This is a genomic window from Ruegeria sp. AA3, from assembly GCF_056542905.1.
Window position 1 is genome coordinate 1 of the sequence record NZ_JBQGAQ010000014.1, and the last position, 57,292, is coordinate 57,292.

Consider the following 57,292-nt stretch of genomic DNA (forward strand, 5'->3'; position numbering starts at 1 on the left):
GGTCCCATCATTGCTAAGTCCTCCACTCTCAAAACGAGTGAATCAGCGCCAGACCAACCAATCAACCGACTTTTTCAACACTATCTCCGCATTGCGGTCGTTGGCGACATTTCGGCCAACATCCGCTTTGAGCCCAAAGCAGACATCACACTTGGTGATGGTTTACGATCATAAACATCGCCTGACTGCTATAGATTTGGTGCCAATCAGTGCGGCATGCTAGCATTCTCAAGAGATCGAGGTTTGAGGTGAGCTAAACACGGGGGGAACCATGTCAAAGACGCTATATGAACGTCTGGGAGGAACGGATGGTATTCGGCGAATAGTCGACGTTCTGGTGGACAATCACTCCAAAAACCTAGTTGTCGCTGCACGATTTGCGGGAACTGATATGGAGCACCTCAAACAAATGGCAGGAGACTTCTTCATAACTGGTTCTGGCGGGCCTGAGATATACACAGGCAAGGATATGGTTGCAGCGCATCAGTACATGAACATCAGCGGAGATGAGTTTGTCGCTGTTCTGGACGACGCTATGAACGCCCTAAAGGCCAACGACGTCGGCCAACGGGAACAAGAAGAGGTCTTATACATTCTATATAGCCTCAAGGACCACGTTGTCGGTATCTGAGTTTCGCCATAACCGGGTAAAGTCGGCAATATTCATTTCATTAGATCAAAGCTTGCTTGTCCGACTTGCAGACTCTTGAAGTCAAATATCTTACTATGGGTCAATCGTGCATTTGGGCTAAAAATTTATGCGCAAAAGGAACCTCCAATATGAATAGGAGATTGTCTACGATCTTGGCCGCTGATGTTGTCGGTTATTCCACTCGGATGCGTGAAGATGAAATCGACACGATAAATCGTGTTACACTGTTAAACGAGTTAATCGGAACTGTTGCGTCCACGCACAATGGGCGAATCTTTAACCGCGCGGGTGATGGTTTTCTTTTGGAGTTTTCTAGCCCGGTGGCGGCAGTTCGCTGCGCTTACAACTTACAACTTCAACTCGCTGCACCAGTAAGCAAGCGAGAGATAGGACTAGAAATCAGGGTTGGGGTCCATCTTGCCGATGTCGTAGTAGATGGCGACGATTTGCTTGGCGATGGCGTGAATGTAGCAAGTCGGATTGAGTCTGAAGCTGAGCCGGGTATGGTCCTAGTAAGTAATGCTGTGTTTGATCACGCCAAGCGGTCGGCCCAGCTCAAATTTGAGAACAAGGGCACCCGAAAGCTCAAAAATATTTCCGAACCAATTACGGTCTACGCTGTTGCAGGCGAGCTTGGCACGCACAGCTGCGGAACTGCGCTTATCGAGGACAGTAGCCTTCCCTACGTGGCGGAACTGCAAAAGTCCACCAACTCAATTGTTGTGCTTCCCTTCAAGAACATGAGCAATGATCCCGAGCAGGAGTATTTTTCCGATGGCCTGACGGAAGACATCATCACAGAGCTGTCCCGGTTCCCTGACGTTCTCACGATCTCCAGGAATACTAGTTTTGGGTTAAAAGGGGTTGCGGCGGACGCTCGTGAACTTGGACAGAAACTCGGCGTGCGTTTCTGTCTTGAAGGCGGGGTTCGCAAGCTGGGAAATCGCATAAGGATCAACGCGTATCTGACGGATGCAGTGTCAGGCGAACAGCTTTGGACAGAGCGGGCGGATTGCAATCTGGGGGATCTTTTCGATTTCCAGGATGACCTTGTTGCCAAAATCGTCGCGAGTGTGGCCGGCCAGATCGAACGGCAACTGGAAGCCACGGCACAGCGAAAACGTCCGGGAGACCTGGAAGCCTATGAATGTTTAATCCGCGGTTTGTACTATCACCGGATTGGTGGAGTCACAAAGGAGAATGCACAGGAAGCGGTTCATTGGTTTGACGAAGCGCTGAAACGAGATCCAGGATATGGTCGAGTTCATGCCTGGAGGGCGTGCGCTGTCGCTACAGTAGCAGAATGGACAGGTGAAGATGTATGGGATGAGTTGGTCGAAGCAGGGAACCTAGCTGTCGAGCTGGATGAAACGGACGCTGAAAGCCATCGAATTGCAGGTTCCTTGGCGCTCTATGTTCGTGACTTTGAACGGGCTAAGTTCCACTTCAATCGCGCTCTGGAGTTAAACCCCAATCATGCTTTCATTGTCGGGCGAACAGGTGAACTCCATAACTTTCTCGGAGATGGGAAGACTGCTCTTGAGTACCAAAAGCGTGCAAAGATGCTTGATCCCTTTTTGCCCGAATATTGCCGCGAACTAGAGGCAATTGCCTACTATGTCATGCATGATTTTGAGGCTTGTTTTAACACCGTGGATGAATTTGCGAGGCTTACCCGGCGGGCGGCAGCATATCGGACTGCGGCCGCAACTCACCTGAATAATGACCACAAGCTTGAACGAGCAGTTCGCGATTTGTTGCTTCACGATCCGGACTTTAGACCTTCTACATTCATTCAAACTGAATACTTCAAAGATCGCGAGATTTCTAAGAGATTGAAAGCCGAATTGAGGAGCGCTATGGCGACAACCTCACTTCGCCTCGCTGGTTGAGTAAACAATTTGCTAACTAAAAATTGAGGATTAATGCGTCTTCTCTGTGCAAGAAAAGGCCTTGGATCTCCGGAGTCAAACGACCACTTTTTCCGCAACTAAGTCGTTGCCCCGATTATGTCGAACATCCGCTGATTGTAGAAACTGCCTTTTAAGTTCGAGACACTTTACATGTCCTGAACCTAGACTTAGGCGGAGATCACCATCCCGGTTCTTCAAAACCTCGATTGCATCGCAATCCAGCCTTCGGCAGGTATAATGCGAAGATGACAAGAGATATTGAAGCGAACGCTCAGAAAATTGCTGATGCCCTGACCTCTGCCCAGCAGATACCTAAACTGTCTTCAGAGGCAGGACAGCTATCGCTGGATGACGCATATTCGATTGCTAGTCGTGTCCGCGAGATTCTGGGCAAAGAAAGAGTTGGCAGAAAAGTTGGCTTCACGAACCGCACGATTTGGCCTGTTTACGGTGTGGATCAACCCATTTGGGGAGAGGTTCACTCAGATGGACTGTTTTCGACTGATCAGCCGGTAAACTTGGCAAGTTACTCAGAACCGAGGATTGAACCAGAAATCGTGCTCGGCCTTAGACATGCGCCGACGGCTGAAATGAACAATGAGCAGCTGGCAGGTTGCGTGGAGTGGGTTGCCCCGGGATTTGAAATTGTTCAATCGATTTATCCCAACTGGAAATTCTCGGTCGAAGACTCAATCGCAGCACAAGGATTGCACGGCTGCCTTGTTCTTGGCGACAAAATCGCGGCTACGCATGATGTCTTGACCGGCTTGGCCGAAGTGCCACTAGCGTTGTTCAAGGGCAACGAGGCTATCGAGTCCGGCAAGGGTGAAAACGCGCTTGGAGGTCCAATTGAAGTCCTGGCTCATCTTGTGTCTCTACTCTCCGAAGCCGACCAGCTTCAGGGAGATGAGCTGGTTACAACTGGCACATTGACAGACGCATGGCCAGTGTCTCCAGGTGAAGAATGGTCAGCTGGTTTTGGTGGCGTGATGAACACCCAGCTATCGGTACGATTTACATGAGGCTTTGGTAGAGTGGTAACGCCGACTGCACCAAAGAAAAGTTACTCTCAATAGCTGACCATGATGGTCTTCCGACGGGATCGTGGCGATAGAGAGTTGGAAACAGACGAAGATCTACTTCTGAAAAGTGTTTGCCTGTCAAATAGAGCCTACCATCTGAGAGATGCTCCTCCAAATATTCGAGTGTCTCAAAATAGGCGTCAAAGGCTGTTTCATAGATCGTTTGATCCGACGAAAACCCGGCCTTGTAGGCACCATTGTTAATCGCTGTATAAATCCGTTCGTTCAGGTCGTGAATTTCGTGACGCGGCACTTCGTCTGGGTAAAGCCTAACGCGTTCAGCTGCTGGGATTGTGCTGCCAAGAGAATCCGCTGAGGCGTCAAGCATTCGGACAATTTCAGCGCTTTCGTTGTTAACAATGCGCCCTGCAATCTTGTCATACAGGATTGGAAGGGATTGCTCTTCAGAGCCTTCGGCACGATAGATCTCTTTGGCAAGGCGAAATCCTTTGCCGGTGCCGGTCTCGCTCGTGCATTCTGGCAAAGTCTCACCTGTGAGCGATGCAATCCGATCAGGTGCAAACTCCCATAGGTTTGGCGCCTCCGGATCGTCGTCGCCGGTTCGGTTTGGAAATGCAACGTCCATGGTGATGCTGTTTTGAAGGCCCAACACATTTCGCGCCAGCGTGACCCTGTGACACCACGGGCAATTCAATGCTACGAACAGGTGATAGCGATCAGGTTCTGCCGGAAACACTGGATCGCCAATAGCGTGGCGAAAGCCGCTAACACCGCGCACGAATTCACCCCGTGCACGGCGCTTGTTGATATCAGTTTGGTCTTCTTCGGTAGACGTGTTGGTCATGACGTCAGCATCATCCTCTGAGCCGGTGATGCAAGATGATTGGCACGGCCAATTCTTCTTCATCGCTGAGATGCCGTTTCAGGAACGCTTCAATCGTGTTGCTTGTCGCATGGAGCTGTCCGGCTTCATCGTAAGCTTGCGCCTCATCAAGTGCGGATAGCTTGATCACACGGTTCGCTGTGCGGGTGAAGTCACTCAGCACCTTATCCAGATCGAAGTGATCCTGTTCAAGCAACTTAAGCCCCGCATCAAAACGCGGGTCCGCAGCCGACAGCTCAGGAAAATAACTGTGATCTTCCCAGCCGTGATGACCATGCAGGTTCCCAATCAGGTTGCCGCCATAGTAGGACAGCCGCCCCACGTAGTCGTCCAACCCCATCTCGTTGCTCAAAACCCCTTCTGTATCTAGGCGGACAAGTTTCGCCACACGGCGGAACATCTCATGCGCGCCGAGCCAATGCTTTGTTTTTTCTCTGAAACCTGGATGGGCTTCCCAACTGTCACGGGGGTATTGGTCCAAGAGAAACCGCATTTCTTGGGGCATGTCGTCTTGGCGGATGACGTGTGTATCGAGCATCGGTTGTCTCCTTTCGGGGTAAAAGTGGGAGGTCAGACAACTGCCCACCAGTAGCGAAAACGCACAATCACTATGCGTCAACGAACCCCCGCGAAGTCGATGCCGCTCAAACCAGTGGTCTTGCGCTTTTAGGGTTCGATGCCGTGCTGGATGAACCTTGCAGGCCTTGACGGCTATAAGTGCGGGCGGGAAACGGGAGTTTTTGGGGGCGCGAAGCTGTCAACCCACAATGCTGAAAGCCAGTTTCAGGCACTCTCGAAAGCATGATGTTCTCGTCTCCATCGCTTTGCAGCAACGAACCGGCTTGGGAAGTGTTGGATTGCAATCGCGAATGTGACCAGTATGGAAGAATCGCGCGTAATTTCTGGCACCGCCATTCGGAAGGATACCAGCTGGTACGGATAATCCTGACGTTCCTGTGACAACAATGTTCAACTGCTCTGTTTCAGGAAAATTGCCAAGTCCATTACGTTTGTGCCGGTTGGCCCTGTGATAAGCGCGTCTCCGGATCGGGAAAGGTAGCTATTTGAATCGAAGTTCTTTTGTGCCTCCAAAGCGCCGGGCATTTTTGTGTATGTGTTGACGTCCACAAACGATCCAGCAGCACACGTGTCGCCGTCCGTTCCATCAGTTCCTGCGACCAGTCCAACGATATCTCTATGGCCCATGAAGTGTCGCGCCAGCTCCAGTGCAAGCGCCTGATTGCGGCCGCCCGAGCCGTGGTTTCGGGGGAGAACGACAGTTGGCTCTCCGCCGAAAATGTACAAACCTTCCGGCCCATCTGTAATCTCTTGCGCGATCCGCGACGCGACATCGGCCACGTCCGCGTACATGTTTTCTTGATTGGTGATCGTCCAGATACCGGCTGATTTTCCAGCTTGCTCCACTGCATCACGCGCCACGGCGTTCGAAGCGACAATGTTGCATTCATAGGTAAAACTGGCGCGCCCGCCCGGGGCACCGATCCCGGAACCGATAACTGAAATACTGTTTCCGGCGACATCCGAAATTGCGAGTACGTCAACTTGTTGCCCTTTGAAAGTTGCGAGTAAGCCGCCTCCCTTGATTTCAGAGATGGCTCTTCGGCGCTTGTTCACTTCTTTGATGTCAGCACCTTCGGCCAGCGCGACTTCTGTCAGGGTCACAAGATCGGTGAGGCTAACACGTTGTCTCAGATGTTCAACAAGCGACGATGCGCCGCCTGAAACGAGCATCAAAAGATGGCTGCCAACTGGGCAGTTCTCCACAAAGTTCCGAAGGCCTTTGCCGGCCTTCAAAGATGACTGATCCGGTACAGGATGACTGGTTTCGAAAGTCTTGACGTTATTTGTAAAAACCCTGTTCTCTAGATGCTTGGTCTTGGTGACTAGATATGTAGGTATCGTGTTTCGCCAATCGCCCGGCAGACCGTCAAACATAGCGGCGGCTGCTTTGCCAACGGCAACAATATGTGTAGGGCGTTTGAGATCCGGGTTTGACGCCCACCTACGCACGCAAATGTCTCCCTTCACGGACGACACGGCTGCCCTAAATAGAGTCAAAAGTGTGTTTCTGTGGCTGTCTGTCATGTTATTTTAGGATCAGAGAATTAACGGGAAAGACCTCTGCCAAACCGTATCGCGTTGGCCTGATAATGCCGCGCGTTTTGGCGAAGGCCCTCGATCTGTCCTTCACTCAGTTCCCGTTTGATCTTTGCAGGTGTCCCGACGACCAGAGAATTGTCAGGAATTGTCGTGTTTTCTGTGACCAAAGCGCCTGCGCCGATCAAACAGTTTCGGCCAATCGTTGCACCGTTTAGAATGGTGGCCCCCATTCCAATCAATGAGCCGCCACCGATCTTGCAACCATGGACAATTGCGCCGTGTCCGATTGTACAATTCCGTCCAATGACCAGCGGGTATCCGGGGTCGGAGTGTAAAACGCTGTTGTCCTGAATATTGCTTCCTTCGCCAATGTACATCGGGTCATTATCAGCTCGGATGACAACGCCGAACCAGACGCTGGCCTTCGCTGCAATTTCGACATTGCCGATGACATGAGACCCCGGGGCGACAAAAACGCCCTCCGCTATGTTCGGCTCCAAACCGTCCAAAGAATAAATCATTATATTTCCTTTTCTTTGACCGTCGAGTACTTGGGTGGAGCGCTTGCGGACAGGCCCCGCCCGAATTGCCCACTACATTTGGGCGTAGGTTTGCCACGGTGCAAATTCTGCTTCACCAACGTCCAATCCTTCGGAACGGGTCTTGGTCCCGGAGGCTGTTTCGAGGATGGTTTCGAAGATCCGCTGACCGGCCTCAGCCACGGATTCGTCACCTTGGGCAATTGTCCCGCAGTTCAAATCCATATCGTCTTGCATACGGTCGTACATCGCTGAGTTGGACGCGATCTTGATCGATGGCGCTGGCTTGTTTCCGTAACAAGAACCGCGACCTGTCGTGAAACAGACCATGTTGCAACCCGAGGCGACTTGTCCAGTGATCGAGACGGGATCGTAACCGGGGCTGTCTACGAACACCAAACCATTGGCGGTGATCTTTTCCCCGTATTTAAAGACACCGTTCAAATTGGTGCTGCCTGCCTTTGCCACGGCCCCCAGCGACTTTTCCAGAATCGTGGTCAGTCCGCCAGTCTTGTTGCCCGGTGTCGGGTTATTGTTCATTTCGGACCCGTGTTTGGCGGCGTATTCTTCCCACCACTCAAGAAGATCGACCAGTTTTTGGCCAATTGCCGGGGATGCCGCCCGATCTGTCAGCAGGTGCTCGGCACCGTAAATCTCGGGGGTTTCAGCCAGGGCCGCGGTGCCACCATGCCTGACTAGCAGGTCAACAGCGTGGCCAAGGGCCGGATTGGCCGTGATCCCGGAGTATCCGTCTGATCCACCACATTGCAGCGCCACGCTGAGGTGGGAGGCGTCAACGGTTTCGCGTTTGGCCTTGGCGGCTTGTTCCAATGCGCTCTCAAGCCACAGCAAGCCTTTTTCAACCGATTTGCGTGTACCGCCCGCGCTTTGCAGCGTGTAGTATTGAAAGTTCTTGCTCTGAGGCCTGCCATAGGCTTCCAGCATAAGCGGGATCTGGTTGGCCTCGCATCCTAGGCCCAGCATCAGAACGGATGCAAAATTCGGATGGGTGGCGTAGCCCCAGATCGCGCATTGCAGCTTCCGAAATGCTTCGTCGTCTGTGCCGATGCAGCAGCCAGCTCCGTGCACAATCGGAACGATGCCGTCAACGCCGGGATACTGATCCAAAAGGCCTGAACGCTCGGCTTCGCGGGCCAAGTGTTTGGCGGCCGAGGCCGAACAGTTGACCGAGGTGACAATGCCGACGTAGTTGCGGGTTCCGACCTTGCCGTCTTCTCTTCGAAAACCTTGAAAGGTTGCGCGTTGAGGCAGTGGGACAAAATCTGTTTCACTCGCCTTGGCTCCGAAAGATTGGGAGCGGTGAAATTGCGCCATTTCAACGTTGTGGACGTGTACATGTTCGCCGCGCAAGATGTCTTGGGTGGCAAGACCAATGACACGCCCGTATTTGATGATCTCTTCACCGCGCGTGATGTCTGAGAGGGCGATTTTGTGGCCCGAAGGGATTGCTGATGGGGTGACTAGGTCGATGGGCGAAAGTTCGGTGCCAGGTTCGATGTCTTGCAGTGCAACCGCGATGTTGTCGTGGTCGCTCAGGGTGAGAATGCGTTGTTGTGTCATGGGGATTCCGCTAAGTTTTGGCGTTGAGAATGCGGTCTTGCTGGAACGACGAAGTTAGCACTCCTGAGTGTCTTTCTTGTGGCGTAGCAGGGACATCAGTTTGCGGTCACGACTGACCTGTGCAGCAGGGATATCTTCAACCGGCGTTCGCGCTGATAGTTCGGTGGCCAGCTTGTCATTTGCCACGCTGGTCCAGTCGATGTTCTCGTACGAACCGATGCCAAAGCCCCGGTACATTGCCCCGTAGCGTGCAATATAGTCAGTTACGCCGCCGGGAGCGTTCAGATGAATGGTCTGCATTGGGCCCATGATTGACCAGCGCAGCCCAAGCCCGTCGCAGATTGCCTTGTCGAGATCGGTGGCAGTTACGATGCCGTTGCTGACCAGACTGAACGCCTCTTCTAAAAGCGCGCCTTGCAGGCGGTTCACAACGAAACCGTCGATCTCCTGACTCAGCACGATGGTTTCGCGCTGACATTTGATCATTAACTCGTTCACTGTTTCAACAGCGTGCAGATCAGTCCATGGCGACGGAACAAGTTCGACAGCAGGATGCAAATGTGGCGGGTTGATAGGGTGTACGACCAGACACCGTTGTCTGCCTGGGATGTGTTTGCAATAACGCGACGCGGAAATGCCCGAGGTTGAGCTTCCGATGGGCACATCTGCGCCTGCGATGGCGTCGATTGCCAGCGTGATCTCTCGTTTGATCTCGACGTTTTCGGGGCCGTTCTCCTGCACGTAGATCGCGCCCTGCACAGCGTTCTCAAGCTCAGAGGCAACGGAGATGCGCCGCAGGATTGTCGGGGCATCAGAGGCATCTATGAGTTCGAATTCGGCCAGATCCGCGATACGCTTTTCCATTGCCTTTAAAGCGTTTTGCGCGGCCTCAGGCGACAGATCATACATCGCAACATCGTACCCGGCCTGTGCAAATACCGCTGCCCAACCCTGCCCAATCAACCCTGCGCCTATAATAGCGATTTTGCTCATAAGTTTTCGTCCATGGTGTGAGGAATATCGGTGTCAGGAATTGCTTAGAAGGCCACCTGGTCGCCGCCTTTGAGGCCCAGAATTTCACGGGCTTCATCGGGTGTGGCGACTTGAAGGCCAAGCCCTTCAACGATGGTCCGGATCTTGCGAACCTGTACCGCGTTGGATTGGGCAAGTTCGCCGCGGCCGGCCCAAAGGCTGTCTTCTAGCCCAACGCGAACATTGCCGCCCAAGGTTGCCGCTTGCGTCGCGATGCGGAACTGGTTCGCGCCAGCGCCCAGAACGGACCAGCGATAGTCGTCTCCGAACAGACGATCAGCTGTGCGTTTCATGTGAAGGACGTCTTCGTGGTGGGGACCGATGCCACCCAGCAAGCCAAAGACTGACTGAACGAAAAACGGCGCTTTGACCAAGCCGCGATCCGCAAAATGCGCAAGGTTGTAGAGGTGGGAGGTATCGTAGCATTCGAACTCGAACCGCGTACCGTTGCCATAGCAGGTTTCCAGAACATACTCGATGTCCTTGAACGAATTGCGGAAGACGAGATCGCGGGAACCCTCCAGATGCTCGCGTTCCCAAGCATGTTCGAAGGTCTTGAACCGGTTTAGCATAGGATAGAGGCCAAAGTTCATAGACCCCATGTTTAACGAGGCCAGCTCGGGTTGATATGTCGCAGCGGGTGCGGCGCGTTCTTTGACGCTCATATACGGGCTGCCACCGGTTGTGATGTTGACCACAGCGCCTGAGCTTTGCTTGATTTGAGGCAGGAACGCGGCGAACCCCTCGGGGCTCTGGTCAGGCCGCCCGTCTGGATGGCGTGCGTGCAGGTGAAGTATCGCGGCTCCGGCTTCGGCGGCGGCGAGGGAATCATCGATGATTTCTTCCGGCGTCACCGGCAAGTGGGGCGACATAGACGGCGTGTGAATCGCGCCGGTTACGGCACATGTGATGATGACTTTGCCTGCGCCGTTGCTTATATTCTCTGTTGATTTTACATTTAGTGTCATAGTGTTACCACATTTCCGTCAACGGCAAGAGATTGCCCTGACAAGTTCACGCCAGCGTCCGAGATGAGGAACGCGACAGTTGCCGCGACATCATCGGGGCTCACCATGCGACGCATGGAAATCTTGTTGAGATACTCGTCCTTCATGACCGCATCGCTGACACCCGTGGCAACAGCCTGATCGTGGATCACCTTTTCCATCCTCGGCCCATCGACGAACCCGGGCAGAATAGCGTTCACGCGAATATTGGAGGGGCCTAACTCTTTGGCGAGACTTTGGGTTAGGCCGATGACGCCAAATTTGGCTGCTGAGTACGGGGAGCGTCTGGCGTAGCCATGCTTGGCAGCAGCGGAGGCCATGTTGACAAGCGCGCCGCCGCCCCGTGCTTTGATCATGGGTATCGCCCGTCGAGCGGCCAGGAACTGACCGGTGAGGCAGATGTCGATGCACCGACGCCAGTCTGCGGGCGAAAGGTCTTCTAGATTGCCGGTTGGCCCGGCTATCCCAGCATTGTTCACTAATGCGTCCAGCCCGCCAAAAGCCTCCTGAACCTCGTCAAAAAAGCCATCTATCGCATTTTCGTTCGAGACGTCCGCCTCAACCGCGATGCATCCTTCAAGCTCAACGCAAGATCGACGCAGCGCGTCTGTATCGACATCACAAATCGCGATCTGGGCACCTTGTGAATTGAGCATCCTTGCTATGCTGAACCCGATTCCGCTGGCACCGGCCGTGATCACGACCTTCTTGCCCTCCAACCCCGGCAGGGACATCTGCCTTGCCTCTGTCTGGTTACTAGATGAGTTAGTGGTCATGTCACCGCCTCTACTTGCCGAAGACCGCATCCGGGACCCAGAGCACAAGGCTTGGCCAAATGATCAGAAGGGCAAGACCTGCCAGTTGCAGCGCTACAAAAGGGATGATGCCGCGATAGATGATGCGGATAGAGATTTCGGGTGGGGCGACGCCTTTGACGTAGAATAGTGAATAGCCGAAGGGTGGCGTCAGGAAACTGGTTTGCAGATTGACCGCCACAAGCATGGCGAACCACAAAAGTTGTTGTTCACGGGATATCCCTAGCCCAAAGTCCAATCCCGCTACGATAGGCGCAAATAGTGGAAGGACGATAAAGCTGATCTCGACCCATTCCAGGAAGAACCCCATGATGAAGATCAGCAGAAGCAGGATGCCCAGTGTGCCGTAAGCACCAAGATCGAAGAACAGGATTGCGTTCTCGATCATCTTGTCACCCTTGAGGCCCTTGAAGACCATGCCAAAGATCGTGGCGCCAACTAATACGCCTAGTATCATCGCAGAAGTATTGCCTGTTTCTCGGACGCAGCCGGACAGGGTTTTAAAGGTCAGTTTGCGATTGATGGCCGCGAGGATCATCGCACAAATCGCGCCTAGACCTGCGGCTTCGGTCGGGGTGGCCGTACCCGTGGCAATCGACCCAAGAACAGTCAGGATAAGAACAAGCGGTGCAAACAAGTCGCGCAGCAGCGCCAGTGCTAGGGATCCTTCGGCTGGAACCTGTGTTGATACAGGGGCATCGGTTGGCTTCGTCAACGCAACGAATACAATATAGCCGATGTACAGGCCACCCAACAGCAGGCCAGGAACTACGGCCCCCAGGAACAGCTCGCCAACGGAAATCTGAAGAATATCGCCCACCAGAACCAGCATGATCGAAGGCGGAATCAGAATTCCCAGAGTGCCCGAGGCCGCAATGGTGCCAACAGCCAGCTCCGGCTTGTATTTCTCGCGCAGCATAATGGGCAGAGCCAGTGTGCTCAGCATGACCACCGAAGCACCAACGATGCCAGTGCTGGCCGCCATGATGATGCCCAATAAGGCGACGGAAATGGCCAACCCGCCTCGTCTCCGACCCAATGCGCGCTCAAGCGAATAGAGAAGGTTTTGAGCTAAACCGGATTTGTCGAGCATCGCACCCATGAAGACGAACAGGGGCACCGCAAGCAAAAGCCAGTTTTCAATAACGCCTGCGTAGATGCGCGAGACGCCAATTTTGAGGAATGCAAATGGCAAACCGCCGATAAAAGAAAACAGAATTCCGATGCCGCCGAGAACAAAGGCAACCGGATAGCCACTGAAAATTCCCAAAAGCAAACAAATGACCATGGATAGGGGAATGATGTGTTCAATCATGGGAATCCCCCGTCCCGAACAGACTTTTGAGTTTTTGGATAGTCAGGCCGAGACCGGCAATCAGCATCAAACCAAAGCCGATGGGAAGAAACGCCTTCAAAAAAAACCGATCATACATACCGTCATAATCCGAACCTTCACCCATGTTGAATGAACGCAATGTAAAGTCATAACCGTGGAAAACTACGATGACGCAGAGAGGCATCAACAGAGCCAGATGGCCTATCACCTCAATGATGTCCTTCGTTTTTTTACTAAAATGCTGACGTAGGAAATCGACGCGCACGTGACGGTCGCTGACGATTGCTCCGGCCATTGTGAGCATCAGCATGATTCCAAAGAGGTGCCATTGCAAATCGCCGATACTAGAAAGTGTCAGCTTGGACCCAAACAGGAAAATGTCATTTTCCCACCGAAGGATTGTACCGACCTTGGCTGCTGACAGCGTCACGCCAATAAGAACCAGAATGAGGATGGGAATAATGAGCCAAGCCGCGGCCCGACCTATCCATACGATCCCGCGAAGAACCGTATGGACAGGGCCGATACCACGATTTGGATCACTCGGTGGAGCGTCCATATCGTGTGCCATTTTGGCTTACTCGGCGGGGAGAGTTTGCAGGCCGGTCCAGCGTCCCGACGACGCCACGAAGTCCTTCATCGAGTGGTAGGCCTCGCCATAAAGCGCATCTTTCTCGGCTTCGGCACTTAGCACACGTTCTGTAGCAATCCGCAGTTCCGCAAGAACTTCGTCTGGGAAGGATTTGACAATGGTGCCACCCCCCTCGAACACTTCGATCTGCGGCGTTTGGGCCGCAGGGGCATATTGCAACGTCCAGGCCATACTGACCTGACAGGCCGCTTCATACATCGCCTGTTCAGCCGCGCTCATGCCATTCCAGACATCCATATTGATCATCAGCACATCAACGCTGCCCGGCTGGTGCCATCCCGGATAGTATTGATATTTTGCGATCTGGTTGAAGCCAAAATCCTTGTCGATAATTGGCAAGGAAAATTCGGTCGCGTCGATGCGGCCACGTTCCAACGCAAGATAGATTTCGCCTGCGGGCATGAACTGAGCTGATGCGCCAAATTCGTTGAGAACACGTGCACCAACGCCACCCATGCGCATCTTCAGACCATTAAAATCTTCGACTGAATTGATCTCTTTGTTGAACCAGCCGCCCGGTTCGGGCGCGGTGATGTGGCAGGCCAGTACCTTAATGTTCAGATCGTCAAACCCGCGCTGAACGATTTCGAGACCACCGCCCACATGCAGCCAAGCCGCCAACGCATCTGGTCCGGCCCCAAAGGGGGTTGCCCCGATCTGAGCCACTGGGATTTTGCCGCCCCATTGACCAAGGAAGCTCCATCCCGCCGGGATCGCCCCGGAGCTAACGTTATCAAGAATCTCACCTGCGGGAACCAGTTCACCCGATCCATAGAGTTGCAGACCAACATCGCCGTCGCTCATGTTGCGCAAGGTTTCATCCATGATCTTAGCGCTGTCCGCCAGGAACGTCAGATCCTTTGGAATGCTCATGTGCACGTCCAGAATATCTGCGGATGCCGAAGTCGCGCCATAAGCCATGGAGCCGGCAACAAGGCTCGCGGCAATTTTCGAATATTTCACTGTATTCCTCCCGTAACTATGCCCGACACGAACATCCATAGCGGCCAGTTCGTAAGGCTGATGCATGATATTTTGATTATTGATCAAAAATCAACTTAATAATAATTGCCCATTGTTGCGCATGATTCCAATTGGTTGGATAGGTTTAGGCTGACTTGGGGACCTCACATAACACTACGATTCTAAGAATCGAGGCCGAAAACGAAATTCCTGAACATCGCCTATCACGATGTGCATCTTGGACATTCGACACTCTGCAAAATCGACAACGCGTTCTTGCTGCATGCTTCAGGCAGGCGTGCCATCATCAAACAAAGTTTTCACCAGCACGTCATAAGCATCCGAAATGTCGAGAAACAGTTCCTGCGTGGCGGTTGGTTCGTCGCCGTCGCGAATGGCTTGCACAATTTTCCGGTGATGATTGTTGGACACTTTGTACTGATTTTTTCGCTCCAGTTGATACAGATGCGGGCTGACCCGTAGCCAAAGCGTGTTGATGATGTCGATCAAAACCGGAGAGTGCGACTGTTGATATATCCTTAGATGAAACTCGTAGTTGGCCTTGATATATCCCTGTACATCGTCGGATTGCTCAGCTGCCTCCAACTGCTTCAGCAGTATCTCGAGCTCGGTCAAAAACGCATCGTCACGATTGGCCAGCGCCCATTTGACAGCCAACGTTTCAACTTCCAGGCGCACATCGCGCAGGTCAGTAAGTTCGTCATATCCGAGGCTGGGAACGCCCAGCGAACGCCCCGATACATTTGCCACCACTCCAATCGCCTGGAGACGCGTGAGCGCCTCGCGAACAGGCATGGCGCTCACGCCAAACGCTTCGGCGACCCGAGCGACATGCACCGCCTGACCAGGTGTAAATTCACCTTCGCGCAAAAGAGTGCACAATTGATCATAGACCTGATCGTGAAATTTCTCTTTCTGAATCGGTTTGGCATTTTTGAGCATGACCCATCTATTCGCACACATTCAGTTAGGAAATCCACCTTACATTACCACTCCATGTCACCCAATTCAGCGGGTATCGGACAAGAGGTGTTGACCGCCCCTTCCACCGCGCAAACTGTGAGTTCAAGTAGGGCCAGCCTTGCAAAAAAAAGAATATAGCAAATGTCGGCGTAGTGGGCAGTAAGCACACTATTGCAATGACTCTTCTAGAGTCTGCTAAGGGGTTCTTTTCGGTGGTTCGCAACGTAACAGGCCGACCACGTTTTGGGTCGTTCGTTAAAGTTTGCAAAGTCCGCTTTCTGCGCATTGCTGTAATTGGTGTATCGCGCAGCATCAGTCAAAGTAGACTCCGAAGTAGACAGTCGCTGCACTCGGTGTGAGCGACTGCTATGCGGAGATAGTGTTGAAGAAGTCGACCTTGGATGTCGCTCCATCAATTTCCGTTTTCATTGTGCTGTAGCGTCCTCGACGCTGTTTCCAGCTCAACACTCAAACTTGCGGCCAAATCGAAAAACTGTCGTCGCACGGTCTCGGCGTAAGGATTGGCCTTCTCAATGCCCGATACAACGCAAGGGCTAGATTGCCCGTAGGGGGTTTGCGACTCGGCGTGTAGCCCAATTGTCATCGATAGGGAAAAAATGAAGAGCAAAACCAGATACTTCACATAGTTCTTCACTGTTCCAAACTCCCTATAAAACGGAGCACGCTTATTGCAGCCTTTCTTTTTCAACTGCTCTTAGGTCACAAGAAAAACTCTGCCCGCTCGACGACCCAAACCATGGCAATCAGGCTAGCGCATACCGCAATAGCAGCCCGCGAACCGGTCCAAATGCGACCCGGCTGCTTGCGCAGAAACAGTACCAGTGGCCAGACCAGCAGCACGATCATCACTTGTCCAGCCTCGACACCGACATTGAAGGCCAGCAGGCTGTGCCAGACATTTGGCGCGTCAACGCGTAGGATCTGATGCAACATGAAGGAAAACCCAAACCCGTGCAGCAATCCAATGCCCGAAGTGATGGCGAAGGCTTTCAGATCACGGTGTCCCCGCTGAGGCGGTCGGACGGCCATTACGGCTGCGTAGATGATCGACACGGCAATCGCCAGCTCGACCGTCGGGATGAACCACGCTCCGCTTGGAGCAAAGCCGAAGAACCCGAGGATCAATGTGACCGTGTGGCCAAGCGTGAAGCCGGTGACCCGAGCTAGTAGGCTGTGCAGGTTTAGCGCTCCGATGATCATACAAAGCACGAATAGAACATGATCTGGGCCTTCCAGTATGTGCCGGATGCCTTCGAAGAAAAAAGTAGACACTGCCGCTGTTGCGGACCCTGACACTTTCACCTGATCGTGCATCAATCCCGTAGCGCGGTAGGTGCGAACATCGTTGTTGTTATAGTCGAGGATCAGGTTCGCGGTGTCCTCTTGCCCTGGTAGGCCGGGATTGGTGGTGTAGGACAGGCTGTAAGTATTGATTGCCCCGATGGCGTAGTGAAGGTGCAGGTCGATCATAACGTCACCGACGTAGGTCTCGCCTATCTCGGGAAACACAGTGCCATCGGCCATTGCAGTTTGTGCCTCTGCAAGGGTGGCAAATCCCGGTTCCAACCCCAATGGATGGAGGGCTATGGCCCTGACTGATGGATTCTGCACCTGTCCTTCTACGTATAGATTGAGACCACCAGCCGTCAGTTCCGCCAATCCGCCCAGATCACTGTGCAGAGCATTTTGATCCAAATAGTGCATCAACACGCCGGCTTCGATCTGATTGTAGGTGTAGGGCGCAGGGCTTGGTAAACCGTCTGCACCTTCAGGCCCGATCAATTCGGCTACCACAAAGGGCATCGGCACGCGTAGATAAACGTCCAGACCTTCTTCTGAATGCAAAACGTGGTGTACCCGTACGTTCTGATTCAGCTTGAAGTGAGCCAGTGCGGGCTGACCGAGAAAGCTGATGAAGGCTGCAAAATAAATGAAAAAACGTCTCATGAGTTACCTCCTTCCGGAAATTGTTGACGGTTCAGTCGGGCTTCGAGAATTGTCAGACCTGACAAAGACCATGCGCCTTCTGTAAGCTCGACATTCAGCAATGCTCGATACGACACAGTGCGACGATGCAAGTGGCCCCAATGACCGCCACTGACCGTGGCGTTCCAGCGAGCCAACACCTGATTGCCGCCTTCTACCTTGGGTTCGACGCTTTCCACCACCAGCCCTTCAGTGGATTCGATCCGAGCGGTGGCACCCGATGGCAGAGAAACAGATAATCCGCGCCGGATTTCCGCCCCGACGTCATTCAATGCGTTTGCGGGGACGAACGCATTCAAAGCTTCCAACATCTGGGGGTCTTGCGTTTCCAATCGCGCAGTTGCGAGGTTTGAGACAATTTTCTCGGTAACGTTGGCAGCTGCATCTCTGTTGGTCAGCGAGCCTGTAGGTAGTGTCATCTCCACCGTCGCGGTCCTCAGAACGGTGGCAGCGAGACAGATTGAAAGGGCTCCCACAGCCCATCCCTGCCACTGACCCGAGCGGTTTCGCCAGGCAAACGCCGAAAGGAATACCGCAAAGATAACAAGCCCAAGTGATAAGATCGGCACTGGGATAGATCGCGAAGTGGCTACGATCACTGGATGAGTTCTGGGATCACTCCAGTTCTGAATATAGTTTTTCCATGAGATGTCGGGCACATCTCGGGTCACTTGACCAGGCACAGCCCCGGCGGGATCCGTGATTTGGACAGGTATAGTTTCCGTATCTTCAGTAAATAAGTCCCATCTCAATGAGAGCTCATTGGGTAATCCATCACGGGGATAGGACAGAACTATGCCGAGCAGGGCGGTATCCCGGTTTGTTTTCGGTGGGTTTTCAAGAACTTTCAAACCTTCGACACCTACAGACAGCTGCTCAACTTTCGCCGCGCCGGGCAGCAGAACTTGACCGTCAATTGTTAGCGGATTGCTGCTCGAAAACAGGTCGATGGCCTGTTGCTGGACCCTGGCCATCGCAGCGGTATCAAGGATTGTCATGTCCCCAAGATTTAGGTCAATCCAGGCTTCCAAATCGCGCAGTCGAAAGATCACCTCGTGTCGAACTTCTCTCGGCTCAACAGACACGAAGGACATGAGCGCTGACTTGTGGTGCCGGGTCAGGTTCGGGTTCTCAAAGCGGCTGTACCATGGGTCGTTCCAGTCAGGGTAAAAAACCTCAGGCCGGGAAAGATATCGATAGTCCGTAACAGCCACGCCAAGGTGATCAACGATCATCCCAATGGCCGCAGTTGGAATTCCGTCCGACGTGAGGGGTGGCTTGATTTCAATTTCCGCCGGTTGTTGCGCAAAAGGATAGTCAAGGACTACGGAAACGACCTGCGCTGACCGTTCGTCAATTGAGGGCAGACCATAACTTGGCCTAAACGCTGTCACCCTCGGTTTTCTCGGGCGTACTTCAAGTTGATAGGTTTCGGGTACAAGGGCCGTGCCATCTGCATGAACTTCAAACGCCTTGCCTGTTCTTTCAGTCAGGGAGCCAGCAAGATCTTCACCTTCGGCAGGTTTTGCCAGAAAGCCGTGAACGTCATCAAAGTCGATCTCCAACGCGACCCGGACCCGGTCTTCCAGAACAGAAATTTCGGCGAAATTGGCGGCAGTTTCCGCACCATTTGCCGGCAGCAGGTCGGCGTGTAGGGGCAGCGGTTGGACGAACGCAAAAACTGCCAGAATGAACAAGCGTTTCAGATACGTCATGAGAGAACACTCCTTTGCAGGCCCTGTTCTGTGCTTCTTGATCCAGACCCGAGGTTTAGCCTGAAAGAAGAAGCACAGAGGCCGGTGCCAAATGGCATGCCAAAAGGCACCGGTTTGCTTTCAGGTCTTACTTGGGTTCAGATTTCTCGGGGTACGGAAACTCTTGCCCCAACGCTTCGCTTGCCTCTTCGTAGATCGGGCGCAAGACATCCTCGACATCCCAGACGCCACTGGCGACAAAGTCACTGAAATCGAGGGTTTCCACTCCAAGCTGTTCGGCCATCGCAGTTTTGTCTTCGACTTTTGGCGGCTCTGCCGGGGCTGCCAACGGCGGTGCCCAGGTTCGTTCTTCGGTCGCAGCCATCCGCACGACGATGTCGTCCTTGGTCACGTTCCAGACCATGAAGTCTTCGGACATGCTAAGGGGGCCGTCATAGGTGGACCGAATACGCTCGTACACCCCATTTACCGTGTCGAAGTCATTGAAGAAATGATACGCGACCGCCATACGGGGCTTAATCTCGCTCATGACCTTGCCGAAAGCCTCTGGTGCAGTGTGAACCTGTGTGCCCACCTGCAAAGCTGATTCCGGTGTGAACTTCATTTTGCTGACCAGTTCCGGCACAGCAATAAAGCACTCATGGATGACCAGGTCGGCGTCCTTGGAGTATTCGACGAACCATTTGTTGGGGTAGGTGTCCGAGCTGAAGACGAACTTCAGATCATTCCACTCCAAGGCATAGCTTACAGACCCATCAATGGAATGAATTGCGGGAAAAGTGCGAATGACAACGCCGTTATCCTCATAGATGGGCTCATTCTCAAGTTTGTAGTCAAACTCGGTCACATCCATGACATAGCCGCGGAAATCGACGTTTCCGGCCCGGCCCGCCAAGTCCCACGACAGCATTTCCTGCATACGGTCTAACGCATAGGCCGTGCCAAGTTCCGGCACCGCACCGCTGGGACCCCATACCCGAAGGGGAACATTGCGCCCCATCAAAGCACCACCAATGAACAGATCATGCAGCGCCCCGAAATGGTCGGTGTGCAAATGTCCAATGAATACCTTGTCGAGGTAATTGTATGGGATTTGAAGCGAGGAAATCCGCTCGGCTGATCCCGACCCGATATCGAACAGGAACTTGTCACCGTTTCCAAGTTCTACCAGGAAACAGGCTGCCGCTTGCGCCGCTCGGGTGGTCGGCATCCCGGTTCCGCAAGCAATTACCCGCATTTCGTCAGGTTTCAGATCTTCACTGTTTGGGTAGTACGTATCTCTCTCCCTCGCCTTGACCGGAGACACCTCTGGCGTCTCCTGAGCCAAGGCCATAGAAGGGCCGAAAGTTTCGTTTAGGATTTTCAGCCCCCCGTTTGGGGCGGCCAGCCAGAACCCAAATGTCATCCCGGCCGCCAAATAGACCGAGTACTTCAATAGCCGTTTTCGCCTATTCATTGCTTGCACTCCCTTGCTAAAGTCGCCGACCGCTCCGGTTAGAAAGCGGAGGCATCGTCAAGGCATCGACTGTGATGCAAGGGTAGTGTCCCGCAGGATCGTTGGTTGCGTAACGGTATCACTGTGACACAGGGGTGACTCACACTGAGATCAGATGCATAATGATATCTGAATTCGTTCGATGAGCCCCTGAAATAAAAGGATTTCTGTGACTTCAGGCATTACCGACAACGACAAACGCAAAGCTTTGGAAGCGGTGTGCGAAAGTGAGCTATTTTCGCACTTGGATCGCCTGTGCGCCTTTCTGAAGTACATCGTAGGCGAAGAATTGGCGGGCCGCGGTGAGCTCATCATGGGCAAAACTATCGCTCAGGATGTGTATGATCGCGATCCCGTCAAGGAAGGGGACGCGAACAACGTTGTCAGGGTAGATGCGCGGCGTCTGAGGCAAAATCTCGAACACTATTATGACACGGCGGGAACCGGTGATCCCGTCAGAATATTCGTCGATACCGGAGGCTATAGGCCTAGGTTCGAACAGGTCGAAACCACCCCATCTGGAAACAAGAGTTCCCATCGCGCAGTTGGTTGGGCTGCGCTATCTTTCGTCGTGGGAACCGCAATTGGCGTAGCCATCGCTTTTACCTCTTTTGAGAGTGCCCCCGCTGGCGCGGACCAAAGCGGAACCGAGGTTCCAATACAAGACACGCTGGCGCGCCAGGCTGTAATCGAACAATCAGCGTCATCCTTGCAAGCCATGAACCTTGCGAGCCAGGCGAGAAGCATGATGTTTCCTCTCTTTGACGCTCCACGCCAACAATTAGTGGCTGAAGTATTCAACCGAGTTATAGAACTTGGCCCCGACTTTTATGGTGGCTATGCAGGCGCCGCACAGGCCCTTGGAACTCTGGCAATCCTGACGCCACCGGGGCCCGAGAAAAAGGCGCTGATAGATGAGGCCGCGATCATGGCAGACAATGCGCGCCGCCTTGCCCCCGCTGACCCATGGGCCCAGTCAGCGCAAGCCTGGGTAAAATTTGCGAACAGAGATTTTGATGAGGCAATGAGGATTTCAACACGCGCCGCTACATTGGCACCAGAGGATGAACACGTCTTGGATATTCACGGTTCAATTGCGTTGTTCTCCGGCCATTTCGACGAGGCAGCTGACGCTGCGGCCAAAGCCATTAACGGAGGTCGCAGCAATCAGCGGTTCGCAAATCGCAATATCTATGGTGCTGCGAATTTCCATTTGGGAAATTACCGGGAATCTCTGGAATCTTTTTCCGCAGCTGCGGAGTATGGAGATCCGATCAGCGCCCCGTCCTTCGCGTATCAAACCGCCGCGTTGTATGAGTTAGGTAAAACCAATGAAGCTGCTCGCAAATATGCCGAGTTAAGAAATTCCTGGCCTGACGCTGACGTTGAAAAGATGCTGGCTGGAATTTTCAGAGATCCATCGCATGTCGAGAAAGTCATGAGAAGCATGAGGAGTCTGGATAACAGTTCGGACTGATTTCACGCCTAGAAGTGACATTTAGCGCTTCTGAAAGTTGTAAGTCAGGCAGTGATCGTGTGCCAGATCCTGCTTTTTTATGCTGTGAAGCGAGCCTTTCGGCAATTGGTAGAAGATCCTGAAAGTTAGGTCCGTTGGACGCGCTTTCATCCGAAAGGTAAATGGCTCGACTTTGCAAAGTCAGCTTTCTGCGCATCGCAGACCTTCGCGAGAATCCAAGGTTCTTTAGAGAGGCCCTTTGCGGGATTGAGCAATGCAAAGGGCCATTACCGCGACGACTAAGCCATAAACTGATTGAATCAGTCGCTAATACATACAAACGCGCAGCGCAAAACTATGGGCGAACTACGCAAACTTATGGGGTGCGCGAAGTGTTATGCGCAAACCTACACTAGATTAGAAATCCAGATTCTCGACGCTTAGCGCATTCTTCTGAATGAATTCTCGGCGTGGTTCCACAACGTCGCCCATAAGCTTGGTGAACAGGTCATCGGCCTCAACCATATCGTCAACTCGAACCTGCAATAGTGTCCGGGCATCTGGATCGAGTGTGGTTTCCCACAATTGGTCCGGATTCATCTCACCCAGACCCTTGTAGCGTTGCAGCGACAGGCCCTTTTCGCCCTCTTCCAGAATCGCGCGCAGCAAATCCAGCGGGCCGTGGATGACTTGGGACCGATCGCGGCGGATCAGGGTCGCTGGAGTGTTATAAACCTCTTGCAGGCTTTGGGTGAAGCTGCCGGTCTTGCGCGCCTCGCCCGAGCGGAGCATGGGGCCGTCCAGGGTGCGAACCTCTTCCACGCCGCGCAGGATACGGGCCAGGCGGATGCCGTGATCTTGTGTGATCCTGCCTTGCCAGCCGCGTTCATATTCCAGTGCGATCAAATCCAAACGGGCCGCAACCTTGTCGGCCACGCCTTGCAGGTCAGCATCCACCGCACCTGGCACAAAAGCACCGGCGACGGCGGCTTGCTCAAGGATATGACGCGGGTAATGGGTTGGGAACGCATCCAACACACGTTTCAGTTGACGCGCTTCATCGACGACGCGGGTCAGGTCCTGGCCAACCAATTCTTCGCCGGAACCAAGCTTTAGAACCGCACCTTCGACGCCTTGATCAACCAGATATTCATCAAGCGCAGCCTGGTCCTTCAGGTAAACCTCGGATTTACCTCGAGAAACTTTATAGAGTGGCGGTTGCGCGATGTAGAGATACCCCCCTTCGATCAATTCCGGCATCTGCCGATAGAAGAACGTCAGCAGCAGGGTCCGGATGTGCGCACCATCGACATCCGCATCGGTCATAATGACAATTTTGTGGTAGCGCAGCTTTTCGATGTTGAACTCATCGCGACCAATGCCGGTGCCTAGCGCCATCACAAGGTTACCGATCTCCTGTGACGACAGCATTCGGTCAAACCGAGCGCGTTCGACGTTCAGGATTTTCCCGCGCAAAGGAAGAACGGCTTGAGTCAGTCGATCTCGGCCCGTTTGGGCGGAGCCGCCCGCCGAGTCCCCCTCGACCAGAAAAACTTCGGTCTTGGATGGGTCTTTCTCGGAACAGTCTTTCAACTTTCCGGCCAGATAATTCACATCCATCGCCGTCTTGCGGCGGGTCAGTTCGCGCGCCTTACGGGCGGCCTCACGGGCCAAAGCGGCCTCGATGATCTTGCCGACGATGCCCTTTGCCTCGTTCGGGTTTTCTTCGAACCACTCGGACAGCTTTTCGTTCATCAGACCCTCGACCGCTGGGCGCACTTCGGACGACACCAGCTTATCTTTGGTCTGGGATGAGAATTTGGGGTCAGGTACTTTCACCGACAGCACACAGGTCAGGCCTTCACGCGCATCATCGCCGGTAAAGCTGACCTTTTCCTTTTTCGCGATCCCGCTGGACTGAGCGTAGTTGTTGATCGTCCGAGTCAGCGCGCCACGGAAGCCCGCGACATGGGTGCCGCCATCCCGCTGCGGGATGTTGTTGGTGAAGGGCAGAACCGTCTCGTGATAGCTATCATTCCACCACATGGCGATTTCGACGCCGATATCGTCGCGCTCACCCTTGATGTAGATCGGTTCGGGCATCGCAGGGGTCTTGGAGCGGTCCAGGTATTTGACGAACTCTTTGACTCCACCTTCGTAGAACAGCTCGGTTTCCAGTCGCTCTGCCGGGCGTTCGTCGATCAGGATGATCCGCACGCCTGAGTTCAGGAAGGCCAGCTCGCGCAGGCGCTTTTCCAGCGTTTCAAACGAGTATTCGAGGTTCGAGAACGTGTTGGTCGAGGCAAGGAAGCGCACCTCGGTCCCGGTGCGATCCCCACATTCGCCCACGACTTTCAGATGTTCCGCCGTCTCTCCACCTTCAAACCGCGCTACATGTTCCTTGCCAGCGCGCCAGATGCGCAGTTCCAGCCAATCGGACAGCGCGTTGACGACCGAAACACCCACACCGTGCAGACCGCCCGACACCTTATACGAGTTGCTGTCGAATTTGCCGCCTGCGTGCAGCTGAGTCATGATGACCTCGGCGGCCGAAACGCCTTCTTCGGGGTGAATATCGACCGGAATACCGCGACCGTTGTCGCTGACCGAAACGCTGGAATCCGCGTGAATTTTCACGGTTACATGGTCGGCATGACCGGCCAACGCCTCGTCAATTCCGTTATCGACAACCTCGTACACCATATGGTGCAAACCCGAGCCATCATCGGTGTCCCCGATATACATGCCGGGGCGCTTGCGAACCGCCTCTAAGCCTTTGAGAACTTTGATGGAATCTGCGCCGTATTCCTGGGGTGCCTGTGCGTCTTCGGACATGCCGTTAGTACCTATATTATTTTGGTAACTTATACGTTTTCTGGTGGGGAATGTCACGCGATCCCCCAACATTTTGTGGTTCTGATCCGCTTTATTTGCAGATCAAAGCCGATCGAGGTCCGCTGCAATATCTTCGGCGATCCCTGTTGCGTTCACATCGTCGCGTTCGGCCGATAATCGCAGCCCTAAAAGGTCAGATTGATAGCGCGAGGCAAGGCGGTCCGGGTCGTGATCAGGGGCGATTTCTCCGGCATCCTGCGCGCGGCGAAACAGGTCTGCAAAACAAGTCTTCATCGAAACCATATGAGTACGTGCCTGAGCGGCCAGATCGTGATCCTTGGCCTGCAACTCGGCAAAAGTTTTCGCCAACATGCAGGCTTTGGTCGGCAGCTCTGATGCCTCGATTACGCGACGTGGCTGCGCCTTGAGCGCGCCGAGCGGCCCCAGTTCCTCGGCCAAGGTCCTCATGCTGGCAACCCCATCCTGCGCATACCGCTCTAACGCCAGGGCGTAGAGCGTATCTTTCGACCCGAACGCCGCGTAGAAGCTGCCCGGTTTCAGCTTCAGCTCGCGCTCAAGGTCTTTCAGCGACGTTCCTGCCCAGCCGTGGCGCCAAAAAATATCACGAGCCTGCGCGATTAGTGCGTCTCGGTCGTATGAGGGCTTGCGAGGCATGGTCTCACCAATACTTGAACGTTCGCTCAAATATATACTTGAGCGATCGCTCAAGAAACCCTAAATACGACCCATCTCGCCAGAAACAGGAGTTTGACATGGCCAATTTCCCGTCCCACGACCACGAATCTGCCCCAGAAGGATCCAAGCCGCTGCTTGAGAAATCTCAGGCTGCATTCGGGCGCCTGCCCGGTCTGCACAAAGTAATGGCCGAAAGCCCACAGCACCTGGAAGGCTATCAGGTTCTGCACGGCCTTTTCCTGCAGACCGACTTCGACAATGACGAAAAGACCGTTGTCTGGCAGACAATTAACGTAGAAAACGAATGCCATTACTGCGTGCCCGCCCACACTGGAATCGCTAAGATGATGAAAGTCTCGGACGAGATCACAGAGGCACTGCGCAACGAAACTCCGCTTCCCTCGGAAAAGCTTGAGGCACTGCGCACTTTCACCCTGCAGGTGATGGAAACCCGTGGCAACCCGACCGAAGAACAACTGCAGGCGTTCTTCGACGCAGGTTATTCCCACCGCGCGGTTTTGGACGTGGTTCTGGGACTGGCGCAGAAAACCATGTCGAACTACGTGAATCACATGGCAAAAACACCGGTCGACCAGGTTATGCGCGGCTTCCTGTGGGAGCGTAAAGTCAGCGAGCCTGCCTAAGCAGTTACAACCGAGCCTTCGTCGCCCTCGGTTACAACCAATGTTTGGGCCCGGTCGCCCAATTCCGCAAATAGCTCAGGCCCGGTGCCCGTCATCCAGGCCTGAGCGCCCAGCGCACAAATCTCATCGTAAAGCGCGGCGCGACGGTCCGCGTCCAGATGAGCAGCGACCTCATCCAACAGCACAATCGGTGGCGCCCCGACCATGCCCGCCAACGCCCGCGCGTTCGACAGGATCAGCGAAACCAACAGCGCTTTTTGCTCTCCGGTGGAACAGTCTTTGGCGGGCACACCCTTGGCCGCAAACACTCCATAAAGATCTGAACGATGCGGCCCAACCAACGTACGTCCCGCAGCCAAATCCCGAAACCGGCTTTCATTCAACGCTTCGCGCAAATCTTCCGTAGCTTCAGGCATCGCTCCTTCGGTCTGGACAAGTTCCAACTCCGCCGAAGGAAACGCCGTTTCCGCTTGATACTGTGCCGCCCGTAAATGCTCCAGAGCCGCCCTTCGTGCCGCGTGGATGCGGTGCCCCGTCTCTGCCATCTGTCCCTCCAGCGCCGCATACCAATGGGCGTCTCGAACCTGCTCTTTCAGCAATCGGTTCCGCTCGCGCATCGACTTTTCATAGATCAGTGAGGCTTCGGCGTGAGACGGATCAAAACTCAGCGCAATCCGGTCCAAAAACCGCCGCCGACCCTCGGCACCCTCAATCCACAAGCGATCCATCGAGGGGATCAACCAAACAACGCGCGCCAACTTGCCCAGATCAATCTGACTGGCCGCCTTGTTATCAATCCGAACCTGCCGTGCTGCGCCACCTTCGGACCATGTCTCAATTTCGTAGTTCTGGCCCTGTACGTTCATCAATCCGGACAGCTTCCAACCCAACGCCTCAGGCCTCCGGGTCATCTCAGCCGCACTCGCCCGCCGCATACCGCGTCCGGGCGAGAACAGTGACACTGCTTCCAGAATGTTGGTCTTTCCGGCCCCGTTCGGCCCGTGGATCGCCACCGGTCGCCCGTCCAAGGACAACCGCGCCAGCTTATGAGACCGAAAATGCGAAACGGTAAGCTCGGTCAGGGCCAATCCCATGACCCCTCCCTTTCGTTAGAGATCACCCGGTCGGGGCAATCAGACGCGCATCGGCATTACGACGTAAACAGCGCTTTGGTCGTTGCCTTCGCGCATCAGTGTCGGATCACCAGCGGAATTGAACATGAAGACAGCGTTCTCGCGGTCCACTTGAGAAGCGATCTCGAGCAGGTATTTCGCGTTAAAACCAATTTCGAGACGCTCATCCCCATAGGCTACAGCCAACTCTTCCTCAGCCGCACCACTGTCGGGTGCATTCACTGAAAGAACCAGCTTGTCCGCATCCAATTGCAGTTTCACGGCACGCGAGCGCTCCGAAGACACCGTCGCTACACGATCAACGGCCTGCGCGAATTCGGCAGCGTCAACCTCTAGCTTGCGCGTGTTGCCCTGAGGGATGACGCGAGTGTAGTCAGGGAAAGTCCCATCAATCACTTTCGAGGTGAGCGTGATGTCTGGCGTTGCAAACCGCACCTTGGTTTCGCTGACCGAGACGGCGATGTCCATTTCATCATCATCCAACAGCTTGCGCAGTTCACCCACGGTCTTTCGGGGAACAATTACACCCGGCATATCCGCCGCTCCGTCCGGCAGGTCCGCATCAATGCGCGCCAGACGGTGGCCATCGGTCGCCACGCAGCGCAGCACCTTGCCGCCCTCAGAACCATCAGCGACATGCATGTAGACACCGTTCAGATAATAACGGGTCTCTTCGGTAGAAATGGCGAACTTCGATTTGTCGAACAACCGCCGCAGCAGCGCAGCCGACGCCGTAAAGTTCGATTGGTATTCCGAGGACGCCATAACCGGAAAATCCTCTTTCGGCAGCGTCGCCAGCGAGAAGTTCGACCGACCGGCCTCAACCGTCAATCGGCCAGCAGCGCTGTCGGCGGTTAAAGTCACCAGCGCCCCATCGGGCAGCTTGCGCACAATCTCATGCAGCGTTGTGGCGGCGACAGTTGTCGCGCCCGCTTTCTCAACCTGCGCAGGGGCCTTGTCGACAACCTCGATATCCAGATCAGTCGCTCGGAATAGCGCCTGATCCCCTTCGGCTTCGATCAGCACATTGGCCAGGATCGGAATGGTGTTGCGACGTTCAACAACAGATTGGGCCTGCGAAACGGCCTTGAGAAGGGTGCCGCGTTCGATGCTGATCTTCATACCCTCAGTTCCTCTGACTTGAGTGCGTACATGGGCGGGACTGGCAAGTTACCGGTTCCGCCCTGAGGCACAAGGATTTTTTGTGAATTTCTGAGTTGGAATGATCAAACCGTCAAGGCCAACCGGCCATCCCACCGCCAGTTCTCGCGCAATCGTGGATTATTGCGCACATGAAAATACCCCGGCCAGACGGGCGCGGGGCATTTCCAGTACGGTCGCAGATTAGGCTTCCAAAGCCCGGCGCAGCATCTCGACGTCTTCGGCGATCTGGCCATCGGTCAGCTTCAGCTCTTCGATGCGCTTGACGCCGTGCATGACTGTGGTGTGGTCGCGCCCACCGAAACGACGGCCGATTTCCGGCAAAGACCGGCTTGTCAGTTGCTTGCACAGATACATCGCCACCTGACGCGGGCGAGCATAAGACCGGAGACGCTTGGGGCCAATGATGTCGCTGAGCCGGATGTTGTAGTAGTCTGAGACCTTGCGTTGAATCTCTTCGACAGTGATCTTGCGCTCGGATGCGCGTAGCACATCGGCCAGACAATCCTGCGTCAACTCCATATCGATCTCACGCCCAACCAGCGAGGCAAAGGCGAAGAGCCGAGTCAGCGCCCCTTCCAGCACGCGCACATTTGTCGAAATGCGGTGTGCAAGGAATTCCAATACACCATCAGCAATGGTCAGATCGGGGTAAGTGTTGCTGTATTGCTGCACTTTGTTCTGCAGGATTCCCAGACGCAATTCGTAGTCTGTGGGATGAAGATCGACGACAAGGCCGCATTGCAGGCGCGACTTTACCCGGTCTTCAAGATCCTTGATCTCACCCGGCGCGCGATCGGCCGAAATGATGATCTGCTTGTTCTGGTCCACTAGCGCGTTGAAGGTATGAAAGAATTCTTCCTGCGTCGAATCCTTACCCGCGATGAACTGCACGTCATCAACCATAAGCACGTCAACCGAGCGGAACAGATGCTTGAAATCCATCATCCGGCGCTCACGCAGGGCCTGCACAAAACGGTACATGAACTGTTCTGCCGACAGGTACAGAACGTTTAGTTCGGGATGCTTGGTTTTCAGCTCCCAAGCAATGGCGTGCATCAGGTGCGTCTTACCAAGGCCGACACCCCCGTAGAGCACCAGCGGATTGAATGTTACGGGCCCGCCTTCGGAAACGCGGCGCGCGGCGGCGTGAGCCAGCTCATTCGGCTTACCAACAACAAAACTGTCAAAGGTAAAGCGCGCGTCCAGCGGTGCCGCCTGTAACGCCTCAAGCGCATCATGCGAGGCCTCAACAACTGCGGGCTGCGGAACGGCTTGGGGTTTTGGGGTCTCGGCCTGCGCCGGACGGGTCGGAGAATTGGCGGCGGTGCGGAAGGCAAGGCGCTGAACAGGCTCGCCCGCCGTGTTCAGTTCATAGAGAATTAGATCAGCAAAATTTTGACTTACGTAGTTTCCCATGAAGTTGGTCGGCACAGAAAATACTGCGACGCCATCTTGCAATCCCTGAAACTCTAAAGGTTCGATCCAGGTCGTGAAGTTGTTCTTACCAACAGCCTTCATCAACTTGTTCCGCAACTGTCCCCATTTCTCTTGTGTCATTCGGCGCCTCACGCATCCCATTCTTTATTGGCCTGTCAGCCTTATCAAAATAGTCCGGTATACCGGTTTATTGCGTCCACCCACAAGGATACCCTTGCGCCAGGCCACGAGGTCTGGCGGGTCATTTTGACGTTCAGCGCAATCCGATACCGCATTGTCCAACGGTCGGTACAACCCCGAGAACAGGGTGGCGCGTCACAATCCAATTTTTCGACAGGGCCAAGATCATCGGAAAACCCGAGACCCAGAGCAGATCGTCCAATCGACCGAAGCCGATTTTCGAACATTCGTTCCGGATTCCTACTGATGCCCGTCAGTCAGATACCCAGAACAGCCTGTCCCCCCAAGCGAGTGAATCGCTGACTCAGTCGTAGCAAGAGCCCATGGGTCCGGGCAACGAAACTCTGATATTGACTCGGGGTTCAGGGCGAAAGAATCTCTCGGCTTCGTGAAGACGCGGCTTTCCGGCAACAATGAAAAAGGCGCCGCTATGCGCGACGCCTTTTTCGCAAATCAACGCTTGACGCGTTTTCCCAAAGAATCAGCCCAGCGCTTTGACGCGTGCCGACAGGCGCGACATTTTGCGGGCTGCGGTGTTCTTGTGGAAGACACCTTTGGTGACGCCACGCATCAGTTCGGGCTGAGCGGCGCGCAGGGCAGCGGTAGCCGCGTCCTTGTCACCGGATGCGATTGCTTCTTCAACTTTGCGCAGATGTGTGCGGATGCGCGAACGGCGCGCTTTGTTTACAGCAAAACGCTTTTCGTTCTGACGAGCGCGTTTCTTTGCCTGGGGCGAATTTGCCATGTGTCTCTGACCTTTTGTTCGGTACGGTTATCTAGGGTTGCGCGCCACGGACATATCCGCACCGGATCAGAAATCACGAGTGTGAGTCGGGCCAAGCGGGCCGCACGCGCATGTATGACGGCGGTCTCTACCCAAGTTTAAAGGTTTTGCCAAGCTGATTCTTCAAAAGAGCTTCAGTAGCAAAAAGGCGGGACCAAGCCCGCCTGAATTCACTGAATGTCCGTTATCGTCACTTGTCGCGGAACTGAGCCGCACGTTTTTCCAGAAACGCGGACATGCCCTCTTTCTGATCTTCAGTTGCAAACATCGAATGGAACACCCGGCGCTCAAACAGCATGCCCTCGCTCAGCGGCAACTCATAGCTGCGGTTCACGGCTTCCTTGGCCGCGATTGCCGTGATCTGCGACTTCTCAGCGATCTTCTGCGCCGCACCGGTTGCTTCTTCTATCAGCTTCTTGGCAGGCACGACACGGCTGACCAGCCCCGCACGCTCGGCCTCTTCCGCGTCCATGAACCGACCGGTCAAGTTCATATCCATCGATTTGGACTTGCCTACAAACCGTGTCAAACGCTGGCTGCCGCCGAGTCCTGCGATGACGCCCAGATTGATCTCGGGCTGGCCGAACTTGGCTGTATCCGCCGCGATGATGAAATCACACAGCATTGCCAGCTCACAACCTCCGCCCAGCGCATAACCCGCAACAGCGGCAATGATCGGTTTGCGGATCGCCGAAACCCGGTCATTCGCGTCGGCAAAAAGGTTGATGTTGAAGACATCGACATAGCTCATCTCGGACATCTCTTTGATGTCCGCACCAGCCGCAAAAGCTTTGTCAGAGCCGGTGATGACGATGCAGCGCACCTTGTCGTTGCTGTCTGCTTCTTCCAGCGCATCACACAACTCACCCAGTAACTGGGTGTTCAGCGCATTCATCGCATCTGGTCTGTTGAGCTTGATTAGGGCGACGTGGTCTTCGATTTCGACGATGATCGTCTCAAAAGCCATGAGGTGTAAGCTTCCGGTTGTTCCGTTCAAGTACGATTCCTTACCACGCGATTTCGCTGGATCAAGTTATCTTTGGCATTGCGCGCAATAGAAGGATGAGCGACCGGACTGAGTGATTCTCTTGATTTCACCACTACATCCATTGGTTCTGCAGGGCCTTCCCTCACGCCCATAAACATCAAAACTATGCTGAAAATATCCAAGTTCTCCATCGGCTTGGCGGAAATCACGTAAGGATGAACCACCCGCTTCAATCGCGTCTTGCAACACCTGGCGGATGATCGGAACCAGCGCTCCGACACGCAACGCAGAAATCTGCCCGGCTTTGCGACGTGGCGACACCTTGCCGCGATAAAGCGCTTCGCAGACGTAGATATTTCCCAATCCGGCAACGATTCCCTGATCCAGCAACGCGGATTTGACCGGGCTATTCTTACCTTTGAACGCCTCAATGAGGTGCTGTTCGTGGAAATCGTTACCCAATGGTTCAGGTCCCAGAACTGACAGCAGCTTGTGATCCTCTGCCGTGGCCGTCGGCAGCAGGTCCATGGCTCCGAACCGACGCGGATCGTTAAAAGTTATACGGGCGCCGTTGGCCATATGAAAGACTACGTGATCATGCTTTTCCGGCATCGGGTGTTTGTGGGCAAATTGCCCTAGAGGATCACCAGAAACGGTCATACGCCCGGACATGCCAAGATGGATCAGCAGTGTTTCTCCACTGTTCAGATCGGCCAGAATGTATTTCGACCGTCTACGCAATCGGTCGACGCGCTGCCCAGTCAGTCGTTCAGCCATCCGTTCGGGGAAAGGCCAGCGCAAATCGGGGCGGTTTACGTCCGCCCTTTGGATTACGACGCCTTCCATCGCCGGGGATAGACCGCGTCTTACTGTCTCGACCTCGGGCAATTCGGGCATTAGATGGCTCCTATTCCAAAGGGCCGCATTGTGCCCGCCTCTTATGGCCCTATAACAGAGGCGAAATTCGACGAACGGCAAGGCAAATGTCCAACAACAGCGACAAGACCACTCATTTCGGGTTTGAAACCGTGCGCGAGGCCGACAAGGCCGGGCGCGTACAGGGCGTGTTCAACTCGGTCGCCTCGAAATACGATGTGATGAACGATGTCATGTCGATGGGCATTCACCGGGTCTGGAAAGATGCAATGATGGATTGGCTTGCCCCGCGCCCCGGTCAACGGTTGCTGGACGTTGCAGGTGGGACCGGAGATATCTCTTTTCGCTTCCTGAGACGCGCGGGCCACGGCCATGCCACGGTTCTGGACCTGACAGAGCCTATGCTGGTCGAAGGCCGCCAGCGCGCCGAGGCCGACCAGATGTCCGACAGTCTGAACTGGGTGGTGGGCGATGCGATGTCCCTGCCGTTCGAGGACAATACGTTCGACGTCTATACAATTTCCTTCGGCATCCGGAATGTTACCCGCCCGCAAGAGGCATTGAACGAGGCCTATCGCGTGCTGAAACCCGGTGGCCGCCTGATGGTGCTTGAATTCAGCCAACTGCCCAATGACGGACTGCAAAAGCTTTATGACCTCTACAGCTTCAACGTCATTCCACGCATGGGCAAATTAATCGCCAATGACTACGACAGCTATCAATACCTGGTGGAATCGATCCGCAAGTTCCCGGATCAGGAGACATTCCTGAGCATGGTCCGCGCCGCCGGGTTCGAAAACGCCAAGTACCGCAATCTCAGCATGGGTATCGCGGCACTGCATTCCGGCTGGAAGATCTAGATGCGCGGCCCACACAACATTATCCGCCTGATCCGCACAGGCGCAACGCTCGAGCGCACGGGTGCCATGAACGTGGTATTAGACGCGTTCGAAGCTCCTCGGGCTATCCGCATTCTCGCACATGTTCTGGGCAAACCATTTCAGTGGCTGGGGTACAAAGGGGATCCCCAGATGCCGCCCGCAACCCGCGCCCTAACTGCTCTTGGACCCGCCTATATCAAGTTCGGACAAGTCCTTTCGACCCGCCCCGACGTGGTTGGAAATGAACTAGCTGAACAACTGCGTGTCTTGCTGGATAAGCTTCCGCCATTCTCCAAGGCCGAAGCCATGGCCGAGGTCGAGAAAGAGCTGGGCCAACCCCTTTCAGAAATGTTCAGCGATTTCAGTGAGCCTATCGCCGCAGCCTCAATCGCTCAGGTCCACAAAGCTAAGCTGGCCAGCACGGGTGAAGATGTTGCCGTCAAAGTCCTGCGCCCCGGAATTGAACGCGCCTTCCGTAAAGATGTAGACGCCTTTTATTTCGCCGCCCGAATTGTCGACCTGTTTGCCCCCGGTGCTCGTCGTTTGCGCCCTATGGAGGTGATCGAGCATTTTGACGGAGTTGTCCGCGGCGAGTTGGACCTGCGCCTGGAAAGCGCTGCTGCTTCGGAATACGCCGCCAACACCAAGGATGATTCCGGGTTCTGGCTGCCTCCGGTCGTCTGGTCCTTGTCCGCACGCCGGGTGATGACACTCAGCTGGGCCGATGGAATCCCGCTGGGCGACAATGACGCGCTGGACGCTGCAGGCCACAATCGCAGCGATCTGGCAGAACGTGTGTTGCGCCTTTTCCTGCTGCACGCCCTTCGCGATGGCTATTTCCATGCGGATATGCACCAAGGGAACCTGAAGGTCGCCGCGAATGGAGATATTATTGCCTATGACTACGGCATCATGGGGCATATCGACGAATACACCCGTCGGGTCTATGCCGAAATCCTCTTCGGCTTCATCCGCCGCGACTACAAACGCGTAGCCGAGGTCCATTTCGAGGCCGGCTATGTCCCTGCCAACCAGGATGTCGACGAATTCGCCCGCGCCTTGCGCGCAGTCGGAGAACCCATCTTCGGCATGGACGCGACCCATATCTCCATGGGCCGACTGCTCAGCTATCTGTTTGAGGTCACAGAGCGCTTCGGCATGGAAACCCGAACCGAACTGATTCTTCTGCAGCGCACCATGGTCGTGGTCGAAGGCGTTGCCCGATCACTCGACGATCATATGAATATCTGGGAAGTCGCGCGCCCGGTCGTCGAGGATTATATCAAAAGCTCCATCGGCCCCCGGGCCGCCCTGAGAGATTTTGGTAAGACCGCAATGGTGCTGGCCCGTTTCGGCCCACGCTTACCTGCGCTGGTAGAAAACGCCCTGATTGCGCAAACCACGAAAGATGACCAGCAAACTTCCGGCAAGACAACCTTGCTGCTACCTGCCGCCCTTGGCGCAGCCGTTGGAATCGCAGCCACACTTGTCGTGATGACATTCAGCTGACAACAATCCGCCTACTTGATCTGGCCACAAATATCTTCGGGGGGGGATCGCGCCGCCTGCGCGATTGGGGGGGGCAGACAGCCCCCTCCGCTCGACCTCAATCAGAGCCGCTCGATAGCAAGGGCAATCCCCTGCCCACCGCCAATACACATAGTGATAAGCGCCTTGGAACCACCAACTCGCTCCAACTCATACAGCGCTTTCAGGGTGATAATCGCCCCAGTTGCCCCCACAGGGTGCCCCAACGCAATCGCACCGCCATTCGGATTGACCTTAGCGGCATCCAATCCAAGCTCTTGATTGACGGCCAGGGCTTGTGCGGCAAAAGCTTCGTTACTCTCGACCACATCGAAATCACCCGCCGACAGCCCTGTCTTCTTGAACAAGTTCTGCACTGCAGGAACCGGTCCAATTCCCATTACTTCGGGCCGCACTCCGGCATGCGCATATCCCAATATCCCTGCCTTTGGTTTCAATCCGGCCTTTTCAGCAGCATCTGACGTCGCCAGAACCATCGCCGCAGCCCCATCGTTGATACCCGATGCATTCCCGGCCGTGACGCGTCCTTCTTTCTTGAACACTGGACGAAGGCCCGCCAACGCCTCAGCTGTGGTGGCCTTGGGATGCTCATCCACCTTAAAGTCAACCATCTCGCGTTTGACTTTCACCTGCACAGGCGTGATCTGGCTTTCGAAATATCCAGCGTCGATCGCTGTTGCCGCTCGGCTCTGGCTGGTTAAGGCAAACGCATCCATCTGTTCACGACTGATCTGATGTTCGTCGGCCACATTCTCAGCCGTCACACCCATATGACCGGTTCCGAAAGGACAGTTCAGCGCGCCCAACATCATGTCCAGTGAGGTGACGTCGCCCATCTTGGCGCCCCATCTGGCCTGAGGCACGATGTAGGGGCTGCGTGACATGCTCTCCGCTCCACCAGCCACAGCGAAATCAGCATCGCCCAGTATCAGAGACTGCACCGCTGACACAATCGCCTGCGCGCCGGAGCCACACAAACGATTTACGTTCATCGCCGGAGTCCCATTCGGAATGCCCGCCTGCATCGCTGCTACGCGCGACAGGTACATATCGCGGGGTTCAGTGTTGATCACATGACCGAAAACCACATGCCCGATTTGCCCACCTTCGACACCCGACCGTTCAAGCGCGGCTTCGGTCGCCACGGTCGCCAGATCAATCGGCGCGGTCGAAGCCAACGCACCGCCAAAAGTGCCGATGGCAGTACGTGCGCCATCCAGAATAACAATATCGGTCATGGATCACTCCTCCTGAGTTTGGCCGTAGTATGCACCCGCAGAAACCCTCTGTCGCCTGAGACGTCCCGTCACAGACGGAATTGACATCTATCGATTCAAGGCGCATGAAATTCCGTCATGACGGACAAGACAGACGATATCCTGACACGCCTTCCGACACGCCTTAAAGAGGCGCGCCGGGCCCAGGGCCTTTCCCTCGAAGCGGTCGCGAATCTCAGCGGCGTATCGCGATCCATGGTCAGCCAGATCGAGAGGGGAGAAAGCAGCCCCACAATTTCGACATTGTGGAACCTGACCCGAGCTCTGCAGGTGGATTTTGCCGGGTTGCTGGAAGACACGAAGACAACCGACCAGATCGAGATTCTCAAAAACTCCGAAGTGCCCAGCATCGATAACATGGGAGAGAACTGCCGCATCCGGATCCTCTCACCGCCAGAAGAGGCCGGCGGTCACGAGGTCTATGACATTCAGCTCGACAAAAACGGCGCCCTGAACAGCCAACCCCATGCGCGCGGTGCACGGGAACAATTGACCGTGTTGGAAGGGTCAGTTCGAGTTACTTCAGGCGCGGCAGTGAGCGAACTCCGGCAGGGTGATACAGCCCGATATGCCGCTGACGTCGCGCATTCCATTTCTGCCGACAGCCCTGCGCGTGTTTTCCTAATTGTAAAAAACGCCTGACTCAGCGATAATCCGCCTTCACGGATATTTTTCCGTAATTTCGTAAATCCCCTATTTGGGATATTCGTCCGTTATGTTAGAAGCGCGACTCAGTTGAACGGAGGTCGCCATGGCAGATGCATTCCTGTCCCACATCACGGACACCCTTAAGCAGATCGAATCCGAAGGTCTGTACAAGCGTGAACGAATGATCACCTCGCCTCAGGGCGGTGAGATTACTGTGGGCGGAAAGCAGGTCATCAACCTGTGCGCCAACAACTATCTGGGCCTGGCCGATCACCCCGCCCTGATCGACGCCGCCAAGAACGCCATGGAACCAAAAGGGTTCGGCATGGCCTCGGTCCGCTTTATCTGCGGCACGCAGGATATTCACCGCGAGCTTGAGCAACGGCTGGCCAAGTTCCTGAATAAAGATGATTCAATTCTGTTCGCTGCCTGTTTCGATGCCAATGGCGGGCTGTTTGAGCCTTTGTTAGGGCCTGAAGACGCAATCATCTCGGATAGTCTGAACCACGCGTCAATCATCGATGGCGTAAGGCTCTGCAAGGCCAAACGCTATCGCTATCTAAACAATGACATGAACGACCTCGAAGCCTGGTTGAAACAGGCACGCGAAGACGGGGCGCGGCATATCATGATCGCCACCGACGGCGTTTTTTCGATGGATGGCTATCTGGCCAATCTGCCAAAAATACGCGAGCTGGCCGATAAGTACGACGCCATCGTCATGGTCGATGATTGCCACGCCACGGGCTTCATGGGGCCAAACGGTGCGGGCACGCCGGATCACTTCGGCGTTGACGTGGATATTCTGACGGGAACTCTGGGCAAGGCACTTGGGGGGGCAATCGGCGGCTACATCGCCGGGCCGCAGCCAGTGATCGATCTGCTACGGCAGCGGGCGCGGCCCTATCTGTTCTCAAACTCGCTGCCGCCATCTATCGTTGCTGCCGGTCTGGAAGCAATCCGTCTGGTTGAAGAGGGAGACATGCTGCGTGCCCAACTGTTCGGCAACGCCAAATACTGGCGTGCAGGGCTGGAAAAGCTGGGATTTGATCTGCTGCCCGGTGAGCATCCGATTATTCCGGTCATGCTGGGAGAAGCGACATTGGCACAAGAGATGGCGGACCAGTTGTTTGACGAGGGCGTTTACGTTTCAGGGTTCTTCTTCCCGGTCGTCCCGCGTGGTCAGGCACGGATCAGAACACAGATGAATGCGGCTCTAACAAAGGATGAATTAGACCGTGCGCTGGCAGCCTTTGGCAAGGTCGGAAAAAATCTGGGGGTAATTTGATGCGACCCAACACGATGAAAGCACTGGAAAAATCCAAGCCCGAGGAAGGTCTTTGGATGGTTCAGGCCCCAGTGCCCGAGATTGGACCAGACGAGGTACTGATCCGCATAAACAGAACCGGCATCTGCGGCACAGATATCCATATCTGGAATTGGGATGACTGGGCCGCAGCCACAGTACCAGTGCCGATGATCACCGGCCACGAATTCGCAGGCGAAATCGTCGAGATTGGTCGCAACGTTACTGGGCTTGAGATCGGCCAGCGCTGCTCGGGCGAAGGGCACCTGATCGGAACCGAAAGTCGCCAGAGTCGCGCTGGCAAGTTCCATCTGGACCCCGGAACGCGGGGCATCGGCGTAAACGAACAAGGTGCCTTTGCCCAGTTTTTGAAACTGCCCGCCTTCAACGTGATACCTTTGCCAGATGATGTGCCGGATGAGATTGGCGCGATCCTCGACCCGCTGGGCAACGCGGTTCATACCGCGCTGAGCTTCGATCTGCTGGGCGAGGATGTTCTGATAACAGGCGCAGGCCCGATCGGCATAATGGCAGCGGCTGTCGCACGCCATGCAGGTGCGCGAAACGTCGTGATCACCGATATCAATGCAGATCGGCTGAAGCTGGCGGAATATGTGGTGCCGTCGATACGTACGGTTAATGTGACCACTGAAGAGTTGCCCGATGTGATCGCCGAACTGGGGATGAAAGAAGGCTTTGACGTGGGTTTGGAGATGTCGGGCTCGCAGGCAGCTTTGGATCAGATGGTCGAAGCGCTAGTCATGGGCGGTAAGATCGCACTGCTGGGCATCCCGCCGGGCCAATCCCCGGTCGACTGGAGCCGCATTGTCTTTAAAGCCATCACTATCAAGGGCGTTTACGGCCGTGAGATGTTTGAGACATGGTACAAGATGATTGCTATGCTGCAGAACGGTTTGGACGTAAGCCGCGTGATCACCCATCAGTTTGGTGTTGACGATTTTGCCGAAGGATTTGCAGCAATGAAGTCGGGCCTGTCCGGCAAAGTTGTTCTGGACTGGACCTGACCCTCTGGATAGTTGCAAAACTGGCCCATACACAGGGATCGCGCAACCAACCGGAGGAGTAAGATGGGCAGCACGAAAGATGACCGACTGCTGGAACGCGGAATCGAGGATTCTCTGGTCACCGATTTCGCTGAGACGCATCGCAAAAGCTATGGCGACTTTCTGCAACTCAAAACCCTGTTGAATCTGCAAAAGACCTTTCAGGATCCTGCTCAGCCCGATGAGATGTTATTCATCATCATCCATCAGGTCAGCGAGCTGTGGCTGAAGCTGATGCATCACCAGTTGGTCGAAGTGCGGCGCTTCCTGCAGCAAGATGATTTCGGCCCGGCGATGAAGAATCTCGACCGGATCAAGGCGATCCAGCGGCAGTTGATCACCGCTTGGGAAACGCTGCTGACCATGACGCCCGCCGACTACATGACGTTTCGCGATGCGTTAGGCAGTTCGTCAGGCTTTCAGAGTTACGGTTACCGCCAGATCGAGTTCATATTGGGCAACAAGGATGCTTCGACCCTCAAGGTTCATGAACACGATCCGGAGGTCATGGAGATGCTGAGCGCAGCGCTAACCAAACCGTCCCTTTATGACGAAGTGCTGCACATGCTGGCACGGCAGGGGTTCGATGTACCGCAAGACCTGATCGAACGTGACTATTCACAATCCTATTCCGGCGACCCGCGCGTCGTGAAAATCTGGTGCGAGATTTTTCAGGATACCGGCAAGTATTGGGACCTCTATGCTCTGGCCGAAAAGCTGATGGACGTCGAATCGCTGTTCCAGCGCTGGCGATTCGACCACGCCACGGCAGTCGAACGTGTCATCGGGATGCAACCTGGAACAGGTGGCTCGAGCGGCGTGGCCTTTCTGCGCAAGGCACTGGAATTGCGCTTCTTCCACGACCTCTACGATATGCGCACCGAGCTGATGTATGCGGGAGACTGAGGCATGCTTTATCGCGGGTTCACCCAAGATCAACTTGAACAGGAATACTCCCCCAGTTCGATAATTGGTGGCGACCTGACGCCGTATTTGGATAGTTATGTTGCGCTCAGCGCGCAGGCCCGGGCACGGATGGATGTGCGCGAAAACCTTGCTTATGGCGTCAGTCCGGCGCAGGTTCTGGATTTCTTCCCCTCCTCAGACGCAAACGCACCTTTGCATGTGTTCATTCACGGAGGGTATTGGCAGGCGCTCAGCCAGCGCGAATCCGCCCCGATGGCACCGGTGCTACACGAAAACGGGCAGGCCTTTGCGACCCTGAATTACACACTCGCCCCTGAAGCTAGGTTGGGGCAGATGGTCGAAGAATGTCGCGATGCCTTGCTGTGGCTTGCATCACAGGCCGAGTTATTGGGCTTCGATCCATCAAACATCACCCTGTCAGGTCATAGCGCAGGTGCGCATCTGGTAGCGATGGTCATGGCCACCTCATCCAGCGCGTTGGCGCAGGCGGGTCTAAGAGTGCGTAACGTAATTCTGATCAGTGGCGTTTACGATTTGGAGCCGATTAGCCTAACTTCGGTAAATGATCCCTTGCAACTGACTAAGGTCGAGATTCACGATCTTTCTCCATGCCTCAATCTGCCCGCGCCAGGGCCGCGCTACAGGGTAACGGTTGCTGAAAGAGATACACCAGAGTTTGTTCGACAAAGCCGTGACTATGCGGAGTTGCTACGAAAAGCAGGACATTCGGTCAGTTTCGACCTTCAACAGGGTAAACATCACTTCGACATCATCATGCCTTCGGGCTCGTTTTTGTCGTCGCGCAGCGAGTAACCCCAAAAAGAAAACAGCGGCCCAATTGAGCCGCTGTCTTAAATCTCTCGAGGTAAGCCAGATCAGTCGAGCGTCCGGGTCACTTCTTCGCGTTCGAAGATCTCGATCACGTCACCTGCGCGGATGTCGTCGTAGTTTTCGAACGCCATACCGCATTCCTGACCCGACTGAACTTCGGTCACTTCGTCCTTGAAACGCTTCAGCGTCTTCAGCGTGCCTTCGTGAATCACCACGTTGTCGCGCAGCAGACGAACACCAGCGGAACGACGCGCCACGCCTTCGGTGACCAGACAGCCGGCAACTTTGCCAACGCCGGTAACCTTGAAGACTTCGCGGATCTCGGCGTAACCGATGAACTTCTCGCGGATTTCGGCGCTCAGCAAGCCGGATGCGGCTGCTTTCACGTCGTCCACGAGGTCATAGATCACCGAATAATACCGGATCTCGACGCCTTTCTGGTTCGCAGTGTTTCGCGCTGACGCATTTGCACGAACGTTGAAGCCAAAGATCGGAGCGCCCGAGGCTTCGGCCAGGCCGACATCCGTTTCGGTAATCGCGCCAACACCCGAGTGCAGAACGCGTACGCGCACTTCCTCATTGCCGATCTTCTCCATCGCCTGAACGATGGCTTCGGCAGAACCCTGCACGTCAGCTTTCATCAAGATCGGCAGCTCGGTGACGTTCTCGTCTTCTTTGGCCTTCTGCATCAGCTGCTCAAGGGTGGTCGCGGCACCAGCTGCGGCGCGCTTGTCCTTGGCTGCTTGCTCACGATAGGCAGCAATCTCACGGGCCTGCGCTTCGGTCTCGGTCACGTTCAGAACGTCGCCCGCTTCAGGCGTACCGTTCAGACCAAGAACCTCAACGGGAACCGACGGGCCGGCTTCTTTGACGCGGTCGCCTTTGTCGTTGATCAACGCACGGACCTTACCATACTGCTCACCCACGACGAAGATATCACCCTGACGCAGAGTGCCGTTCTGAACCAGAACGGTGGCAACGGGACCACGGCCCACATCAAGCTGCGCCTCGATCACGGCACCTTGGGCGGCGCGGTCGGGGTTGGCTTTCAGTTCCAGAATCTCGGCCTGCAGCGCGATGGCTTCCAGCAGTTCATCGAGACCTTGACCGGTGATGGCGGACACTTCGACGTCCTGAACCTCACCTGACATCTTTTCGACGATGACTTCGTGCTGCAGCAGATCGGTCCGCACCTTGTCCGGGTTCGCATCCGGCTTATCGACCTTGTTGATCGCCACGATCATCGGCACTTCGGCCGCCTTGGCGTGGTTGATCGCCTCGATCGTCTGCGGCATCACCGCATCATCGGCAGCCACAACCAGAACCACGATATCAGTGACCTGAGCACCGCGCGACCGCATTGAAGTAAAGGCTGCGTGGCCCGGCGTATCAAGGAAGGTCAGCGTGGTGCCACCATCGGTTTTCACCTGATAGGCGCCGATATGCTGGGTAATGCCACCGGCTTCGCCTGCCACAACGCGCGCGTCACGAATCGCGTCCAGCAATGATGTCTTACCATGGTCAACGTGGCCCATGATGGTGATGACCGGCGGTCGCGGCTGCAGATCGTCATCGCTGTCTTCGACTTCTTTGATGACGTCTTCAACATCCGAATCAGAGACGCGGGTCACCTTGTGCCCAAACTCTTCGATGATCAGCTCAGCGGTATCAGCGTCGATGGTCTGGTTCTGCGTGACCATCATGCCCATCTGCATCAGCGATTTGACAACGTCAGCCACGCGCTCGGCCATACGGTTGGCCAGTTCCGAGACCATGATCGCCTCGGGCAACTGAACGTCGCGGATCACCTTTTCCCGCTCGACCGGGCCGCCCATGGCTTTCTGGCGCGCACGCTCCTGCTTGCGCTTCATCGCAGCCATTGAACGCTGACGATTACCTTCACCACCGGTGGCCTGACCCAATGTCAGCTTGCCCGAACGGCGGTTGTCGTCACGGCCTTTGCCGCGGCCACGCTGCTCGCGCTCGCGGTCTTGCTTGCGGGGTGTAGCCGCTGGCGCCGGTTTGTTGGCCGGACCGCGTGCCGTACGCGGTTGTTCTTCGGGCGCGGGTGCCGCGGCAGCGCGCTTGGCGGCTTCTTCCGCCTCTTTGCGCTTGCGTTCTTCTTCTTCGGCCTTGGCACGAGCACGCTCTTCAGCCTCACGCTGTTCGCGTTCCTTGGCTTCCTGTTCGGCCCGGCGGCGCGCACGTTCTTCTTCACGCGCCTTCTCTTGTGCCTCGCGGGCAGCGGCCTCTTCAGCCTCGCGCGCTTTGGCAGCTTGCAACGCCTTCATTCGGCGCGCCATTTCCGCATCGGAAATACCCGCCGGACGACGCGAAGGATCACCCGAAGGTGCCGCACCACCACTTGGTTTGGTCGCGCCCGGCTTGGGTACGACCACGCGTTTGCGTTTGGTCTCCACCACGACATTCTTGGTACGTCCGTGGCTGAAACTCTGTTTCACATTTCCGGGGCGTGCCCCGCCACGAAGACCCAATGTCTTTTTGCCGTCACTATCGCTCATTAAGCTTCTTACCCTTCCGAGCGGCCCTTGCCGCCGTCATCCTTTTCGCGCAAGCCACGCAGGCGCTGCGCTTCCTCTACAACACGTTTGGCGAGTCCGCCAGAGGCCATGGCCGCATGAATCACGGTTTGGCGCCCAAATGCCGCCCCAAGCTCATCCGCAGTCAGCCAGCCGATGTATTTTCCAAAGTGCGGCGTGCTGAGTTTCGACTTACCGCGCCCCGATCCGTCCGAGGCTTGAATCAACACCTGGGCCTCTTCCCGGTCCAGCCACGACTTGACCTTTTCATATCCGGCGACCGCATCTCCGGACTTGCGCGCCAAACTGATCAGCTCGATCACCCGGCGCGCCACCTGTTTTTCAACCTCATCGGTCAGATCTTTGGCCGCACTCACTTGCGCCTTGAACCCGCGCGAGAACAGTTTCTTGCTCACCGCTTTGTCCAATGCCGCGCGATCCGCCGACACGTAGACTCCGCGCCCCGGCAATTTCGCCGCGACATCGGGAAAGACCTGACCGTCTGGCCCCGCCACAAAGCGGATCAAGCCATATTTAGGCTGAACCTCGCCCGTGGCGATGCACTTACGCTCTGGCCCATCCGACCGATCCTTATGGACGCCACCGCGACCCATGTGCGCCACCCGAGGCCTGCGATCAGGCCTCGACCTCCTCATCGGTTGCTTCACCGTCTTCTTCGGCCTGCTCCAATTCAGCCGGATCAACCCAGCCCAGCATGATGCGCGCCGTCATGACCAAGTCCTGAGCCTCTTCCAGCGTCACGCCGAAAGGTTCCAGAACACCATCATCCTTGATGCGTTCGCCATCGACCGTTGTCCAGCCACCGGCCAGTTCCCAGTCAGCGCAGGTTGCGAAGTCTTCCAGCGTCTTCACATCATCCTTGGCCAGCGCCTCTACCATCTGGGGTGTCAGGCCTTCGAATTCAATGAGGCTGTCCTCGGCGCCCAGCGCACGGGCCGCATCCAACGCCGCCTTGGCTTGTGCTTCCAGGAATTCGCGCGCACGGGTCTGCAGTTCTTGCGCGGTGCCTTCATCCACACCGTCGATGACCAGCAGTTCCTCGATTTCGACGTAAGCCACTTCTTCGAGGTTGGTGAACCCTTCCGATACCAGCAACTGGGCAAAGAACTCGTCCAAATCCAGCGTTTCCATGAACAGCTGTGTACGGGCTTCGAACTCTTTCTGACGGCGCGCCGATTCTTCGGCTTCGGTCATGATGTCGATGTCCAGATTGGTCAGCTGGCTGGCCAGACGCACGTTCTGACCGCGGCGACCGATGGCGAGGCTCAGTTGCTCTTCCGGGACAACAACTTCGATCTTGCCGGCTTCTTCGTCCAGAACCACCTTGGAAACCTCTGCAGGCTGCAGTGCGTTCACCAGGAAGGTCGGCTGATCTTCGTTCCACGGAATGATGTCGATCTTTTCACCCTGCAGCTCGTTCACAACGGCCTGCACGCGGCTGCCGCGCATACCGACGCAAGCACCGACCGGGTCGATCGAGCCGTCATACGAAATCACGGCAATCTTGGCGCGCGAGCCGGGGTCACGGGCCACGGCCTTGACCTCGATGATGCCATCATAGATTTCGGGCACTTCCATTTTGAACAGCTCGGCCATGAATTCCGGCGCGGTGCGCGACAGGAAGATCTGGTGGCCACGCACCTCGCGGCGTACTTCCTTGATATAGGCGCGCACACGGTCATTCGGGCGATAGCTTTCGCGGCCAATCTTGTCATTGCGGCGCAGAACGGCTTCGGCACCGCCCAGATCGACGATGACGTTGCCGAATTCCTCGCGCTTGACCGCACCGTTGATGATGGTGCCCGCGCGATCCTTGAATTCTTCGTACTGACGGTCGCGCTCTGCTTCGCGGACCTTCTGCAAGATCACCTGCTTGGCGGATTGTGCCGCGATACGGCCCATCTCAACCGGCGGAACCTCTTCAACGAAGACATCACCGACCTCAGGGTTTTCCATATATTGTTTGGCCTGCTCAACGGTGAACTCAGCCTGATAGTTCTCAAGTTCTTCATCTTCAACCACGGTACGGACGCGGGTAAAGGTCGCCTTGCCGGTTTTGCGGTCGATCGACACGCGGATATCCATCTCCGCGCCGTAACGGCTCTTGGCGGCACGGGCGAGCGATTCCTCCATCGCTTCGACAACCAGACCGGGGTCGATCATCTTTTCGCGGGCCACGGCCTCGGCGGTCTGCAGCAGCTCCAGCTGGTTGGCTGAGGTGATTGCCATCAGTTCGTCTCCTCTTCGGACCCTTCGGTCTCTATCTCGTCGAAAGCGTTTTCGTTCAAGGCGCCGGCGTCTTTGCGCTGGCGCAGCATTTCCTTGATCAGTTCATCAGTCAGGACCAGCTTGGCGTCGCTCAGCCAGTCGAATTGCAGACCGATGGTGATTGTCTCATCCCCCTCGGGGATGTTGATCAGAACCTCATCCCCTTCGATCCCGGCCAGTTCACCCTTAAAGCGGCGGCGGCCGTCGATCAGTTCAGCGGTCTCAATCTTGGCCTCGTATCCTTCGAAGGTCTCGAAATCCTTGAGACGGGTCAGAGGGCGGTCGATGCCGGGGCTGGACACTTCAAGCGTATAGGCATCAAGAATCGGGTCCTCGACGTCAAGCGTGGCACTCACTGCGTTCGAAATCTCGGCGCAGTCATCTACTTCGATGCCGCCATCGGGCTTGTCAGCCATGATCTGCATCGTGGTGGTCTTGCCGCTCATCAGGCGGATGCGCACCAGCTCATACCCTAGATCCTCGATCACGGGTGTGATGATCTCGGCCAGTCGCCGGTCAATGGCTGCTTTGGCTATCAGGTCGTTTGTCATTCAGGTTCTCAACCCTGTCATCGGGCACAAAAAAACGGGCGCGCGGCCCGTCGAAATTTCCGGTGGAGCCCCGGACCAGAAGTCCAACGCGCCGCTGTTGCAACAGCATATACGCAGGCTTTTCCGAGTCTGCAACCCCCGGCGAAAATCGTGATCGGATTTAGGCCAGCCACCACCGCTCGGCGATGCGCCCATCGTCCAGCGACCCCTTGCCAATCTGACGCGGCATGCCGACATGCGCGGCCACCGCCAGCGCCATGTCGGTCTTACCTGGATGGTATCTGAGGCCGCGTTGATCCTTTAGCTCATCACCTTCGGGCAGGGCAGCAATGTCCACATAGCCATCCCGCAAAGCCTCGGCCCGCACACGCGCATCAGGGATCACAATGATTTCCAACGCATCAGCCCAACCCGCGTGGCCATTTTTGTAGTGGCCCGCCACCTTGCACCCAAGGAAATGGCGAGAATCCTCGGCCCGTTCTACACGATAGCACCCCGTGCCCGTTGCCGTGTTCAATGGGGTAACTCCCTGCCCGTCACGTGTCACGACAAACCGACTGTCGGCAAGCAAGAAGGGCAAACCAGGATTGGGCGCGGCCAGTTCCAACCTAACGCGATCAGGGGCTAGGGCCTCCGCGCGTCCGATGTCTGAAAATACCGCCGCTACATCGTCTGCATGCATGGCGGATCCATCATGGAACATCGCGTCGTCGCGTAGATCAAAGCTCCATACACGCGCGTGTTCTTCAGCCTGCCAAGCTTTTGCCAACTCGCCGCGCAAGGTCCCATCTGATGCGACTTCGGTCAGGGTGTCGAACACGGCCCCGCGCGCTAATATTTCCAAACTCTCATCGCGCGGAACCGCAAGCCGCAGCTTGCCACCTGTCTTTGGTGTATCCGCCAGCGACCCGCCCGTCGCCGCCAGCAAGGCGGCGGCAGCACCCGAGGCAAACAATGCACGACGGTCGATCCTGGTCATGCCGTACCCTCCGCCACGCGGTCCATAATCCGGACCAGCTCAACGCTTATACCCGGTTCTGACAAGGCGTGCCCTGCCTGGCGCACCATTTTCAAGTCAACGCCAGGCCATCGCTGCGCCAGGTTCCAGGCCGCTTGCGGTGGACAGATCATATCATACCTTCCCTGCACGATATGGCCGGGAATATGCGCGATACGGTCCATCTGGTCCAGAATCTGGCCGTCATACTCGAGAAACGCACCGTTCCTGAAATAGTGATTTTCCAGACGTGCAAAGGTACGGGCGTATTCCCCGGGGCTTTCCCCAACCGATCCGTTGGTGTGGATTGAGGCCAGAGCGTTCTCCCAATGAGACCAAGCGCGCGCAAAGAGGATCTCGGTCGCACGATCGCCCGAAAAGAGACGCTTGTGATAGGCATTGATCGCGTCAGACTGTTCGGCCTCGGGCAACAGGGATGCAAACTTGGCCCACTGTTCCGGCCAAAACTTGCCCGCACCGCCACCATAAAACCAATCGAGCTCGGCCTGTGTCGCCAGAAACACGCCGCGCAACACCAAACGGTTGACCCGATCCGGGTGTGTCTGCGCGTAAATCAAAGCCAGTGTTGCACCCCAGCTGCCGCCAAAGACAATCCAGTCCTCGATACCAAACAGCGTTCGCAACCGTTCGATATCCGCGACCAGATGCCAGGTCGTATTGTCTTCGACCGAGGCCGTGGGCCTTGAACGGCCACAACCGCGCTGATCAAAGAGAATCACCCGGTAGACATCCGGGTCGAAATAGCGCCGCATCGCGGGGCTGCAACCGCCACCCGGCCCACCATGCAGCACCACGACCGGTATCCCATTGGGATTACCGCATTGTTCCACATAAATGCGGTGCCCATCGCCCATATCAACGACGCGCTGATCGAACGGATCGATCGGCGGGTAAAGATATTGAACTGCGCGCTTTTGGTCCGGGTACTTATCCATTACGGCCCTATATAGTCCTTAAGCGTAAAAGAGCACACGGAGACAGGAATGCAAGCGCATCCGAACACGGTCGACCCGTCCGAGATCGCAAAATTCGAGGCGATGGCCGCCGAATGGTGGGACCCACATGGGAAATTCAAACCTTTGCACATGCTGAATCCGTGCCGTCTGGATTATATCACACAGCAGATCGCGGGTGAGTTCGACCGCGATCTCAAGACTTCACATCCCTTTGAGGGGCTGCGCCTGCTGGATATCGGCTGCGGCGGCGGGCTGCTGAGCGAACCGATGGCGCGATTGGGCGCGACGGTCGTGGGCGCCGACGCCGCTGAAGGCAACCTGCTCGTCGCCCGCATCCATGCCGAGCAATCGGGGTTGCAAATCGATTATCGCCACACCACCGCCGAGGACATGGCAGCCGCAGGTGAGCAGTTTGACGTGGTGCTGAACATGGAAGTGGTCGAACATGTGGCCGATCCGCTGGGTTTCCTGACCGCCTCGCAGCAGTTGTTGAAACCGGGCGGGCTGCTGATCTGCTCGACCATCAACCGCAACCCGAAATCCTATGCTATGGCGATTTTCGGGGCCGAGGTCGTCATGCGCTGGCTGCCGCGCGGCACGCATGAGTGGAACAAGTTCATCACGCCGGATGAGCTGTTCGACCTGCTGCGTCAGGCCGGACTGGAGCCGGTGGACCGCAAGGGCTTTGTCTTCAACCCGATCCTGTGGAGCTGGTCGATCTCGGACCGGGATTTGAGCGTGAATTATGTGACGGCGAGTGTGAAGGCAGGATAGGATGGGTGTAAACACCATCCAAATACTGACAAAAATTAACTCTTCAAAAGCTATTTAGATGGAACTTGAGCGCGGCATCGCTCTTTATCAATCGGGGCGCGATTTACAGGCGAGAGCAGCTTTCAAACGTGCCCTTCAATATTCACACGCAGCCCCACAGAGTTGGGTACAAGGCTCATTGATCGTATGAACACCTTTGAAGATATGGGCGCTGTAGATCTTTGAGAGTCGGTTGTCTCGAAAACCAAATAGTTGCGCTCTTCACTCCCCCTCCAACTGCAACCGCAAATCTCGCAGCACCGGCAGCGTGCTGCGGACGCGCTCCAGCCCCAGCTCTCCGACGACGCGGTTGATCAGCGGGGCAATCGAGGAAATCGCCTGATCGCGCGCGCGGCGGCCGGCTGGGCTGATCGCGACCATTTTGCGGCGGGCGTCGTCCCAGTCGGGGCGTATGTGAATGTATCCAGCCCATTCCAGCTTGGCCAAGGTGTTGGTCATCGCTCCGCGCGTGACGTGGAACGTGTTGGCCAGCTGCGCCGGGCTGCGTTCATCTCCGACAAAGACCAGATGGTTCAGAACTGAGAAATGTGAGATTTCCATGCCCTTGGGCAGCACCCGGCTCAGCCGGTTGCGCAATAGCTGGTCTGCGGTCAGTATTTCGCTGAAAAGCGTGACCGCCAGGGCATTTTTCTCGTCCGTCATAAGCCCGGTTCTGGATCAGGGACCTGTGAAAGGCCGTACATGGGTCAATGAGGGCACGCGTCGGCGCGCCTCGGACACAGAACTATCATGCAATTCGAAAAAGTGAATGCCCGGATCGGTGCCTGCGTCGATGACGACCTCTCCCCAAGGGGCCACGACCATGCTGTGGCCATGGGTATACCGGGTCCTGCCGCGCGTCTTTGGATGCGCACCAGCCTGCGCCGGGGCAAGCACCCAGCAGCCGGTTTCAATCGCCCGCGCGCGCAGCAGGGAGTCCCAATGTGCAGCACCTGTGACCGGCGAAAACGCTGCCGGGACGGTTAGAATCTGCGCACCAGCCTGCGCCAGCGCTGCGTAGAGATGCGGAAAGCGGATATCATAGCAGATCGTCATACCAACTTTACCGAAATCAGTATCAGCAATCACAGCTATCTCACCGGGGCGATAGTTCTTCGATTCTCGGAAGGTCTCGGTATCACTGACCTGCACGTCAAACATGTGGATCTTGTCGTATCGCGCCACGATCTGCCCCTTCGGGTTGATCATGAAGCTACGGTTGGCAAAGCGGCCATCGGCATCGTGAGTCTTGATCCCCAAAGAGCCGATCAGCAGCCAAACACCCAAATCAGCGGCCTGCTTGCGCAGGCCAGCCAGGGTGATGTCATCCTCTTCATGCTGCAAAACTTCGCGCTGCCGCGTAGTGCTGGTTGAGACGCAGTTCGTCACCTCGGGCGTCAAGATAAAGCCCGCGCCTTGCTCTGCCGCCTCGGCCATCATGGCGCGCACCATGTCCAGATTCTGGACCGGGTCGTCCGACGAAGTGATTTGCAGCAGAGCGGTCTGCATCAGGCCGCGAGCAGGCGATCCAGCTTGCCCTGACGTTCAAGCTCGTAGAGGTCATCGCAACCGCCAACATGAGTTTGGCCGATGAAAATCTGCGGCACAGTGCGTTTCCCACCCGCCCGCTGAATCATTTCGGGTTTGCGTTTGGGATGCATCAGCACGTCGACTTCCGAGAACTTGACGCCTTTCTGCTTCAACAACCGTTTGGCAGCGTGGCAAAAGCCGCACAGCGGCGAGGTGTAGATTTCTACCGGCTTCATATTTCGTCCCTTTGGGTTCCGCACATTCATGGGCGAATTAGGCATCCTTGGCAACGCGCGCCAGTACCAACACGAAAATATGATTTGCTCCTGAAGCACGGCAGACACGCGCGCAGGCCTCCAGTGTCGCACCCGAGGTCATAACGTCATCGACCAGAAGAATATCGCGGCCCTGTGTCATACGTTCCCGTTTCGGATGTACAGCTATGGCGTCGGCGAGTGCTACCGCGCGTTCAACCGCTGTTTTGCCCTCCAGGACTGGTGCGCGTCTGGTTCGAACCAAGAGATCAGGGCATACGGCCAGACCCGTTTCCTGGCCCAGATGATGCGCAAGCAATGCAGATTGGTTATATCGCCTGCGGATCATTCGGGACCAATGCAGCGGGACTGGCGCGATCAACATGTTGGGGCGAAACACCTCGGATCCGGCTCGTGCCATCCAGCGGGCAGCCGGGCGCGCCAATTCCGTACGATCCCCATGTTTCAACGCCAGTATCAGCGATTTGGCACCCCCTTGATACATCAGAGCTGCCCGACCGTCCTGCCAAGCGCGTGGTTTTGTGAGGCAGTCGTCGCATTCGATTCTATGCCCATCCCGTGCGCCGGGGACCGGCACGCCGCAACTTTCGCAAACTGCGCCGCCGATAAACGGTGTGTCTCGCCAGCATGGACCGCAGAGGCCAAAGTCGGATTCAGTCAGCGCACCGCATGAAAGGCAACGCGGGGGATAGATCATCTCGACAACGGTTTGAATCCCCCGACGAATGCGATACTTGCGGCTTATGAAACTGCCGTCCGACACTGCACCCTCTCTGTTTGACCGCGCTGCCCTCGCGCTCCACCGCAGCCGCGCGCAGGATGAGGCGCTGTTTCTGCACCGCGCCGCTGTTGACGAGGTGCAGGATCGTCTATCGATGGTTAATAAAACCTTTAAGGCGCCTGTCGTCGTGACCCCGTTCCCACACATCTGGGAAGGATTATGGACCGAGGCCCGGTTCATCCCGGATGATGAGGTTCTGGACCTGACGCCAAGCGCGCATGACCTGGTTATACACGCGATGGCGTTGCATTGGGCAAACGACCCGGTTGGCCAATTAATCCAATGCCATCGTGCTCTGAAACCTGATGGTTTGCTCTTGGTCGTGTGCTTGGGCGGCGAAACCCTTCAGGAGTTGCGTTCAGTACTGTGTCAAGCGGAGATTGAGATTACGGGGGGTCTAAGCCCGCGTATTGCACCGATGGCAGAATTACGTGATCTGGGCGCGTTGCTGCAACGGGCTGGTTTGGCTTTGCCCGTTGCAGACAAGGCAACGTTATCTGCCGAATATCGCGACCTTAACCATCTGATGCATGATTTGCGCGCTATGGGAGAAACCAATGCGCTGCAAGATCGTCTGAAGCAACCGACCCGGCGGGCTGTTTTCGAGAAAGCGCAGGAAATCTATGCCGCTCATTTCGCAACCTCCCAAGGCCGTTTGAGGGGAACTTACGAACTGGTCTGCCTGACAGGCTGGTCCCCTGATGACAGTCAGCCCAAACCTTTGCGTCCGGGATCGGCCCAAATGCGCCTTGCTGATGCGTTGGGCACGGATGAGGGCAAACTGCCCGATTGACGACCGGCCTTTTCCCGTTATCTCAGGCCAGACACATAAATTCAGGAAGCTTCACATGTTTGATGCCACTCGTCCTACCCACGCGCCCGCAGAGCATCCCAAGGTTAAAACGGGACGTGTCGGTGTCCTGCTGGCCAACTTGGGCACACCTGATGATTATAGCTATTGGCCCATGCGGCGTTATCTGAACGAATTTTTGTCAGACAAGCGCGTGATCGACTACCCGGCCTGGAAATGGCAGCCCATTCTGCAAAGCATCATCCTGACCAAACGCCCTTTCAGTTCGGGCGAAGCGTACAAGTCGATCTGGAATCACGACAAGGGTGAAAGCCCTTTGATGACGATCACCAAGGACCAGACCGCCAAGATACGCGAGGCGATGCACGAACAGTATGGCGATCAGGTCATGGTCGAATTCTGCATGCGCTACGGGAATCCTTCGACCCCTTTAAAGGTGCGCCAGATGGTGGAAGAAGGCTGTGATCGCATCCTTTTCTTCCCGCTCTACCCGCAATATGCCGGGGCTACGACCGCCACAGCGAACGATCAATTCTTCCGTGCATTGATGAAAGAAACCTGGCAGCCGGCCAGCCGAACTGTGCCGGCCTATTTCGATGAACCCTCTTATATCGACGCACTGGCAAGTTCGGTCGAGCGTACCTATGCAGTGATGGAGACCAAACCGGATGTCCTCGTCTGCTCGTATCATGGCATGCCGGAACGCTATCTGCAGCAAGGTGATCCCTACCATTGCCAGTGCGTCAAAACCTCAAGACTTCTTAAAGAGCGTTTGGGTTGGTCAGATGACCAGCTTGTCTCAACCTTCCAATCGCGATTTGGGCCGGAAGAGTGGCTGAAACCCTACACCGTCGATCATGTGGCCGATCTTGCTCGGGCAGGTAAGAAAAATATCGCCGTTATCGCGCCTGCGTTCTCTGCCGACTGCATCGAAACGCTGGAAGAGATCAACGAAGAGATCAAGGAAAGCTTCGAACACGCGGGCGGCGAATCGTTCACCTATATCCCGTGCCTCAACGATGATGATTCGCATATCGCGGCACTGAGCAAGGTTATCCAAGACAATTTGCGCGGCTGGTTGGAATGACCACCCTTCCGACCAAAAAAAGGCGGTGGTTTACACCACCGCCTTTTTAGATTGATAAAGTCTCGTCGACTTAGCTTGCTGCAACAGCTGCGGCAACTACAACCAGCAGGATCAGCGGCAGGATGATGCCCTGCGACGAACCTTGGGTTTCTTCGACAACAACAGGTGCTTCAACAACCGGCTCTTCCAGGTTGCCAGCATATGCGGTCGAAGCAGCAGCAGTCAGAGCAGCAGCGAGAACGAGTTTCTTCATATTAACCTCCAGAATTTGCGCGATTCCCAATAGCGAAACCGCACATCTAAGACTTACCTCGTGAGTTTTTCTAATCAGCTATCCCCATGGATTGCAATTGCAACTTACGTAAATGGCAGGTTCGTGCGCGAAAATGTCGTCAAATTAGCAACACTTGCGTACCGACCTTGGCCATTGAGAACAACTCAGCGATGTCTTCGTTGAACAAACCAATGCATCCGTTCGAAGACCGACGGCCGATTTTGCGTGTATCATGGGTGCCGTGAATGCGATAATATTTCCAACTCAGATATAAAGCGTGCGTTCCCAATGGGTTATCAGGTCCCGGCGGGATATAATCAGGCCATTCGGGGTTGCGTTTTTTCATCGATGGCGTCGGTGACCAACTTGGACCCTCGACTTTGCGGATGACACTGGTGCGCCCACGACGGGTCAATTCTTCGGTCAATGGCACTGACGAGGGGTACAGTTTGTATACGGATTGATCATCTGACCAATAATGCAGCGCTCGGGATACCGTATCGACCAGAATGGCCCCGTTTCTGGTATTGGAAAAGTAAGGCTGCCAATCCAGCGCCCTGAATCCGGATACATTGCGTCGTACCTGAGGCTCAGGTTCGGGCGCAGGGCGCAACGGATCACCCGGAATGTATTGGGCTAGCGCAGGCGAAGCCAAACTGGCAGTGGCAGCCGCCAGAAAGCCGCGACGCGTCGGAGACAAAAGAGTTTTCTTGACCATGTTGAGCGGTCCTTTGTTATGAGCAAATGCAATTTCTGTGATATTTTATGGCCAGAATGCTTCAGTCGCAAATCAAACCGGCAGAATCACGCAAGGTTGGGCCTTTGTGCGTTTGCTCTGGGCGCTCAGGCAGGCTATTTCCGTGGTTGACACTAAATTCAGGCCGATCATGACACGTATTCTTTCCCTTCTAGCGATTTGTTTAGTCGCACTTGCCGCATGTACCGATTCGGGTACGACAACTCTTGGTGCTGATGGCAGGCCATTGCCGAGCGTCTATAAAATCCGCGGCAACCCAGAAAAGTTGCAGTTCCGGATGCTGGATTCAGTAAACGCACTAAGGCAAGCCTCAGGTCTGCAGCAAGTTCAGTTGAACGCACAGCTGAACGCTGCTGCCGAGACTCACTCTAAGGACATGGCCCGCCAAAATCGGCCCTGGCATTTTGGTTCGGATGGGTCTTCCCCCCTGGATCGGGCTTCGCGGGTCGGATATTATGGCACCTTCCTGGGCGAAGCGATCTCGGAGACCTATGAGACCGAGACGGAAACGCTGGCTGCTTGGATGCAGGAACCCGGACCGCGTGCGGTAATAATGGACCCCAAAGCCACACAGATGGGCTTTGCCTGGCACCAGGAAAAAGGCGGTAAAATCTGGTGGACATTGGAGATGGGCACCGGCGGCTGAGTAATTCGGTCACAGGACCGAACGAATCTTTGACTGTTATCACCCATGCGAAACGAGCACCCTCGCAGACACTTGCGAGGGTGCTGTCATTTCAAAGAGGCCAAATTGGTAAAAAGTGAGCTCAAACGGCCTACTGCAGCGAACTAAAATGGGTGGTGGCGTTGGATAGCAACTTGCATTGGGTTTTAACGCTGCTTACGCGGCATCTGCTAAAGCGTGACATTGTTCACGGTGATATCCATCGTGTTCCTCTAAGCAATCCCAATGCGAATTAAGATACCCAGACAAAACAGAAAATGGATATCGCTGATTTTGCTCGGCGGAATCGCGACATTCCTAATGCTCGGCGGCGAGTTTACAGGTTCGCACGACGCATGTCGCCTAAAGTGCTTTACATTAACAATGCAGGAATGGGTGGATGAAGGACACAAAATCTATGTGATCGCCGGCCTCTACCTAGCCGCCATATTCAGTTTTCTTTGGGATCATCTTTAGTTGGACTGATCAGCCGTGTATTGCCCGCAAAAGGCGGCGCCAAAGATGATTACCTTGCCGTCGCTCAACGCATTCTTCGTTTCTTAGTACCTTAAGCCGCTTGCATCGACTGAGCTTCGGTCAGAATAGCATACAGCTTTACCGGATCAGGATTTGCCCGCAACTTCGCGCAGACCGATTGCTCACGCAATGTGCGCGAGACTAGCGCCAGCGCCTTCAGATGCTCGACCCCGGCTTCTTCAGGGGCAAACAGCGAAAACGCCAGATCAACGGGCTGACGGTCGACCGAGCCAAAGTCGATGGGTTTCTCGAGCATGACAAACACACCCGAGACCGATTCCAGTTCCGACAACCGAGCGTGTGGAAGCGCAACACCATGGCCAACGCCAGTCGGGCCAAGGCTCTCCCGCTCAAGCAAGCTTTCAACGATGGCCTGCGCATCCAGCCCAAGCGTCGCAGCACCTACGTCGCCAATTTCCTGAAACAATCGCTTCTTACTGGACGCAGCGGACAATACACGCACCGCTTCGGGCTTTAGAATACTCGAAAGCTCCATCAATCTGCTCCTAAGCCGTGCCCCCTCTGCGAGGGGGCGTTCCGACTATTCTTGCCTGTTACGGATCAATCCAGCCAATATTGCCGTCCTCACGACGATATACGACATTCAATCCGTCCTTGTTCTCATTCCGGAACACCAGCACCGGGGCACCGGCAAGTTCCATTTGCATAACAGCTTCACCCACACTGAGCGATGGGATCTTGGTCTCCATCTCAGCCACAATCATCGGCTGCAGCGATTCGGGTTCATCCGCCGTGTTCGATTCGTCAGAGGCGAGGATATAAGAGGACGCGCCAAAGAGTTCAACCGGCTCGGATCGATCCTTATGGTGGTCTTTGAGGCGCCGTTTGTAACGCCGCAGTTGTGTCTCCATCTTGTCACAGCAGCCTTCAAACGCCGCATAAATCTCGGTCGCATGAGCCTTGGCCTGAGCGGTCAGGCCAGTCGACAGATGCACAGTGGTTTCGCATACATATTCATGCGCCGAACGGGAAAAG

At 55.5% G+C, this 57,292-nt stretch carries 54 protein-coding genes (1 of these 54 cut by a window edge); 16 read left to right on the top strand and 38 right to left on the bottom strand.

Translation table 11 applies throughout. The features are described 5' to 3' along the window. Positions 1–271: 271 nt before the first annotated feature. The 3 genes from ACR0JR_RS19290 to ACR0JR_RS19300 all read left to right on the top strand — a co-directional run bounded on the left by ACR0JR_RS19290 (position 272) and on the right by ACR0JR_RS19300 (position 3,587). Complete coding sequence (locus ACR0JR_RS19290) at positions 272–631, top strand: group I truncated hemoglobin (protein ID WP_480457570.1); 360 nt, start codon at positions 272–274, stop codon at positions 629–631. Between the two features lie 173 nt (positions 632–804). Next, positions 805–2,544 (top strand): adenylate/guanylate cyclase domain-containing protein, encoded by a 1,740-nt coding sequence (locus ACR0JR_RS19295; protein WP_480457572.1) that lies wholly within the window; start codon positions 805–807, stop codon positions 2,542–2,544. 266 nt (positions 2,545–2,810) lie between these two features. After that, on the top strand, positions 2,811–3,587 hold the full coding sequence (locus tag ACR0JR_RS19300; RefSeq protein WP_480457574.1) for a 2-keto-4-pentenoate hydratase: 777 nt from the start codon (positions 2,811–2,813) through the stop codon (positions 3,585–3,587). On the opposite strand, the gene ACR0JR_RS19305 is transcribed toward ACR0JR_RS19300, so the two are convergent. The 15 genes from ACR0JR_RS19305 to gntH all read right to left on the bottom strand — a co-directional run bounded on the left by ACR0JR_RS19305 (position 3,580) and on the right by gntH (position 20,699). Then, positions 3,580–4,452 (bottom strand): glutathione S-transferase C-terminal domain-containing protein, encoded by an 873-nt coding sequence (locus ACR0JR_RS19305; RefSeq protein WP_480457576.1) that lies wholly within the window; start codon positions 4,450–4,452, stop codon positions 3,580–3,582. The two genes, ACR0JR_RS19300 and ACR0JR_RS19305, sit on opposite strands and share 8 nt — an antisense overlap. A gap of 10 nt (positions 4,453–4,462) precedes the next feature. After that, positions 4,463–5,029 carry a hemerythrin domain-containing protein gene (locus ACR0JR_RS19310; protein WP_170780673.1) on the bottom strand — a complete coding sequence of 189 codons (567 nt, stop codon included), beginning with the start codon at positions 5,027–5,029 and terminating at the stop codon, positions 4,463–4,465. A 431-nt stretch (positions 5,030–5,460) separates the two neighbouring features. Next, positions 5,461–6,597, bottom strand: a complete 1,137-nt coding sequence (locus ACR0JR_RS19315) for a DUF4147 domain-containing protein (RefSeq protein ID WP_480457578.1) — start codon at positions 6,595–6,597, stop codon at positions 5,461–5,463. Positions 6,598–6,617: 20 nt separating this feature from the next. Then, positions 6,618–7,136 (bottom strand): gamma carbonic anhydrase family protein, encoded by a 519-nt coding sequence (locus ACR0JR_RS19320; protein ID WP_480457672.1) that lies wholly within the window; start codon positions 7,134–7,136, stop codon positions 6,618–6,620. Positions 7,137–7,205: 69 nt separating this feature from the next. Beyond that, positions 7,206–8,732, bottom strand: a complete 1,527-nt coding sequence (locus tag ACR0JR_RS19325) for a UxaA family hydrolase (protein WP_480457580.1) — start codon at positions 8,730–8,732, stop codon at positions 7,206–7,208. 54 nt (positions 8,733–8,786) lie between these two features. Then, positions 8,787–9,725 carry a 3-hydroxyacyl-CoA dehydrogenase gene (locus ACR0JR_RS19330; protein ID WP_480457582.1) on the bottom strand — a complete coding sequence of 313 codons (939 nt, stop codon included), beginning with the start codon at positions 9,723–9,725 and terminating at the stop codon, positions 8,787–8,789. Positions 9,726–9,769: 44 nt separating this feature from the next. Further along, on the bottom strand, positions 9,770–10,732 hold the full coding sequence (kce, locus tag ACR0JR_RS19335; RefSeq protein ID WP_480457583.1) for a 3,5-dioxohexanoate:acetyl-CoA acetone transferase: 963 nt from the start codon (positions 10,730–10,732) through the stop codon (positions 9,770–9,772). Beyond that, complete coding sequence (locus tag ACR0JR_RS19340; protein WP_170780668.1) at positions 10,729–11,547, bottom strand: SDR family oxidoreductase; 819 nt, start codon at positions 11,545–11,547, stop codon at positions 10,729–10,731. The genes kce and ACR0JR_RS19340 overlap by 4 nt, the downstream gene beginning before the upstream one ends. 10 nt (positions 11,548–11,557) lie before the next feature. Next, on the bottom strand, positions 11,558–12,901 hold the full coding sequence (locus ACR0JR_RS19345) for a TRAP transporter large permease subunit (RefSeq protein ID WP_170515324.1): 1,344 nt from the start codon (positions 12,899–12,901) through the stop codon (positions 11,558–11,560). Next, entirely contained in the window at positions 12,894–13,493 is a 600-nt protein-coding gene (locus ACR0JR_RS19350; protein ID WP_170780667.1) for a TRAP transporter small permease subunit, read from the bottom strand. Before ACR0JR_RS19350 ends, ACR0JR_RS19345 begins: the two co-directional genes overlap by 8 nt. A gap of 6 nt (positions 13,494–13,499) precedes the next feature. Then, positions 13,500–14,537, bottom strand: a complete 1,038-nt coding sequence (locus ACR0JR_RS19355; RefSeq protein ID WP_170515330.1) for a TRAP transporter substrate-binding protein — start codon at positions 14,535–14,537, stop codon at positions 13,500–13,502. A gap of 288 nt (positions 14,538–14,825) precedes the next feature. Beyond that, positions 14,826–15,500, bottom strand: a complete 675-nt coding sequence (locus ACR0JR_RS19360; RefSeq protein WP_170709972.1) for a GntR family transcriptional regulator — start codon at positions 15,498–15,500, stop codon at positions 14,826–14,828. Between the two features lie 741 nt (positions 15,501–16,241). After that, positions 16,242–17,489 (bottom strand): HupE/UreJ family protein, encoded by a 1,248-nt coding sequence (locus tag ACR0JR_RS19365; RefSeq protein ID WP_480457586.1) that lies wholly within the window; start codon positions 17,487–17,489, stop codon positions 16,242–16,244. Then, a complete protein-coding gene (locus ACR0JR_RS19370; RefSeq protein ID WP_480457588.1) occupies positions 17,486–19,243 on the bottom strand; it encodes a hypothetical protein in 1,758 nt (585 codons plus the stop codon). The genes ACR0JR_RS19365 and ACR0JR_RS19370 overlap by 4 nt, the downstream gene beginning before the upstream one ends. Positions 19,244–19,370: 127 nt before the next feature. Continuing rightward, a complete protein-coding gene (gene gntH / locus ACR0JR_RS19375; protein ID WP_480457590.1) occupies positions 19,371–20,699 on the bottom strand; it encodes a guanitoxin biosynthesis MBL fold metallo-hydrolase GntH in 1,329 nt (442 codons plus the stop codon). A 283-nt stretch (positions 20,700–20,982) separates the two neighbouring features. Here gntH and ACR0JR_RS19380 point away from each other — a divergent pair, with 283 nt between their 5' ends. Then, positions 20,983–22,215 carry a tetratricopeptide repeat protein gene (locus ACR0JR_RS19380; RefSeq protein ID WP_480457592.1) on the top strand — a complete coding sequence of 411 codons (1,233 nt, stop codon included), beginning with the start codon at positions 20,983–20,985 and terminating at the stop codon, positions 22,213–22,215. Positions 22,216–22,611: 396 nt separating this feature from the next. Here ACR0JR_RS19380 and gyrB read toward each other — a convergent pair whose 3' ends face one another. Beyond that, complete coding sequence (gyrB, locus tag ACR0JR_RS19385; protein WP_480457594.1) at positions 22,612–25,029, bottom strand: DNA topoisomerase (ATP-hydrolyzing) subunit B; 2,418 nt, start codon at positions 25,027–25,029, stop codon at positions 22,612–22,614. A gap of 102 nt (positions 25,030–25,131) precedes the next feature. Continuing rightward, on the bottom strand, positions 25,132–25,704 hold the full coding sequence (locus ACR0JR_RS19390) for a TetR/AcrR family transcriptional regulator (RefSeq protein WP_480457595.1): 573 nt from the start codon (positions 25,702–25,704) through the stop codon (positions 25,132–25,134). Positions 25,705–25,802: 98 nt separating this feature from the next. Between ACR0JR_RS19390 and ACR0JR_RS19395 the strand changes: the two genes are divergently transcribed. Next, entirely contained in the window at positions 25,803–26,369 is a 567-nt protein-coding gene (locus ACR0JR_RS19395; protein ID WP_480457597.1) for a carboxymuconolactone decarboxylase family protein, read from the top strand. Here the strand turns inward: ACR0JR_RS19395 and recF are convergent. The 6 genes from recF to mutM form a co-directional block, all read right to left on the bottom strand. Beyond that, on the bottom strand, positions 26,366–27,463 hold the full coding sequence (recF, locus tag ACR0JR_RS19400; RefSeq protein WP_480457599.1) for a DNA replication/repair protein RecF: 1,098 nt from the start codon (positions 27,461–27,463) through the stop codon (positions 26,366–26,368). The two genes, ACR0JR_RS19395 and recF, sit on opposite strands and share 4 nt — an antisense overlap. Positions 27,464–27,502: 39 nt before the next feature. Continuing rightward, a complete protein-coding gene (gene dnaN, locus ACR0JR_RS19405; protein WP_010442547.1) occupies positions 27,503–28,624 on the bottom strand; it encodes a DNA polymerase III subunit beta in 1,122 nt (373 codons plus the stop codon). Positions 28,625–28,846: 222 nt separating this feature from the next. Then, the gene (gene dnaA / locus ACR0JR_RS19410) at positions 28,847–30,223 is read right to left on the bottom strand and encodes a chromosomal replication initiator protein DnaA (protein WP_480457601.1); all 1,377 of its coding nucleotides are present in this window, start codon (positions 30,221–30,223) and stop codon (positions 28,847–28,849) included. Between the two features lie 541 nt (positions 30,224–30,764). Further along, positions 30,765–31,028 (bottom strand): 30S ribosomal protein S20, encoded by a 264-nt coding sequence (gene rpsT / locus ACR0JR_RS19415; protein ID WP_010442545.1) that lies wholly within the window; start codon positions 31,026–31,028, stop codon positions 30,765–30,767. 229 nt (positions 31,029–31,257) lie between these two features. Continuing rightward, positions 31,258–32,034, bottom strand: a complete 777-nt coding sequence (locus ACR0JR_RS19420) for an enoyl-CoA hydratase (protein WP_480457603.1) — start codon at positions 32,032–32,034, stop codon at positions 31,258–31,260. Positions 32,035–32,100: 66 nt separating this feature from the next. Further along, entirely contained in the window at positions 32,101–32,952 is an 852-nt protein-coding gene (mutM, locus tag ACR0JR_RS19425) for a bifunctional DNA-formamidopyrimidine glycosylase/DNA-(apurinic or apyrimidinic site) lyase (RefSeq protein ID WP_480457605.1), read from the bottom strand. A gap of 86 nt (positions 32,953–33,038) precedes the next feature. On the opposite strand from mutM, the gene ubiE reads away from it, so the two are divergent. Together ubiE and ubiB are read left to right on the top strand one after the other, a co-directional pair. Next, positions 33,039–33,791, top strand: coding sequence for a bifunctional demethylmenaquinone methyltransferase/2-methoxy-6-polyprenyl-1,4-benzoquinol methylase UbiE (gene ubiE, locus ACR0JR_RS19430; RefSeq protein ID WP_170473657.1), 753 nt, complete (start codon positions 33,039–33,041; stop codon positions 33,789–33,791). Further along, on the top strand, positions 33,792–35,321 hold the full coding sequence (gene ubiB / locus ACR0JR_RS19435) for a 2-polyprenylphenol 6-hydroxylase (RefSeq protein ID WP_480457607.1): 1,530 nt from the start codon (positions 33,792–33,794) through the stop codon (positions 35,319–35,321). A gap of 101 nt (positions 35,322–35,422) precedes the next feature. Here the strand turns inward: ubiB and ACR0JR_RS19440 are convergent, their stop codons facing one another. After that, a complete protein-coding gene (locus ACR0JR_RS19440) occupies positions 35,423–36,598 on the bottom strand; it encodes an acetyl-CoA C-acyltransferase family protein (RefSeq protein WP_480457609.1) in 1,176 nt (391 codons plus the stop codon). A gap of 117 nt (positions 36,599–36,715) precedes the next feature. Here ACR0JR_RS19440 and ACR0JR_RS19445 point away from each other — a divergent pair, with 117 nt between their 5' ends. The 5 genes from ACR0JR_RS19445 (at position 36,716) to ACR0JR_RS19465 (ending at position 41,395) form a co-directional block, all read left to right on the top strand. Continuing rightward, entirely contained in the window at positions 36,716–37,279 is a 564-nt protein-coding gene (locus ACR0JR_RS19445; RefSeq protein WP_170775895.1) for a helix-turn-helix domain-containing protein, read from the top strand. Positions 37,280–37,388: 109 nt separating this feature from the next. Continuing rightward, positions 37,389–38,573, top strand: a complete 1,185-nt coding sequence (locus ACR0JR_RS19450; protein WP_480457611.1) for a glycine C-acetyltransferase — start codon at positions 37,389–37,391, stop codon at positions 38,571–38,573. A 14-nt stretch (positions 38,574–38,587) separates the two neighbouring features. Next, positions 38,588–39,616: an L-threonine 3-dehydrogenase gene (gene tdh, locus ACR0JR_RS19455; protein ID WP_480457673.1), complete on the top strand. Its 1,029-nt coding sequence runs from the start codon at positions 38,588–38,590 to the stop codon at positions 39,614–39,616. Positions 39,617–39,679: 63 nt separating this feature from the next. Further along, positions 39,680–40,561: a tryptophan 2,3-dioxygenase gene (locus tag ACR0JR_RS19460; protein WP_170775891.1), complete on the top strand. Its 882-nt coding sequence runs from the start codon at positions 39,680–39,682 to the stop codon at positions 40,559–40,561. A gap of 3 nt (positions 40,562–40,564) precedes the next feature. Further along, a complete protein-coding gene (locus tag ACR0JR_RS19465) occupies positions 40,565–41,395 on the top strand; it encodes an alpha/beta hydrolase (RefSeq protein WP_480457613.1) in 831 nt (276 codons plus the stop codon). Positions 41,396–41,457: 62 nt separating this feature from the next. Here ACR0JR_RS19465 and infB read toward each other — a convergent pair whose 3' ends face one another. From infB to pip, 6 genes are all read right to left on the bottom strand, one after another. Beyond that, complete coding sequence (infB, locus tag ACR0JR_RS19470) at positions 41,458–43,935, bottom strand: translation initiation factor IF-2 (protein ID WP_010442534.1); 2,478 nt, start codon at positions 43,933–43,935, stop codon at positions 41,458–41,460. Between the two features lie 8 nt (positions 43,936–43,943). After that, positions 43,944–44,567: an RNA-binding protein gene (locus ACR0JR_RS19475; protein ID WP_480457615.1), complete on the bottom strand. Its 624-nt coding sequence runs from the start codon at positions 44,565–44,567 to the stop codon at positions 43,944–43,946. Positions 44,568–44,589: 22 nt separating this feature from the next. Further along, positions 44,590–46,203, bottom strand: coding sequence for a transcription termination factor NusA (nusA, locus tag ACR0JR_RS19480; RefSeq protein WP_010442532.1), 1,614 nt, complete (start codon positions 46,201–46,203; stop codon positions 44,590–44,592). After that, positions 46,203–46,793: a ribosome maturation factor RimP gene (gene rimP, locus ACR0JR_RS19485; protein ID WP_170473629.1), complete on the bottom strand. Its 591-nt coding sequence runs from the start codon at positions 46,791–46,793 to the stop codon at positions 46,203–46,205. Before rimP ends, nusA begins: the two co-directional genes overlap by 1 nt. A gap of 160 nt (positions 46,794–46,953) precedes the next feature. Beyond that, positions 46,954–47,772 carry an ABC transporter substrate-binding protein gene (locus ACR0JR_RS19490; RefSeq protein ID WP_480457617.1) on the bottom strand — a complete coding sequence of 273 codons (819 nt, stop codon included), beginning with the start codon at positions 47,770–47,772 and terminating at the stop codon, positions 46,954–46,956. Further along, positions 47,769–48,746 (bottom strand): prolyl aminopeptidase, encoded by a 978-nt coding sequence (pip, locus tag ACR0JR_RS19495; protein WP_170775883.1) that lies wholly within the window; start codon positions 48,744–48,746, stop codon positions 47,769–47,771. Before pip ends, ACR0JR_RS19490 begins: the two co-directional genes overlap by 4 nt. A 48-nt stretch (positions 48,747–48,794) precedes the next feature. On the opposite strand from pip, the gene ubiG reads away from it, so the two are divergent. Continuing rightward, positions 48,795–49,541 (top strand): bifunctional 2-polyprenyl-6-hydroxyphenol methylase/3-demethylubiquinol 3-O-methyltransferase UbiG, encoded by a 747-nt coding sequence (ubiG, locus tag ACR0JR_RS19500; RefSeq protein WP_480457618.1) that lies wholly within the window; start codon positions 48,795–48,797, stop codon positions 49,539–49,541. Between the two features lie 261 nt (positions 49,542–49,802). Here ubiG and ACR0JR_RS19505 read toward each other — a convergent pair whose 3' ends face one another. The 4 genes from ACR0JR_RS19505 to ACR0JR_RS19520 are packed head-to-tail and all read right to left on the bottom strand — an operon-like array spanning position 49,803 to position 52,148. After that, entirely contained in the window at positions 49,803–50,243 is a 441-nt protein-coding gene (locus ACR0JR_RS19505) for a MarR family winged helix-turn-helix transcriptional regulator (RefSeq protein WP_010442526.1), read from the bottom strand. Between the two features lie 15 nt (positions 50,244–50,258). After that, positions 50,259–51,089 carry a carbon-nitrogen hydrolase family protein gene (locus ACR0JR_RS19510; RefSeq protein ID WP_480457620.1) on the bottom strand — a complete coding sequence of 277 codons (831 nt, stop codon included), beginning with the start codon at positions 51,087–51,089 and terminating at the stop codon, positions 50,259–50,261. After that, positions 51,089–51,346, bottom strand: coding sequence for a glutaredoxin 3 (grxC, locus tag ACR0JR_RS19515; protein ID WP_010442524.1), 258 nt, complete (start codon positions 51,344–51,346; stop codon positions 51,089–51,091). Before grxC ends, ACR0JR_RS19510 begins: the two co-directional genes overlap by 1 nt. 37 nt (positions 51,347–51,383) lie before the next feature. Further along, entirely contained in the window at positions 51,384–52,148 is a 765-nt protein-coding gene (locus ACR0JR_RS19520; RefSeq protein ID WP_480457621.1) for a double zinc ribbon domain-containing protein, read from the bottom strand. Here ACR0JR_RS19520 and ACR0JR_RS19525 point away from each other — a divergent pair. Together ACR0JR_RS19525 and hemH are read left to right on the top strand one after the other, a co-directional pair. Beyond that, the gene (locus ACR0JR_RS19525; protein WP_480457622.1) at positions 52,129–52,959 is read left to right on the top strand and encodes a methyltransferase domain-containing protein; all 831 of its coding nucleotides are present in this window, start codon (positions 52,129–52,131) and stop codon (positions 52,957–52,959) included. The two genes, ACR0JR_RS19520 and ACR0JR_RS19525, sit on opposite strands and share 20 nt — an antisense overlap. Positions 52,960–53,014: 55 nt before the next feature. After that, positions 53,015–54,064, top strand: coding sequence for a ferrochelatase (gene hemH / locus ACR0JR_RS19530; RefSeq protein ID WP_480457623.1), 1,050 nt, complete (start codon positions 53,015–53,017; stop codon positions 54,062–54,064). Between the two features lie 70 nt (positions 54,065–54,134). Here the strand turns inward: hemH and ACR0JR_RS19535 are convergent, their stop codons facing one another. Next, positions 54,135–54,317 (bottom strand): hypothetical protein, encoded by a 183-nt coding sequence (locus tag ACR0JR_RS19535; RefSeq protein ID WP_010442520.1) that lies wholly within the window; start codon positions 54,315–54,317, stop codon positions 54,135–54,137. A gap of 139 nt (positions 54,318–54,456) precedes the next feature. Continuing rightward, positions 54,457–55,056, bottom strand: coding sequence for a L,D-transpeptidase (locus tag ACR0JR_RS19540; protein WP_010442519.1), 600 nt, complete (start codon positions 55,054–55,056; stop codon positions 54,457–54,459). A gap of 169 nt (positions 55,057–55,225) precedes the next feature. Between ACR0JR_RS19540 and dalA the strand changes: the two genes are divergently transcribed. Continuing rightward, on the top strand, positions 55,226–55,741 hold the full coding sequence (dalA, locus tag ACR0JR_RS19545; protein ID WP_170473605.1) for a divisome-associated lipoprotein DalA: 516 nt from the start codon (positions 55,226–55,228) through the stop codon (positions 55,739–55,741). 586 nt (positions 55,742–56,327) lie between these two features. On the opposite strand, the gene ACR0JR_RS19550 is transcribed toward dalA, so the two are convergent. Together ACR0JR_RS19550 and hpf are read right to left on the bottom strand one after the other, a co-directional pair. Then, positions 56,328–56,792 carry a PTS sugar transporter subunit IIA gene (locus ACR0JR_RS19550; RefSeq protein ID WP_170473601.1) on the bottom strand — a complete coding sequence of 155 codons (465 nt, stop codon included), beginning with the start codon at positions 56,790–56,792 and terminating at the stop codon, positions 56,328–56,330. 58 nt (positions 56,793–56,850) lie between these two features. Beyond that, positions 56,851–57,292: the 3' portion of a ribosome hibernation-promoting factor, HPF/YfiA family gene (gene hpf / locus ACR0JR_RS19555; RefSeq protein WP_010442515.1), read on the bottom strand. 122 nt of this gene lie beyond the right edge of the window; 442 of the gene's 564 nt are visible here — the last part of the coding sequence; the start codon falls outside the window, past its right edge; the stop codon is at positions 56,851–56,853.

Excerpts from the sequence above, each read along its gene's own strand:
- ACR0JR_RS19290 (WP_480457570.1), top strand. The coding sequence starts at position 272 with ATGTCAAAGACGCTATATGAACGTCTGGGAGGAACGGATGGTATTCGG.
- ACR0JR_RS19300 (WP_480457574.1), top strand. The coding sequence starts at position 2,811 with ATGACAAGAGATATTGAAGCGAACGCTCAGAAAATTGCTGATGCCCTG.
- ACR0JR_RS19305 (WP_480457576.1), bottom strand. The coding sequence starts at position 4,452 with ATGACCAACACGTCTACCGAAGAAGACCAAACTGATATCAACAAGCGC.
- ACR0JR_RS19310 (WP_170780673.1), bottom strand. The coding sequence starts at position 5,029 with ATGCTCGATACACACGTCATCCGCCAAGACGACATGCCCCAAGAAATG.
- ACR0JR_RS19315 (WP_480457578.1), bottom strand. The coding sequence starts at position 6,597 with ATGACAGACAGCCACAGAAACACACTTTTGACTCTATTTAGGGCAGCC.
- ACR0JR_RS19325 (WP_480457580.1), bottom strand. The coding sequence starts at position 8,732 with ATGACACAACAACGCATTCTCACCCTGAGCGACCACGACAACATCGCG.
- ACR0JR_RS19330 (WP_480457582.1), bottom strand. The coding sequence starts at position 9,725 with ATGAGCAAAATCGCTATTATAGGCGCAGGGTTGATTGGGCAGGGTTGG.
- kce (WP_480457583.1), bottom strand. The coding sequence starts at position 10,732 with ATGACACTAAATGTAAAATCAACAGAGAATATAAGCAACGGCGCAGGC.
- ACR0JR_RS19340 (WP_170780668.1), bottom strand. The coding sequence starts at position 11,547 with ATGACCACTAACTCATCTAGTAACCAGACAGAGGCAAGGCAGATGTCC.
- ACR0JR_RS19345 (WP_170515324.1), bottom strand. The coding sequence starts at position 12,901 with ATGATTGAACACATCATTCCCCTATCCATGGTCATTTGTTTGCTTTTG.
- ACR0JR_RS19350 (WP_170780667.1), bottom strand. The coding sequence starts at position 13,493 with ATGGCACACGATATGGACGCTCCACCGAGTGATCCAAATCGTGGTATC.
- ACR0JR_RS19360 (WP_170709972.1), bottom strand. The coding sequence starts at position 15,500 with ATGCTCAAAAATGCCAAACCGATTCAGAAAGAGAAATTTCACGATCAG.
- ACR0JR_RS19365 (WP_480457586.1), bottom strand. The coding sequence starts at position 17,489 with ATGAGACGTTTTTTCATTTATTTTGCAGCCTTCATCAGCTTTCTCGGT.
- ACR0JR_RS19370 (WP_480457588.1), bottom strand. The coding sequence starts at position 19,243 with ATGACGTATCTGAAACGCTTGTTCATTCTGGCAGTTTTTGCGTTCGTC.
- gntH (WP_480457590.1), bottom strand. The coding sequence starts at position 20,699 with ATGAATAGGCGAAAACGGCTATTGAAGTACTCGGTCTATTTGGCGGCC.
- gyrB (WP_480457594.1), bottom strand. The coding sequence starts at position 25,029 with ATGTCCGAAGACGCACAGGCACCCCAGGAATACGGCGCAGATTCCATC.
- ACR0JR_RS19390 (WP_480457595.1), bottom strand. The coding sequence starts at position 25,704 with ATGCCTCGCAAGCCCTCATACGACCGAGACGCACTAATCGCGCAGGCT.
- ACR0JR_RS19395 (WP_480457597.1), top strand. The coding sequence starts at position 25,803 with ATGGCCAATTTCCCGTCCCACGACCACGAATCTGCCCCAGAAGGATCC.
- recF (WP_480457599.1), bottom strand. The coding sequence starts at position 27,463 with ATGGGATTGGCCCTGACCGAGCTTACCGTTTCGCATTTTCGGTCTCAT.
- dnaN (WP_010442547.1), bottom strand. The coding sequence starts at position 28,624 with ATGAAGATCAGCATCGAACGCGGCACCCTTCTCAAGGCCGTTTCGCAG.
- dnaA (WP_480457601.1), bottom strand. The coding sequence starts at position 30,223 with ATGACACAAGAGAAATGGGGACAGTTGCGGAACAAGTTGATGAAGGCT.
- rpsT (WP_010442545.1), bottom strand. The coding sequence starts at position 31,028 with ATGGCAAATTCGCCCCAGGCAAAGAAACGCGCTCGTCAGAACGAAAAG.
- ACR0JR_RS19420 (WP_480457603.1), bottom strand. The coding sequence starts at position 32,034 with ATGGCTTTTGAGACGATCATCGTCGAAATCGAAGACCACGTCGCCCTA.
- mutM (WP_480457605.1), bottom strand. The coding sequence starts at position 32,952 with ATGCCCGAATTGCCCGAGGTCGAGACAGTAAGACGCGGTCTATCCCCG.
- ubiE (WP_170473657.1), top strand. The coding sequence starts at position 33,039 with ATGTCCAACAACAGCGACAAGACCACTCATTTCGGGTTTGAAACCGTG.
- ubiB (WP_480457607.1), top strand. The coding sequence starts at position 33,792 with ATGCGCGGCCCACACAACATTATCCGCCTGATCCGCACAGGCGCAACG.
- ACR0JR_RS19440 (WP_480457609.1), bottom strand. The coding sequence starts at position 36,598 with ATGACCGATATTGTTATTCTGGATGGCGCACGTACTGCCATCGGCACT.
- ACR0JR_RS19445 (WP_170775895.1), top strand. The coding sequence starts at position 36,716 with ATGACGGACAAGACAGACGATATCCTGACACGCCTTCCGACACGCCTT.
- ACR0JR_RS19450 (WP_480457611.1), top strand. The coding sequence starts at position 37,389 with ATGGCAGATGCATTCCTGTCCCACATCACGGACACCCTTAAGCAGATC.
- tdh (WP_480457673.1), top strand. The coding sequence starts at position 38,588 with ATGAAAGCACTGGAAAAATCCAAGCCCGAGGAAGGTCTTTGGATGGTT.
- ACR0JR_RS19460 (WP_170775891.1), top strand. The coding sequence starts at position 39,680 with ATGGGCAGCACGAAAGATGACCGACTGCTGGAACGCGGAATCGAGGAT.
- ACR0JR_RS19465 (WP_480457613.1), top strand. The coding sequence starts at position 40,565 with ATGCTTTATCGCGGGTTCACCCAAGATCAACTTGAACAGGAATACTCC.
- infB (WP_010442534.1), bottom strand. The coding sequence starts at position 43,935 with ATGAGCGATAGTGACGGCAAAAAGACATTGGGTCTTCGTGGCGGGGCA.
- ACR0JR_RS19475 (WP_480457615.1), bottom strand. The coding sequence starts at position 44,567 with ATGGGTCGCGGTGGCGTCCATAAGGATCGGTCGGATGGGCCAGAGCGT.
- nusA (WP_010442532.1), bottom strand. The coding sequence starts at position 46,203 with ATGGCAATCACCTCAGCCAACCAGCTGGAGCTGCTGCAGACCGCCGAG.
- rimP (WP_170473629.1), bottom strand. The coding sequence starts at position 46,793 with ATGACAAACGACCTGATAGCCAAAGCAGCCATTGACCGGCGACTGGCC.
- ACR0JR_RS19490 (WP_480457617.1), bottom strand. The coding sequence starts at position 47,772 with ATGACCAGGATCGACCGTCGTGCATTGTTTGCCTCGGGTGCTGCCGCC.
- pip (WP_170775883.1), bottom strand. The coding sequence starts at position 48,746 with ATGGATAAGTACCCGGACCAAAAGCGCGCAGTTCAATATCTTTACCCG.
- ubiG (WP_480457618.1), top strand. The coding sequence starts at position 48,795 with ATGCAAGCGCATCCGAACACGGTCGACCCGTCCGAGATCGCAAAATTC.
- ACR0JR_RS19505 (WP_010442526.1), bottom strand. The coding sequence starts at position 50,243 with ATGACGGACGAGAAAAATGCCCTGGCGGTCACGCTTTTCAGCGAAATA.
- ACR0JR_RS19510 (WP_480457620.1), bottom strand. The coding sequence starts at position 51,089 with ATGCAGACCGCTCTGCTGCAAATCACTTCGTCGGACGACCCGGTCCAG.
- grxC (WP_010442524.1), bottom strand. The coding sequence starts at position 51,346 with ATGAAGCCGGTAGAAATCTACACCTCGCCGCTGTGCGGCTTTTGCCAC.
- ACR0JR_RS19525 (WP_480457622.1), top strand. The coding sequence starts at position 52,129 with ATGAAACTGCCGTCCGACACTGCACCCTCTCTGTTTGACCGCGCTGCC.
- hemH (WP_480457623.1), top strand. The coding sequence starts at position 53,015 with ATGTTTGATGCCACTCGTCCTACCCACGCGCCCGCAGAGCATCCCAAG.
- ACR0JR_RS19535 (WP_010442520.1), bottom strand. The coding sequence starts at position 54,317 with ATGAAGAAACTCGTTCTCGCTGCTGCTCTGACTGCTGCTGCTTCGACC.
- ACR0JR_RS19540 (WP_010442519.1), bottom strand. The coding sequence starts at position 55,056 with ATGGTCAAGAAAACTCTTTTGTCTCCGACGCGTCGCGGCTTTCTGGCG.
- dalA (WP_170473605.1), top strand. The coding sequence starts at position 55,226 with ATGACACGTATTCTTTCCCTTCTAGCGATTTGTTTAGTCGCACTTGCC.
- ACR0JR_RS19550 (WP_170473601.1), bottom strand. The coding sequence starts at position 56,792 with ATGGAGCTTTCGAGTATTCTAAAGCCCGAAGCGGTGCGTGTATTGTCC.